At 43.3% G+C, this 57,671-nt stretch carries 41 protein-coding genes (1 of these 41 running past the window's edge); 6 read left to right on the top strand and 35 right to left on the bottom strand.

Going from position 1 to position 57,671, the window contains the following annotated elements; translation table 11 throughout:
• The 10 genes from DWY55_RS22375 to DWY55_RS22370 form a co-directional block, all read right to left on the bottom strand.
• Nucleotides 1-57, bottom strand: part of the annotated coding region (locus tag DWY55_RS22375; protein WP_243633665.1) for a P-loop NTPase (this coding region is incomplete at its 3' end). 531 nt of the annotated region lie to the left of the window's left edge; 57 of its 588 annotated nt are in view.
• 74 nt (nucleotides 58-131) lie between these two features.
• Nucleotides 132-890 carry a tRNA (guanosine(46)-N7)-methyltransferase TrmB gene (trmB, locus tag DWY55_RS13755; RefSeq protein WP_005829747.1) on the bottom strand — a complete coding sequence of 253 codons (759 nt, stop codon included), beginning with the start codon at nucleotides 888-890 and terminating at the stop codon, nucleotides 132-134.
• A gap of 162 nt (nucleotides 891-1,052) precedes the next feature.
• Nucleotides 1,053-2,072: a branched-chain amino acid aminotransferase gene (locus DWY55_RS13750; protein WP_005829743.1), complete on the bottom strand. Its 1,020-nt coding sequence runs from the start codon at nucleotides 2,070-2,072 to the stop codon at nucleotides 1,053-1,055.
• A gap of 53 nt (nucleotides 2,073-2,125) precedes the next feature.
• Nucleotides 2,126-2,341 (bottom strand): exodeoxyribonuclease VII small subunit, encoded by a 216-nt coding sequence (gene xseB / locus DWY55_RS13745; protein ID WP_022401344.1) that lies wholly within the window; start codon nucleotides 2,339-2,341, stop codon nucleotides 2,126-2,128.
• Between the two features lie 12 nt (nucleotides 2,342-2,353).
• Complete coding sequence (locus DWY55_RS13740) at nucleotides 2,354-2,752, bottom strand: lipocalin family protein (RefSeq protein ID WP_022401343.1); 399 nt, start codon at nucleotides 2,750-2,752, stop codon at nucleotides 2,354-2,356.
• A gap of 78 nt (nucleotides 2,753-2,830) precedes the next feature.
• A complete protein-coding gene (gene xseA / locus DWY55_RS13735; RefSeq protein ID WP_035457774.1) occupies nucleotides 2,831-4,063 on the bottom strand; it encodes an exodeoxyribonuclease VII large subunit in 1,233 nt (410 codons plus the stop codon).
• A gap of 4 nt (nucleotides 4,064-4,067) precedes the next feature.
• Entirely contained in the window at nucleotides 4,068-5,438 is a 1,371-nt protein-coding gene (locus DWY55_RS13730; RefSeq protein WP_374211759.1) for a S8 family peptidase, read from the bottom strand.
• 20 nt (nucleotides 5,439-5,458) lie between these two features.
• A complete protein-coding gene (gene mnmA, locus DWY55_RS13725; protein ID WP_057097601.1) occupies nucleotides 5,459-6,526 on the bottom strand; it encodes a tRNA 2-thiouridine(34) synthase MnmA in 1,068 nt (355 codons plus the stop codon).
• Between the two features lie 98 nt (nucleotides 6,527-6,624).
• Nucleotides 6,625-8,628, bottom strand: a complete 2,004-nt coding sequence (locus tag DWY55_RS13720) for an exo-alpha-sialidase (protein WP_243633664.1) — start codon at nucleotides 8,626-8,628, stop codon at nucleotides 6,625-6,627.
• A gap of 30 nt (nucleotides 8,629-8,658) precedes the next feature.
• The gene (locus DWY55_RS22370) at nucleotides 8,659-8,907 is read right to left on the bottom strand and encodes a hypothetical protein (RefSeq protein WP_243633663.1); all 249 of its coding nucleotides are present in this window, start codon (nucleotides 8,905-8,907) and stop codon (nucleotides 8,659-8,661) included.
• A gap of 287 nt (nucleotides 8,908-9,194) precedes the next feature.
• Between DWY55_RS22370 and DWY55_RS13715 the strand changes: the two genes are divergently transcribed.
• Entirely contained in the window at nucleotides 9,195-10,250 is a 1,056-nt protein-coding gene (locus DWY55_RS13715) for a porin (protein WP_057097603.1), read from the top strand.
• A gap of 67 nt (nucleotides 10,251-10,317) precedes the next feature.
• Nucleotides 10,318-11,178, top strand: a complete 861-nt coding sequence (locus DWY55_RS13710; RefSeq protein ID WP_117879001.1) for a hypothetical protein — start codon at nucleotides 10,318-10,320, stop codon at nucleotides 11,176-11,178.
• An 11-nt stretch (nucleotides 11,179-11,189) separates the two neighbouring features.
• On the opposite strand, the gene DWY55_RS13705 is transcribed toward DWY55_RS13710, so the two are convergent.
• The 4 genes from DWY55_RS13705 to DWY55_RS13690 form a co-directional block, all read right to left on the bottom strand.
• A complete protein-coding gene (locus DWY55_RS13705) occupies nucleotides 11,190-12,245 on the bottom strand; it encodes a Gfo/Idh/MocA family oxidoreductase (RefSeq protein WP_117879000.1) in 1,056 nt (351 codons plus the stop codon).
• Between the two features lie 99 nt (nucleotides 12,246-12,344).
• Nucleotides 12,345-13,481 (bottom strand): Gfo/Idh/MocA family protein, encoded by a 1,137-nt coding sequence (locus tag DWY55_RS13700; RefSeq protein ID WP_005829678.1) that lies wholly within the window; start codon nucleotides 13,479-13,481, stop codon nucleotides 12,345-12,347.
• 4 nt (nucleotides 13,482-13,485) lie between these two features.
• Nucleotides 13,486-14,496: a FecR family protein gene (locus DWY55_RS13695; RefSeq protein WP_005829676.1), complete on the bottom strand. Its 1,011-nt coding sequence runs from the start codon at nucleotides 14,494-14,496 to the stop codon at nucleotides 13,486-13,488.
• A gap of 7 nt (nucleotides 14,497-14,503) precedes the next feature.
• On the bottom strand, nucleotides 14,504-15,100 hold the full coding sequence (locus tag DWY55_RS13690) for an RNA polymerase sigma-70 factor (RefSeq protein ID WP_005829674.1): 597 nt from the start codon (nucleotides 15,098-15,100) through the stop codon (nucleotides 14,504-14,506).
• A gap of 302 nt (nucleotides 15,101-15,402) precedes the next feature.
• On the opposite strand from DWY55_RS13690, the gene DWY55_RS13685 reads away from it, so the two are divergent.
• The 4 genes from DWY55_RS13685 to DWY55_RS13670 are packed head-to-tail and all read left to right on the top strand — an operon-like array spanning nucleotide 15,403 to nucleotide 24,512.
• Nucleotides 15,403-18,867 (top strand): TonB-dependent receptor, encoded by a 3,465-nt coding sequence (locus tag DWY55_RS13685; RefSeq protein ID WP_117681583.1) that lies wholly within the window; start codon nucleotides 15,403-15,405, stop codon nucleotides 18,865-18,867.
• Between the two features lie 21 nt (nucleotides 18,868-18,888).
• Nucleotides 18,889-20,436, top strand: coding sequence for a RagB/SusD family nutrient uptake outer membrane protein (locus tag DWY55_RS13680; RefSeq protein ID WP_057253866.1), 1,548 nt, complete (start codon nucleotides 18,889-18,891; stop codon nucleotides 20,434-20,436).
• A gap of 59 nt (nucleotides 20,437-20,495) precedes the next feature.
• Nucleotides 20,496-21,914: a Gfo/Idh/MocA family protein gene (locus DWY55_RS13675; protein ID WP_005829667.1), complete on the top strand. Its 1,419-nt coding sequence runs from the start codon at nucleotides 20,496-20,498 to the stop codon at nucleotides 21,912-21,914.
• Between the two features lie 15 nt (nucleotides 21,915-21,929).
• Nucleotides 21,930-24,512, top strand: coding sequence for a glycoside hydrolase family 3 C-terminal domain-containing protein (locus tag DWY55_RS13670; RefSeq protein WP_117878999.1), 2,583 nt, complete (start codon nucleotides 21,930-21,932; stop codon nucleotides 24,510-24,512).
• A gap of 194 nt (nucleotides 24,513-24,706) precedes the next feature.
• Here the strand turns inward: DWY55_RS13670 and DWY55_RS13665 are convergent, their stop codons facing one another.
• From DWY55_RS13665 to DWY55_RS22360, 21 genes are all read right to left on the bottom strand, one after another.
• A complete protein-coding gene (locus tag DWY55_RS13665; protein WP_117878998.1) occupies nucleotides 24,707-25,723 on the bottom strand; it encodes a metallophosphoesterase family protein in 1,017 nt (338 codons plus the stop codon).
• A gap of 31 nt (nucleotides 25,724-25,754) precedes the next feature.
• Complete coding sequence (ispF, locus tag DWY55_RS13660) at nucleotides 25,755-26,234, bottom strand: 2-C-methyl-D-erythritol 2,4-cyclodiphosphate synthase (protein ID WP_005829658.1); 480 nt, start codon at nucleotides 26,232-26,234, stop codon at nucleotides 25,755-25,757.
• A gap of 183 nt (nucleotides 26,235-26,417) precedes the next feature.
• Nucleotides 26,418-27,551 carry an aldose epimerase family protein gene (locus DWY55_RS13655; RefSeq protein WP_005829656.1) on the bottom strand — a complete coding sequence of 378 codons (1,134 nt, stop codon included), beginning with the start codon at nucleotides 27,549-27,551 and terminating at the stop codon, nucleotides 26,418-26,420.
• Nucleotides 27,552-27,593: 42 nt separating this feature from the next.
• Entirely contained in the window at nucleotides 27,594-28,817 is a 1,224-nt protein-coding gene (locus DWY55_RS13650) for an anaerobic sulfatase-maturation protein (RefSeq protein ID WP_005829655.1), read from the bottom strand.
• 46 nt (nucleotides 28,818-28,863) lie between these two features.
• Entirely contained in the window at nucleotides 28,864-30,429 is a 1,566-nt protein-coding gene (locus tag DWY55_RS13645) for a sulfatase (RefSeq protein ID WP_005829653.1), read from the bottom strand.
• Between the two features lie 48 nt (nucleotides 30,430-30,477).
• Nucleotides 30,478-32,091 carry an arylsulfatase gene (locus DWY55_RS13640; RefSeq protein WP_172679948.1) on the bottom strand — a complete coding sequence of 538 codons (1,614 nt, stop codon included), beginning with the start codon at nucleotides 32,089-32,091 and terminating at the stop codon, nucleotides 30,478-30,480.
• Between the two features lie 63 nt (nucleotides 32,092-32,154).
• A complete protein-coding gene (locus DWY55_RS13635) occupies nucleotides 32,155-34,320 on the bottom strand; it encodes a GH92 family glycosyl hydrolase (RefSeq protein WP_005829649.1) in 2,166 nt (721 codons plus the stop codon).
• 12 nt (nucleotides 34,321-34,332) lie between these two features.
• Nucleotides 34,333-35,709: a sulfatase gene (locus tag DWY55_RS13630; protein WP_008664255.1), complete on the bottom strand. Its 1,377-nt coding sequence runs from the start codon at nucleotides 35,707-35,709 to the stop codon at nucleotides 34,333-34,335.
• A 33-nt stretch (nucleotides 35,710-35,742) separates the two neighbouring features.
• Entirely contained in the window at nucleotides 35,743-37,557 is a 1,815-nt protein-coding gene (locus DWY55_RS13625) for a glycoside hydrolase family 2 protein (protein WP_005829645.1), read from the bottom strand.
• Nucleotides 37,558-37,626: 69 nt separating this feature from the next.
• Nucleotides 37,627-39,096: a glycoside hydrolase family 125 protein gene (locus DWY55_RS13620; RefSeq protein WP_005829643.1), complete on the bottom strand. Its 1,470-nt coding sequence runs from the start codon at nucleotides 39,094-39,096 to the stop codon at nucleotides 37,627-37,629.
• A gap of 14 nt (nucleotides 39,097-39,110) precedes the next feature.
• Nucleotides 39,111-40,331 carry a glycoside hydrolase family 76 protein gene (locus DWY55_RS13615; RefSeq protein WP_369739246.1) on the bottom strand — a complete coding sequence of 407 codons (1,221 nt, stop codon included), beginning with the start codon at nucleotides 40,329-40,331 and terminating at the stop codon, nucleotides 39,111-39,113.
• A 12-nt stretch (nucleotides 40,332-40,343) separates the two neighbouring features.
• Nucleotides 40,344-40,811 (bottom strand): SusE domain-containing protein, encoded by a 468-nt coding sequence (locus tag DWY55_RS13610; RefSeq protein WP_005829639.1) that lies wholly within the window; start codon nucleotides 40,809-40,811, stop codon nucleotides 40,344-40,346.
• 24 nt (nucleotides 40,812-40,835) lie between these two features.
• Complete coding sequence (locus tag DWY55_RS13605; protein WP_008664258.1) at nucleotides 40,836-42,455, bottom strand: RagB/SusD family nutrient uptake outer membrane protein; 1,620 nt, start codon at nucleotides 42,453-42,455, stop codon at nucleotides 40,836-40,838.
• A 24-nt stretch (nucleotides 42,456-42,479) separates the two neighbouring features.
• A complete protein-coding gene (locus tag DWY55_RS13600) occupies nucleotides 42,480-45,605 on the bottom strand; it encodes a SusC/RagA family TonB-linked outer membrane protein (protein ID WP_005829635.1) in 3,126 nt (1,041 codons plus the stop codon).
• Nucleotides 45,606-45,905: 300 nt separating this feature from the next.
• Nucleotides 45,906-47,438: a sulfatase-like hydrolase/transferase gene (locus DWY55_RS13595; RefSeq protein ID WP_005829631.1), complete on the bottom strand. Its 1,533-nt coding sequence runs from the start codon at nucleotides 47,436-47,438 to the stop codon at nucleotides 45,906-45,908.
• Between the two features lie 454 nt (nucleotides 47,439-47,892).
• Nucleotides 47,893-49,455, bottom strand: a complete 1,563-nt coding sequence (locus tag DWY55_RS13590) for an arylsulfatase (RefSeq protein ID WP_005829627.1) — start codon at nucleotides 49,453-49,455, stop codon at nucleotides 47,893-47,895.
• Between the two features lie 103 nt (nucleotides 49,456-49,558).
• Nucleotides 49,559-50,938, bottom strand: a complete 1,380-nt coding sequence (locus DWY55_RS13585; RefSeq protein ID WP_005829625.1) for a sulfatase — start codon at nucleotides 50,936-50,938, stop codon at nucleotides 49,559-49,561.
• Complete coding sequence (locus DWY55_RS13580; protein WP_005829623.1) at nucleotides 50,935-52,296, bottom strand: sulfatase; 1,362 nt, start codon at nucleotides 52,294-52,296, stop codon at nucleotides 50,935-50,937. The genes DWY55_RS13585 and DWY55_RS13580 overlap by 4 nt, the downstream gene beginning before the upstream one ends.
• A 121-nt stretch (nucleotides 52,297-52,417) precedes the next feature.
• On the bottom strand, nucleotides 52,418-56,509 hold the full coding sequence (locus DWY55_RS13575) for a hybrid sensor histidine kinase/response regulator transcription factor (protein ID WP_005829621.1): 4,092 nt from the start codon (nucleotides 56,507-56,509) through the stop codon (nucleotides 52,418-52,420).
• A gap of 371 nt (nucleotides 56,510-56,880) precedes the next feature.
• The gene (locus tag DWY55_RS22365) at nucleotides 56,881-57,315 is read right to left on the bottom strand and encodes an integrase core domain-containing protein (protein ID WP_165859449.1); all 435 of its coding nucleotides are present in this window, start codon (nucleotides 57,313-57,315) and stop codon (nucleotides 56,881-56,883) included.
• Nucleotides 57,316-57,365: 50 nt separating this feature from the next.
• A partial coding sequence (locus DWY55_RS22360) for a DDE-type integrase/transposase/recombinase (RefSeq protein WP_243633662.1) occupies nucleotides 57,366-57,671 on the bottom strand: 306 nt, incomplete at its 5' end.

Here is a 57,671-nt window from a genome sequence, read left to right as displayed (position 1 = left end):
ACCGGGATAACGCACTGTTGCCAATGCATCAAGGATTAATTTTGGATATAATGTCATTGTATTTACTATTTGACGATTTACTATTTACTATTTTTATGCGAATCAGTAGTCGTTTTAACCACTGATTCACATCATTTGCTGGTTTGCAATCCGCTACGCTTGCTACGGTTATAACTGCGGTACTCATCCAGCTCTATCTCCACATCCGGTTCCTGCAACTCGCCCTCTTGCGGAAGATGGAACTTGATGTACTTGATATTCAAACCACGATCCAGCCATTGTTGTTCATAATAGGTCTTGATGCTGAGTATCTCATCAGCCATGCCGGAGTGGTACAAGTCTTCCGTCATCACATCCACCGGCAGCCGGTTTCTTTCAATCATGTACCGGGTATAGGTAAACATGAAGTTGCTGTCCGTCTTCAGATGGACTATGCCGTCATTCTTCAGGAACTTGCGGTAGCGCTCCATGAAATAAGTGGAAGTAAGCCTTTTGGTCGCCTTCTTCATCTGCGGGTCCGAGAAAGTGAGCCAGATTTCGCTCACCTCATCCATAGCAAAAAAGCGGTCGATGATTTCGATATTCGTACGCAAGAAAGCAACGTTCTTCATGCCCGACTCCAGCGACTCGGTGGCTCCCGTCCACATGCGGGCACCCTTTATATCCACTCCGATGAAGTTCTTTTCGGGAAACATGCGTCCCAATCCGACAGTATATTCTCCCCTACCACAGCCCAGTTCCAGGACAATGGGATGGTCGTTCTTGAAAAACCGCCCGTGCCAGTTCCCTTTCATGTCAAACGGCACATTATCCACCGCGGAATACGGATACTCGAAAACATGCGGATAACTCGCCATATCGGCAAACTTCTCTAACTTGTTCTTTCCCATTTAAGAAGCATTGAAACATAAAACATATTATTTTAGGCACGGATTACACGGATTTTCACGGTCTCTCTTCAATCTATCCGTGCTTTCCGCGCAATCCGTGCCTAAAAGTATAAAAAACAAAGTCCCGGCAAGTCTTATACGATAGACATTGCCATCACCGTATTATTCAACAATCGTCACCCACCCGTGAGTATCCGGCTCGTCACCATACTGGATGGCACGCAGCTTGTTGTAGAGCTTCGTACATACCGGTCCGGGTTTTCCATCCTTGGAAATAACGTATGACTTGCCGTTCTCTACGTCGTCTATACGTTCGATGGGGCTGATAACGGCAGCCGTACCGCAGGCACCCGCTTCCTCGAAAGTCAGCAACTCTTCTTCGGGAACCGGACGGCGTTCTACCTTCATGCCCATGTCCTCTGCCAGCTGCATCAGGCTCTTGTTGGTGATGGAGGGCAGGATGGAAGTGGACTTCGGAGTGATATATGTATTGTCCTTGATGCCGAAGAAGTTGGCGGCGCCACATTCGTCCATGTATTTCTTTTCTTTGGCATCCAGATAGAACTCGCAGGCATAGCCCAAATCGTGCGCCTTCTTGTTGGCACGCAAGCTGGCTGCATAGTTGCCTCCTACCTTATAGACACCCGTACCGAGCGGTGCCGCGCGGTCGAATTCGCGGATAATGACATACGGATTGGTTGAGAATCCACCCTTAAAGTAAGGACCTACCGGGGTCACGAACACCACAAACAGATATTCGCTGGCAGGATGTACGCCTACTTGTGCACCGGTACCCACCAGCAACGGACGGATATACAGAGAAGCACCCGATTCATAAGGCGGAATGAAACGCTCGTTCAGCTTCACCACCTTCAGAATAGCTTCTTTGAAACGCTCCGTAGAAAGTTCCGGCATCAAGATGCCACGGCAAGTGGATTGCAGGCGGGCTGCATTCTCCTCCAAACGGAAGATACGCACTTTACCGTCTTTGCCACGAAAAGCCTTCAAACCCTCAAACGCTTCCTGACCGTAGTGCAAACAAGTGGCAGCCATGTGCATAGGAATGGTTTCCTCACTGCAAACTTCCAGTTCGCCCCATTGTTCGTTACGATAGTAAATTCTCACATTGTAATCTGTCTTCATATATCCGAACGGCAGATTAGCCCAATCAAGTTCTTTCATATCTCAAAGTATTAGTTACTTCTATTACGTACATTTTGCAACAAAAATAGCTTTTATTCTTCAGATTTCCACTTCTCCGACAGTAATTTTTCAATTTCCTTATCGGCTTTGGTCAATTTATCGCTGCAAAATGCTATAATTCCGTTCGCCTCCTTTATCTTTTCGGCAAGCACATCTATCTCCAGCTCGTTGTTGTCTATCTGGCTGACTATTTTCTCCAGGCGCGCCATGGCTTCGGAGTAGGTTTCTTTTTTCTTGGTTACCGGCATAATTGAAATTAATTAATCGTTGTACTTCTCAAGCCGTTTGTCAGAATTCCCGTTTTTGGGCGATGCGTTCTCCCACTTCATCTCCTTGGACGTCAGTTTCAAAATATGATATTGTTCAGTATAATGTCCCTCTTTATCATACAACGTAATCAATTTTTCATCAAGACTTATGATATAAGTTCCACGAAAAGGGACTCCGTTAGATAACGGGCTTCCGGTATAAACTTCATAGGTCTTGTCTGCATTAAACGTATAGCAGGTCACAAAATCGTCCTGCAGGACTGGTTCTTTCACAATCCACTTACCTACCAGTTGAGGAATTTCGACCTTATCATCCTCATCCGTACATGAAATAAAACTAAATGCCATACTTATCAGTATCAGCATAAAAAACAAATTTTGTGTTTTCATCTTTGTTCATTTTAAATGATTTAAACAATATTCATAAAATGCAGAGATTTGCAAAACACTGCATGAATGAGAGGAGAGTTAAATATGTACTATTGAAACCACTTCACCATTCTGCAGACGGGTTGTTATCATATCATTCTCCTGCAGTTCATCTGCATTCTTCACTACTTTCCCATCTTTCAACGTAATGCTGTAACCGCGGGCCAACAACTTTTCCGGTGAAGCATCTGCCAATCGTTGTTGCAACAATTCCAGGCGATGGCGATGGCGGAACAAAGAGGAAGTCACAGCCTGCACCACATCTTTCCGCACAGTCAGCAAAGCCATTTTTGCATCGGATATACGATGGTATGCGGCAGAAGGAATCCGGTTCTTGTAACCAGAGAGTCTGCGCTGTTCCTGCTGCAACAGATTCCTGACACCCTCATGCAAGCGAGAAGCAAGCATTTCCAGTTCATCAGCAGCGCTGTCCATGGACTCTATTAAGAATTCGGCAGCCGCCGTAGGGGTCTTTACACGGGTATGTGCCACAGAATCCAGCACCGTGTCATCCCGCTCGTGACCGATGCCCGTTATGATAGGTAACGGAAACTGTGCACAAGCAGCAGCAAGCAGGTAAGTATCGAAACCGGATAAGTCGGACGTGGCGCCTCCACCACGAATAATGACAACCACATCAAACTCGGACAAGCGTGCATTTACCCGGTCGAGAGCAGAGAGGACAGACTCCTCCACACGGTCACCCTGCATCAGGGCAGGAAACAGTTCCGTATAAAAGTAGAAACCCCGGGAGTTGTTTTCCAGCTGATGACAGAAGTCACCATAGCCCGCCGCCGTCGGTGAGGATATGACGGCAATACGTTGCGGCAGGCGGGGCATATCCAGTTCTTTATTAAGAGTGAGTACTCCCTCCTCCTCGAGCTGCCTCAATATTTCCCTACGACGACGCGCCATATCGCCCAACGTATAAGTGGGATCTATGTCCTGCACCGTCAGACTGTATCCATAAAGTTCGTGGAAACTGACAGTGACCTGAACCAGCACTTTGATGCCCGAAACAAATGCCTGCCCCGTAGCCTCCTCAAAATAGGGCTTCAGCAGGCGGAACACATTTGCCCAGATTGTTCCTCTCGCCTTAGCTATCAGGCTGTTGCTGCGAGGGTCTTTCTGCACAAATTCCAGATAGCAATGCCCCGTACTGTTGGTACGCACATCGCTCAACTCCGCCTGCACCCAACACTCGTCAGGAAGGCATTGTTCCAGACTGCGGCGCACAAGGGCGTTGAGCTCATACAAAGACAACGATTCCATATGGCTATCTTTTGAGCAGATAATCCTGATATGCTTTCCACATATCGGGCACGCCATAACCGTATATATTATCGGGATAATCTTTACGGTCACCGGAGCGGCGTACCAGTTCTATCACCTCTTTAGCCGTAAGTTCAGGGCAAGCCTGCCACAAGCAGGTCACCATGCCACACATGACAGGAGAAGAAAACGACGTACCGTTTGCCTTACCCTGGTTACCATCCGTACGTATGACATCAGCTCCCAAGCCGACAGCCACCACATCCGGTTTTATCCGGTGGTCCGCCGTATTCCCGATAGATGAGAAAGGAGCCAGTACGGCTTCCTTGTCAATAGCGCCCACGGTCAGCACGTTCTCCGCATCTCCCGGAGGTGTGATTTTCTTCCACGAACCCATACCGGAATTGCCGGCACTGCACACCAGCACCATTCCTTTGTCCGCAACGTGTGAAGCCTGACGGGACATCAGTGCATGGCGTCCGTCCAAATCACGGAACCTATAATCTTTCGACTTGTCGTCAAAAGTGTAATATCCCAATGAAGTATTGAGTACATCCACCCCTACACTATCGGCAAACTCCACCGCTGCAGACCAATAGTCCTGCTCGACCAAATGCTCGGAATACTCGTCTTCGCTACGCAGCAACCAGAAAGAAGCCTCAGGCGCCGTACCGGTCATAATGCCGGGCTGGTTCATGCCGATGCAGGACAGTACCATCATGCCATGACTGCTCTCTGCAAAGATGTCTGCCTGCTGATTTACAAAATCTTTGGTTCCCAACACCCGGATGTTCTGCATGGCGGTTATCTTATCGGCATTATGAAAACCGGCATCGATAACTGCAATCGTCATGCCCTGCCCCTTGAACCCTTCCTGGTGCAATTTATCACCATTACTCATCTGTATCTGGCTAACGGCAAGTCCATAGATACTGTCAGGATGTACACTCGGCTGGTTAATCAAAGAATCGCGTCCGGTAGACATCATCGGACTGTCACCTTTGGGAGCTATCCAGACTTTTTCCGTAGCGCAGACAAAAGGTAGTGCGGCAATACGGTCTATCAAGGTAGAGTCATTGCAAGATACCGTGACGAAGTTCTCCCATTTACCGGTAACCACAACATTTACGCCCTGATGGCGAATTTCGTCCACGTACTTGCGGCACACCGGCAAGTCGGTAGAATCTATCGGCAGGTTCTGCTTATGCCGACGGGCAATCGCCTTTTCAGAAAGAAACGCTTCCGGGTGTTCCAAGGAATACGTGGTGGCAGCCTTATCCTTCAGGCTGATGCGATACTTCAATGTATCTTGTTGTGCCGATGCTCCTGCCGCAAGCAGGACAAAGGCGGAAAGGAGTAGAAGTCTTTTCACAATTATAAATTAAAAATTAAAAATTAAAGGAACATCCCGATGCCTCTTTGGGAAGCGATAAAGGAACCGCCCACTACCCTTCGGCCTATATAGAATACGGCAGACTGTCCCGGAGCTATGGCAGAGGCTTCCGTCTGGAAGTGTACCAGCAGACGACCGTCCTCCAGGCGCTTCACGTCGCAAGGAATCGGTTTACTGCGGTAACGGATACGTACGGTTAGCTCCTTGCTTTCAAAAAACTCTCCCTCATCCACCAAATTCTCATGTTCGGCAAGCATATATCCCGTCTTCAGCTGTTCGGCGTCTCCCAGCATCACCGTATTCTTCTGAGGATTGATTTTCAAGACGTAGGCAGGTTTGCCCAAGGCTATTTCGAGTCCCTTGCGCTGCCCGATGGTGTAATAGGGAAAGCCTTTGTGTTTACCCAGCTTAACGCCTTCCGAATTGACAAACCATCCCGGTCCCACCTCGCGGTCTATCTCCGGAGAGTGTTCGCGCAGGAAATCACGGTAATCACCTTTAATGAAGCAGACCTCCATGCTCTCGCCTTCTTCCGCCTTGACGGTATAACCTTTGTCGCGGAGGTATTCGCGGACTTGCTGCTTGGTATAGGTGCCTAAGGGGAAGATACAACGCTTCAGCAACTCCTGCCCCAGTCTCCACAAAAAGTAGGACTGGTCTTTCTTGTCATCATCCCCGGCTATGATATAAACCTTACCGTTCCGTTCCTCCAGACGGGTGTAATGTCCGGTAGCAATATAGGCACACCCCAGCTTGTCTGCCCACTCCGCAAGAATACGGAACTTGAACAGCGGATTACACATCACACAAGGGTTCGGAGTCCGACCCTGACAATATTCATCTATAAAATTCTGTACAATTATCTGTCGGAAGGCTTCGCGCTCATCTGCCACATGATGTTCAATCCCCATGCTGTCTGCCAGTTGGCGGGCTTCTACCGGTTCGTCTCCCCACACCCACATGGTGAGACCGACTATCTCATAGCCCTGCTCCTTCAACATCAGGCAAGTGGCAGTACTGTCTATACCACCGCTCATACCGACCAATACTCGCTTTTCAGGTGTACTCATATCAGAAACCAATGAATTAGTCTGCAAAAATACATGATTTCGAGCAGAAGATAGAGAAAAGGCATGCCTTTTTAGCATGCCTTCACATAAAGAACTTGTCAATCGGAAGAGGGCACTCCCGTCACAATCCCCCGTCCATGTGTCCCTATATAGACCCTGCCATACTCCTGCATATCCCCACAGATATGCAGAACCAACCCGTATTGATGAGCATCATCGTTAATACGCATCCAGGAAACGGCAGCATCGTCTGAGCGGAAAAAGCCGTACTGACCGTTGACAACGCCAATCAGATAAAGGGCCGGATAGTTACTGCCCGGCTTTGCCTTGCCAAAACCGAAGGCATAGATAGTACGGACTTTGTCCAGCGCACGAAAATCAAATCCCGTACGGGTAGTGGAATGGTACAGGCCATCGTAAGCGGCAATCCACAAATCTCCCTCACGACCGGGAGTCGAATAAATACGGTCTTGCCCTCCGCGCGGGTCACCCCTGCGATTCGTCAGAGAGGCATTACCCCGCCGGAGTGTTTTTACAGCCAGTTGCAGAGTATCGGTATGGAAGGTCGCCCCGCCATCTTCGCTGCTGTATAGAAGTCCGGCAACAGCATCCACGGCATAAAAACGTTTGGGATTCACTTTGTCGGCTATGACACGGATATTCTCCGGCAGGCCTTGACAAGACATCCACGAATTCCCTTTGTCGCGGGTCAGAAAAGCGGTGGAACGGTCGGGTGTCCAAATCCAGGAAGAGCCGTCGGCCGAAACGGCAATATGCCCGTTGCGCGCCTTCTCTACGGGAACAGTAGCACACATGTTCCAACTCCTGCCTCCGTCTTCTGAATAGGAGATGGTACGTGCACCCGGCTGGTGGCCGAACAAAGTTCCCACTCTGACTATCAAATCCTGCTTCAACCAGGCACCCGTCACTCCATTCGTATTACCGAAATGAGGATTGGCATGACTACCCAACGGATCGGGCCGATTGAGGTCGAAATGCGTAAAGCCACCATAGTCACCGATACCGGAAATCAGGCGCGCGCCTTTTTCGGGAGCATAAAGTTCGAGAGGCACGGTCTCTTCAATACCGGCAGACATGATGCTCCATTTCACCGGTTCCCCGCGTTCCACGGCCGATAGATTGAAAGTTTCCCAACCACCGAAACCAGTGGTAAACATGGCATGTTCAGCATCGGCTGGGTCTATCTCAATGTCGAACATCCAGTGCAGGGGCGCCACCTCTGTATAGGGAGCTTTAGAATAATCATACTCATATCCCGTCTTGAAAATCGGTTTCCAGCTTTTGCCACCGTCGGTCGTACGGAACATCTCATCACTCTTATAACCGTGTTTGCCTCCCAAGCTGTGTGTACTGGCAATCAGATGTTTCAGATTACGGGCATCCACTGATACGGCTGCATAGCCAAATCCCGCTTTTCCGCCATCGGACAGTCGGACGGGCGAAATGTCCGTCCATTTGTCTTTACGTATATCGTACTTCCAAACTCCACCGTCCTCCATCTGACTCGGACCGGGAGTATCTCCGTACGTCAATACTAATTGGCCGTCACCGGTCAAAACCATATGTGTGGGACGATACTGCACCGGCTGCCCCTCAACCGGCTGCCAGCTTTCACCATAGTCGTGGCTCACGAACAGATTTTCCCTTCCCATCAATGAAGCCGCCACATAAATGTCACGGGTACCACGCCCATCTTGAGTACCTTGTACATCGTAGACTATGCAGACAATGCCACTACCGCGATTCCCCCATGCAGCACGGTCGGCAGGATTGAACTTCTCGGAGACATCCGGGAAAGACACCACCCGTGCCCAGCTCTGCCCCTTATCCATACTGCGCCACAAACCATGCAAACGGGTTCCCATATAAATGATATTCCCATTCTGCGGGTCCACCATCATCCGTTCCCCATTACCACGCCCGTTCTCGTTGCCGCCCATCGTAAAGGGCACATCGACACGGGCAAAGGTTCTGCCGCCATCATAAGAACAAAGTATGGCCCCATTGGAGCTACTGGTATACGTACCGCAGGCAATATACACGTTCTGCGGATTCTGCGGGTCGATGGCAATGCTCTCCACCCCCTGCAGATTACTTTCATCCAGACTTATCTAGTCCAGCAAGGGCGTCCACTGGTTGGAAGCAGCGTCCCACCGGTAGGCTCCTCCCATATCGGTGCGGCAATAACGGACACCAGGAGCTTCTGGGTGAAAAACGATACCGTCCACAAAGCCTCCTCCCACTATCGGTACGCTCTTCCATTCGTAAGAAACGGAATTCACCGAAGATATATCTTGAGCAAGCATCGGCATGCCGCCCAGTATCAAACTTATTCCTGCTAAAAACAACTGTCTTTTCATAAGCATCAGGGTTCTAAAACAAACGTTCTTGATATTTCCTTCAAAGATAAGAATATTTCATTGATATTTCAGACTGAAACATTTGTGGCAGTGCACATACAATCCTAACAACCAACGTTTTAATAAAAACAAGAAACTAAATCAAGCCATAAAAAGATTAAAACGGCACCCATCGCAGTTCTTCCCTCCAACAGTTTTTTGTAACAACAATGCAACATATATGACACAAAAACACAACACGTATGTCCGAACTTTGTCGCCGACAAATCATTCGACAACAACAGATTATGAAAAAAAGTGCATTGACAGTACTGATTGCCCTGCTGCCGTTGGCCGCAATTGCCCAAACGCCCTCCATCAATGAGGACGGAAAAAAGATTGAAAAGGAGAAAATGGAAACCAAAGACTACCTGCCGGAAGTCCACGGAACCATCCGCGCCAAATACGAATATCAGACCACCATGGGTGCAGGACGTTTCGAAGTACGCAATGCCCGCGTCAGCGTGACGGGCAACGTATTGCCCAGCGTAGCCTACAAAGCCGAGATAGACCTCTCCGACGAAGGCCAAATCAAGATGCTGGATGCCTACGCCCGGCTTTTCCCGACAAAAGGACTGACAGTCACCGCCGGACAAATGCGCGTCCCCTTCACCATCGACGCCCACCGCTCGCCGCACCAGCAATACTTCCCCAACCGCTCGTTCATCGCCAAGCAAGTGGGCAATGTACGGGACGTGGGATTCACAGTAGGATATACCCTGCCTACCGATGTACCTATCACCGTGGAAGGAGGACTTTTCAACGGTTCTGGACTGACCAACCAGAAAGAATGGCACAAGGAAGTGAACTACTCCGCCAAAGCCCGGTTTCTCTTCACCAAAGGACTGAACCTGACACTAAGCGTGCAGAGTATCCAACCGGAAGAAGTACGCATGCAGTCCTATGACATCGGCGCTTACTACGAAACCGGCCGTTTCCATATCGAAGGCGAATACTTGTACAAGCAATATTCCGACAACGCTTTCAAAGATGTACACGCTGTCAACACCTTCATCAACTACGATCTGCCGTTACGGAAAGTATTCAACAAAATGTCTTTCCTGCTGCGCTACGACATGATGACCGACCAGAGCGACGCCAAAACCGCCGATGAAGAAACCGGCAGATTGACGGTGACCGACTACAAACGCCAACGCCTAACGGGCGGCATCACCTTCAGCCTCAGCAAAGCATTCCGCACAGACCTCCGGTTGAATTACGAGAAATACTTCTATGCCAAAAACAGCATAGCGAAGGAGTCGGAACAAGACAAAGTAGTATTGGAATTGATGGTACGCTTCTGATATTTCTTGGCTTCCCCTTGTTTCTTTCATTCCAAAAATGTATATTTGGAATAAATTATTCCGAGCTATGGCAAATCCAATCATACCCGGTATACCGCAGACTGAACAAGACTTATTGTATAGTAAACTGAATGCATACAATCAAGGGAGAGCCTCTTATAAGGAAGTAGGGGCCTATCTTATCGTACTGCCCCGGCCTGAGTATCTCCAATATACTTTGTGGATTTACTCTCCACTGCCCGGGAGACAGTCCATCTTCTACATTTGCGACCTTTCCACCGACATTCACGAAACGTTGCGGATGGCAAGCACGCTATGCTTCTACTCACCGCGCAGCCTGCTGCTTGTGGAGTACAATGCCAAAAGAATGCAGAGCAAAGGGGACGACATTATCTCCATAGGCAAATACCACGGACATTTCCTGCACGAAATTCTCCGTATAGACCCTGCCTATCTTACGTGGATAGCCTTCAAATTCCAGCCACGCATCCCCAAGCAGGAACGTTTCGTACAGATTGCCAAGATTTACCATTCAGTCCACCTCGACATACAACGAAGAAAAACGTACCAAACCACCGGCGGACGTTTTCTGGGGAAGGAAGGCGAAAAAGTGGAGAACCTGACGCTGACGGTGTTCAGCGTGCGACTGGAGGACAACCCCTACAAGACGCAGCTCAAAGGGACCACTCCTTATTTCTATGTACGCCAAGTGTTGAAACTGAAAGACTCCATCGGCAACTTCGTCAGCATCCGGCTGAATGCACGCACGGCAAGCCGGAAATCATGCCAGCTGCCCGCCGTGGAACATGCCTACCAGATGGGAGAAGTAATGAAGATAGCATCGGCACGCATCGCGCGTACCTATATAATAGGAAGTACGAAATACACCCGATTGACACATGTAAAGTTACACGTCCCTACCGGGTAAAAGATTTTCTATCAGATACGAACCACACGCTGCATACGGCTGCTTTCCCAGGCTGCCTCAATCAAGCGGATGACTCCGACCACCTCGCGGGCATCGCTCTGCAAAGGTTCGCCGTGACAAATATGCCGATAGATATTCTCGTAAAAAGCTGCATAATCACCGGGAAGGCTTGGATAAGGTTCATGCACGATTCTACCGCCCTTTTCCGTATGAAGTATCCCCCAAGAGGATTTGTCCTCCTCGCCCCAGTGCGGAGTGACGGGCAATACGCCTTCGTTCAAGGCGGCTTCCTGCGGGTCGAAACCATATTTCACGTAAGAACCTTCCCTGCCGTGGAGGACGAAACGGGGTTCGCTCGCACACATCAGATAGCTGGATTTCAGCGTTATCTTTACTTCGGGTGCCTTTGAGGGGCGTAGCAAATGAATGATGAAGTAGTCGTCTACCTTGCTGTCCTTGCGCAACGTGGCAATATCTGCAAAGACGGCTTCGGGCATACCGAACAGCTGCACAGCCTGGTCTATGACGTGGGCGCCCAGGTTATAGGTCAAGCCACCGCCATCTTGTCCGGTTTCCTTCCAAGTATTCGGCTTGATAAAATTACGATAACGGGGGAAGGTGGATTCAAACTCCACCAGATGTCCCAGCAGGCCTTTGGACAGTATTTCCTTGACCGTCAGAAAATCGCCGTCCCACCGGCGATTCTGGTAAACGCTCAAGGTCAGCCCCCGGCTTGCGGCAAGTGCCACCAGCTCCTCAGCTTCTGCCACGGTGGTAGTGAAAGGCTTCTCCACAACCACATGCTTGCCAGCTTCGAGGGCGCGGCGGGCATACTCATAATGAGTGCTGTCCGGTGTGTTGATGACAACCAAATCCAACCCTTCCAGTCCGATAAGTTCCTCAAAACTCCGCACAATACAAGCGTCGGGATACTTTTCCCGGGAGAGTTCCTTACTGCGCTCCGTAACGGCAGTCAATTCAAAATGAGGGTTGGTGGAGATGAAGGGAGCATGGAAAACACGTCCCGACATTCCGTAAGCGGCTAATCCAGTTCTTATTTTGTCCATATGATATTCTTTTTTCTTTCCTGCAAAATTAATAAATCCAATGCTATAATTCAATGAACGGAGAGTGATAAAGTTTCAGCTGGGCAAGAAAGCTAAAATTCACAAACGAACGGTTCTTCGTTCAGAGATAGAGATTTTCGACCAAGGCGTGACGGATGTCCATAAAGCCAAATCATCTAATGTGGCCGGATAAGGGTATTCCTCCTTTAAGTCTGCTTCCAGAGCTTTCAACATGATGTAGTCCATCCCCTGATGATGGCTATCAACTTCCAGTGCCTTCCTACCCCACTGTTGCCAATAGGAATGTTCATAGCAGTCTATATAAGTACGGTCCGCCTCCCAAGTCTCATCGGGACTGCTCCCTTCTATATATATAAGCCGTCTGTCTCCCTGCCAGATTCCTTTCGTGCCTTGTATCTCGAAGTCCAAACTGCGCGGACGGGGCAAGGTGGTGTCGTGGGTCAGCGAGAGAAGGATGCCGTTTTCCGTTTCCAACTGAGTGATGACAACATCTCCCGTCCGTATCTCTACATCTGTATTTCCACCGAGGTCTTTGATACGCTGCAACATGCCCGCCGGTTTGGAGGCGAATGAGGTAAGACTTCTAATCCGGTCTTTCCGGTTGATGCCCGCAATCATGCAAAGGGGAGCCAGACCATGGGTGGGATAAAGGTCACCGTTCTCCTCTTGATAGAACTTGCTACGCCAGACGCTTTCCGTCTTTTCCCGATTACCGATATTGCCCGCATCGTCCAGCAACAAGTGCCGCAGGTCGTGCCGATAGCCACCTCGCATGTAGACAATCTCTCCCAACAGACCTGATTCCACTATATTGAGAATGGAAAGGTTTTCGCGCATAAAAAGTGTATTCTCCAAAGGATATACGCGGCAGCCATGCTGCTCTGCCAGTTCCATCAAAGGAGTATATTCATCAATATAGAGCCCTCCCTTAATCTCCAACGCCACGTGGCACCCGTGCTCCACACATAGCAAGGCATGCTGCACATGGTATTGCCAGGGAGAGGCGATAAACACCAATTCCGGATGATGCTCCTTCAGCATGTCAAGGCAGGCATCCTCCCCTTGGTTATAGCAAGGGATACCGGATATTTCCGACGACTTCACACCCGGGTCGGCAACTGCCTGAACCTGAAAGAAAGGTATATTCTGCAATAATCTAAACAGTTGTTTGCCACGGTATCCCACACCGATAAAAGCAGTCCTCACCTTATCCATCTTCCTATTTCTCTAATTTTACCAACTCTACAACTTTATGGGTTGCATCTATGCGATAGGACAACTGCGGAGTAATGCTACATAGCAACGACAGAAATTCATTCAGGCTTTCATCGCGCAAAGTCGCTTTGAAACTGAGCTGATGCAACTCCGGCGCTATCTGGAAGCGATAACCGAAATGCCGGGACAATTCTTCTTTCTTATTTTCCAGAGTATGCCCCTCAAAAACAATCTCCTTATGTTCCCATGCGTATATCTGGTTCAACGAACGCTTCTCTATCTTGTAAGTTCCGGAGCGGTTGTCATAGACAAAACTTTCCCCGGGTACCAACACCGCATTCTCGACAATACCTTCCACATCAATCTCCACCTTTCCATTTTTCAAGGTCACAATGTCCTCGGCTTCTTCCGCATAGGAAGAGACATTGAAATTCGTTCCCAGAACGCGGATGTCATAGTGACGGGTATGTACATAAAACGGTTTACCATTTTTATGCTTCACATCGAATATCGCTTCTCCCTCCAGCTGTACACCGCGTGCTTTCCGCCACCCCCCCAATGAATAGGTCAGTTTGGAACAAGCGTTCAGCAACACCGTAGAGCCATCTGGCAGCACAGTCCTGGCCTGCTGTCCTACTTCTGTTTCCAGAGTAACCAGCTCCACAGATGAACTGATACCAGAGTAATAAGCATTGGCCTGCCAGCCCACGAAGGCAACGACCACGACAACAGCGGCGTAAAGGAAGAAACGCCTCCATGACACATTCTTCTTTTTTGGAGGTGTGCCCGCCTGCTGTGACAGACCGGTTCTCTGAGCAAACTTCTGCCACTCGTGTTCCGTATCCGCTTCCTTGCAATCATTCTCATAATTGAGATATACATAAGAGTCCTTCAGCGAGAAAAGGAAGTCCTGATTCTCCTTCTTTTCCTTCACCCAAGCTATCAACTGCCGGGTTTCTTCCTCCGTCAGTTCATTCTTCAGGTATTTTATAAAATAATCTTCGTTTATCATCATCACATCGTTATTTAAACAAATCTTTGACAAATAGCAGAATTAATACGGGCAGATAATCACCCAATGATTTCTTAATTAGTTTGAGTCCGCGGTAAAGTTGGTTCTCAACGGTACGCACAGACAGATTCAGCACTCCGGCTATCTCGTCGCTACGCATTCCTTGGTTCCGATTCATTCTGAAAATGGTTTGGCACTGCTTGGGCAGCTTGTCAAGCGCTTCCAGATACCTCTTATTCAAATCCTTGAAATAAAGATCATTCAAAATATTATGCTCAGCCGTATAACTGGCAAGTTCTAGTTCCCGCAGGGTCATCGTCTCTATTTTAGAAAAGTTATTCAGTATGGTATCCCGGCGGATTTGTTTCACGCAGAGATTCTTCATAATGCGGAACAGGTAAGCACTGATGGCTTCGGGAGCATCAATATGAGTACGATGTTCCCAGAAGGCGATAAAGCACTCCTGGACAATGTCCTTTGCCTTGTCACTGTCATGCAACAATCCGTAGCAAAAGACGTACATCCTGGGATGGTACTTTTTGTACAACCACTCAAAAGAAGCGGCATCCCCCTGCTGTATTTTGGAAAAGAGAATATGTTCTTCCATGTATCCCCTCCTTTTCAAGTATAGTTATTCATAGGCATAACAATATGAACCAGATTATCAAAACGGGTTAATAAAAAAGGGACCAGAACATTAAAGAGCGTCCAAATATAAAGGTTTCCATATCATCTGCCAAAAAAAAGGAGTTTTTTAACGAGGTGCAGGAACAATATTCATCATGAATGTTAATAAATGTTTTATTTCTATTTTCAAATGAGTAATTCTATATTTGCCGGACTCTTTAATTAATAAAGGCCTTAAAACATTAAAGAGAAAAATTATTATTAACTAAAATCTAATTCATTATGGGAACATACTGGTCACAGAATGCCCTGACAAGATGTCCAAAAGGACTTTGTCTTCTATTACTGCTTATTGCAGGCATATTCCCTCTTGCTTCTCATGCACAGAATGCAGGTATCAACATCAACCTGACCGACAAACCTCTATCCGCATTCATTCAAAGCATTGAACAGCAGACAGACTTTAAATTCTTCTATGAACAACAACAAGTAGACGTGAAACAGCATGTCACTGTAAATGTACGGAATGCATCCATCAACGCCGCCCTGGAACAAGCTTTGAGGAATACGAATATTGCCTATTCAATCTCCGAAAAACGAATTCTTCTAACCCAAAAACAAGATAACGCCCCGTCGCAGTCTGGTAAGGTCATACTTGCCAAAGGACAAGTGACGGACAAGAACAGTATCCCCGTCATCGGTGCAAACATTCTTGTCAAAGGCAGTACTCTAGGATGCATTACCGACATAGACGGTAATTATTCACTGGAAGTACCTACCGGAAGCACACTCGTTGTCTCTTATATAGGGTACACTACCCAGGAAGTGACCTTAAAGAACAACAAGTTCCAGCAGATTGTGCTGGAGGAGGACAGCAAAATGTTGGATGACGTGGTAGTGGTAGGATACGGTACGGTCAAGAAACGCGACTTGACGGGCTCTGTGTCCAGTGTAAAAGGAGACGACCTAAACTTGAACGGCGTATCTTCCATCGGACATGCACTCGAAGGTAAGGCTGCCGGACTCTATATCCGCCAGAACAGCGCACAGCCCGGTGGCGGTCTGGACATTCTGGTCCGCGGTGCCGGTTCCGTCAATGCCAGCAATGACCCGCTCTATATCGTAGACGGTTTCCCCATCGCTAAGCTGGACCAAGCCTCGGGTGGAGATGCCAAAATGGACCCGGGTACACAAGGAATCCTAAACTTCCTGAATCCGAACGATGTAGAATCCATCGAAGTGCTGAAAGATGCCAGTGCCACTTCCATCTACGGTGCACGTGCTGCCAACGGTGTCGTTATCATCACCACCAAAAGAGGTAAGGAGGGGAAAGCCCGTGTGAACTACTCATACAACTACTCTTTCCAGAAATACACAGACAATTATGACCTCTTGTCTCTGCAAGAATGGATGGTAGAAAAGAACAGCACCACCTGGGAATCCTGGTTATGGAACAACAACGTGTCCCCTTGGGGAAACAGAACGCTGGAAGAAGCACAAGCCAATCCTGCCAACGGAGTGGCATACAGCCGACCTTACTCGGACAATGACATTGCAGGCGCCGGCCCCGGAACCGACTGGTTAGGACTGATTACACGCGACGGACAGATACAGGAACACAACGTCAACCTGCAAGGTGGTAGTGAAAGTACGCAATACATGGTGTCGTTCAACTATTACGACCACCAGGGTATCGTCAAGAATTCCGGTATGACTCGTTATACTGCCAAAGCAAACATTGACCAGAAGTTTCTGAACATCTTCAAGGCAGGTCTGAACCTTACATTGACCCGCATCGACAACGACAACACTCAGTTAGGTTCCGGGCAATTCGAAAACTCCGGTATCATTCGCTCTGCCATACAGATGGGTCCCAATATCCAGGCGTATGACGAAGCAACCGGTACGTATCCCATCAACCCCTTACTGGGACAACAGCCCAACCCCTACTCCTTGCTGAACAATACGGACAAAGGACGTACTGACCGCCTCTTGGGTAATATCTTCATCGAAGCAAAACCCATCGCAGGACTGACACTGCGCGTCAACGCCGGTTTGGACCACGCCAATGTGGACCGCAAAACCTACCAGCCCCGCAGCACGCTGAACGGAAAGAATCTGAATGGTGTAGCCTACATCTACAATACCGACAACAACCAGTATCTGATGGAAGCAACTGCCACCTATCAGCGCACTTTCGCAGATATCCACAGCATCAACCTGCTGGCAGGCACCTCTTACGAAAAATTCAATTATGACGCATCGGAACTGGGCAACAACAATTTCATCACAGATGCATTCCTCTGGAACAACATGGATGCCGGTACAGGTACCAAAATCACCAAATCCACCTCTACCGAGAATAAGATGATGTCCTACTTCTTCCGTGCCGGATACATTCTGAAGAACCGCTATCTGCTGACAGCTACACTGCGTGCCGACGGTGCCAGCGTATTTGCCAAGAACAACAAATGGGGATATTTCCCATCGGTTGCAGCTGGATGGACCATGAGCGAAGAAAACTTTATGCGCAACATTGACTGGCTATCCAACCTCAAACTGCGTCTCAGCTGGGGACAGACCGGTAATGCAGACATCAGTACCAATGCCTTTGCCAGCTACGGAGCACAAGGCAGCTGGATAAACTCCGACTACAAAACGGTAAGCGGCGTCATGAAAAGCCGCCTTGAAAATCCAGACTTGAAATGGGAAACGACAACTGAATGGAATCTCGGACTGGACTTCGGCTTCTTGAAGAGTCGCATCACTGGTTCTGTGGAACTCTACCAGAGAGTGATTTCGGACCTGCTGAACTACAAGCCCCTGAATACCTATCAGGAGGTGAAGCAAGTAATGGCAAACATCGGCAAGACGCAGAGCCGTGGTATCGAAGTCACCTTGAATACCCGCAACATTGTCACCAAAGACTTCTTCTGGGAAACATCACTGACGTATACCAAATACAAAGATCGCTGGAAAGAACGCACTCCGGACTGGAAACCGAACGTATATGAGAAAGAGACAGACCCGATACGAGCCATCTACTCCCGCCGTGCCGACCATATCATGCAGATAGGTGAAGAAGCTCCTACCGCACAGCCGGACCTGCGTCCGGGACAGATTGTCATCAAGGACCTCGACGGCTATGTACGCGATGAAAACGGCAACCCGAAAGTGGATGAGAACGGTCGCTTCATGCTGCTGGGACGCCCCGACGGCATCATAGACGAAGCCGACACCGAACTTATCGGTACGTTGGACCCGGGCTGGATGGCAAGTATGACCAATACATTCAAGTACAAAGGTTTCGACCTCAATATCATGTTCAACGGTATGTTCGACCGCATCATGCAGGACCCCACTGAAATGGATTTCGGCGTAAACGGCGGTGGAATCGCCCAAAGCGGCTACAACATGTTGCGAACCATCAAAGACAGATGGACCTTCGACAATCCGTCGACCACACGTCCCAGCTCTTACTACATCACCGGAACTAACTATACGGCAGGAGACTTCTTCTACCAGAAAGCCTGGTTCATCCGTCTGCAGAACATCAGCCTGGGATATACACTGCCCAAGTCTTTACTGGCAAAAACTAAGGTGCTGAGTAATGTACGTTTCCATGCTTCCGTCAACAACCTGTTTGTCATCACTCCCTATAAAGGCCTTGACCCCGAAACAGATGCTTATGCGGCAGCCTATCCCAATGCACGTACCTTCAGCTTCGGTGTAGATGTTTCATTCTAATCATTTATAAAAAGTATTCTTATGAAAAAGTACTGTAAACTATTTATATTGGCAGCAGCTCTGATGGGAGGCTTGTCTCTGAACAGCTGCATAGACCTTGACCCCATAGACTATTCCGACATCAATCCGTCCAATTTTCCACAAACGGAAACAGACGTTGAGTCGATGGTCAACTCATGCTACTACTCTGTACGCTCCAGCTGGTTCGACGGGCTCTTCTCAACCAGTGAACGCGGAGTAACCGTAGTAAACGACCTTACCACAGAAATTCTAACCTGCAAATCCGGTTTCCTGAAAGACGTATCCGACCTTAACTTTTTCCCAACCACCGCCGACCTTACCCGCTTCTACTACACAGATACAGATGCATACAGCGACGGTTGGCTCAATGACATCAGCCGCTGCACCTCCGTACTGGCACAGATTGAAGCATGCGACTTCCTGAGCACGGAGAAGAAACAACGCTACGCTGCGGAAATAAGATGTGCCCGCGGACTCATTTCCTATACCTTGTACGACATGTTCGGTCCACTGGTCATAGCTCCGCTGGAAGTACTGGAAAATCCCACAGTGGAAAAGCCGCTGGCACGCCTTTCCAAAGAGGAAATGGTAAAGTTCATAGAAGAAGACCTGATCTTTGCAGCTAGCTACCTGCCCACCCCAGCAGAAGCCGAATACGGCAGATTCAGCCAGGGACTTGCCAATATGCTCCTCATCAGGCTCTATCTGCACGAGAGCCCAGACGACAAGAGTTACTACACAAAAGTAGAAACGATTGCCCGCGAACTGATGAGTTCGTCTTACGGTTACCGCTTGTCTGCAGACTATACGAAGATGTTTGAGATAGGTGGACAAGGTAAGAGCAATACGGAAATAATATGGGCAATCCCCGTCAACACGGAAGCAGTAAGCTGGAATGACTGGCACATGTTCGTACTGCCCACCGACTTTGCAGACCATGGTATGGCAAGTGGATACGAATGCGTGAACAGCACCTGGTATTTCTATGACAGCTTTGAGGAAAATGACGTCCGTAAGACTTATCTGGTGACTTCTTACCAGGCTCAAAACGGTGACATCGTAGATCGTGAGAACCCCAGTTCACACCTTGAGTTAGGTCCTATTCCATTGAAATACGGCTACGACACCAACGTCACTGGCAATGGAGGCAAAAGTTCTATCGACCCGATTATCTACCGTCTGGCAGATGTGTATCTGACACTGGCAGAAGCGCTCTATCTGAAACCCGGCTCATCTGCTGCGGATAAGGAAGAAGCGATGACCCACATCAACACCATCCGCAACAGAGCCGGACTGGATGGTATCAGCAACAGTGAGGTCAATACGGAAGAAAAGTTCGTGGAAATACTACTGAAGGAAAGAAGCCATGAACTATGGTGTGAGAACGGACAATACCGTGCCGACTTGATTCGCTTTAACAAGTTCGTGGAACATGCCGAAACGGTAAAAGGTACGGCCTATGCCAACAAGAACAAGGAATTATATCCGTTACCACTCTCGGCCATCAACGACGGTAAGGGATTGGTTACACAGAATCCCGGTTATTAATATCCATTGCTCCTCGTCCCCATTCAGGAGATTGGGGAATCATTTAAATACAATATCCTATGAAAACAAGATATACTTTTCACACAGTATTACTGATAGCCCTATTGCTTGGCGGCCTCTTCCATTTCTCCGCCTGCACCTCTGACTCAAAGAGAGCCGAAACACAGATAAGTGTCTCCACACCCCCCCGCCCTGCCGGACAGACCGATGTAGTGGGGCTGACCTGCGAACCTATCGAAACCGTGCGCATCGGATTTATCGGTCTGGGCGCCCGGGGTACCGAAGCCATCCGCCGCTTCACCTATCAAAAAGGAATCCAGGTAAAGGCTCTGTGCGACTTGAACCAGTTCCGAGTGGACAGCTGCCAAAACATGCTGAGTCGCGCCAACATGCCCGAAGCAACCACCTACTACGGCAGTGAAGATGTCTGGAAACAAGTGTGCGAACGCGATGACATAGACCTTATCTATATAGCCACCGACTGGATACACCATGCTCCCATGATGATTTATGCTATGGAGCACGGAAAACACGTGGCTTGCGAAGTACCCGCCGCCATGACACTGGATGAAATTTGGAAAGTGATAGACACCGCAGAACGTACCCGCAAACACTGCATGATGCTGGAAAACTGTGTCTATGACTTCTTTGAGATTACCACCCTGAACATGGCGCAGCAGGGTCTTTTCGGAAATATCACCCATGTGAAAGGAGCATACAACCATTGTCTATACGATATCTGGCCGGACTATAATGCCGACTGGCGCATGCAGTACAACATGGCCCACCGGGGAGACGTATACCCCACTCATGGAATGGGTCCGGCATGCCAGTTGCTGGACATTCACCGGGGCGACCGTATGAAGTATCTGGTGGCCATGGACAGCGATCCCGTTTCCCTTCCCGATTACCTGGATAAGCACGGAAGGACCGAAGATGCCAAGAACTTCCAGAACGGAGAAGTCACACTTACCTTGATACGTACAGAAAAAGGTAAAACCATCCAGATTGAGCACAACGTGGCCTCCCCCCGCCCTTACAGCCGTTTGTACCAATTATCCGGAACACAAGGATTTGCCGATAAATATCCGATGGAAGGATATGCTCTGGAAAGTAAGAACCTTCCAGAAACCATCACCAGCGGGCAGACCTTCACTGCCCACGAATACATGCCCGAAGCTGCCAAAAGCAGACTGATGGAGCAATACAAGGACCCCATCATCAAGGACATGGAAGAAAGAGCTAAGGAAGTGGGTGGACATGGCGGAATGGACTTCATCATGGATTCACGCCTCATCTACTGCTTGCACAACGGTCTGCCGCTGGATATGGACGTCTACGACCTTGCCGAGTGGTGCTCACTCATCCCGCTGACCAAACTCTCCATCGAGAATGGTTCGGTTCCCGTAGAAGTGCCCGACTTCACACGGGGAGCATGGAACAAGATACAAGGCTATCGACACGCTTTCGCCCAATAAGAAAAAAGCCATTTTATGAAACCGACCTTTTTATCTCATTTCTTAACACCCATACTGTTGTTCTGCGGGGTAGCTACGCTACCCCTGCAGGCACAGTCCTATAAAGACCCCACACTCTCGCCCGAGGAACGTACCACCGACCTTCTCCGACGGATGACACTGGAAGAGAAAATCGCCCAAATACGCCACATTCACTCCTGGAATATCTTTGACGAGCAAGACCTCAACGAAACCAAGTTGCAAGAATTCGTAGGTGACTTGTGCTGGGGATTTGTAGAAGGATTCCCGCTGACTGGAGAAAGCTGCCACCGGCACATGCGGCGCATACAAGAATATATGGTGAAGCATACCCGGCTCGGAATTCCGGTCTTCACAGTTGCCGAAGCCTTGCACGGTTCGGTACACGAAGGCTCCACCATCTACCCGCAGAACATCGCACTGGCTTCCACTTTCAATCCGGAGCTGGCCTACCGTCGTGCCGCAGAGATATCCAAAGAACTGCATTATCAAGGCATCCGTCAGATTCTGGCACCATGCATAGACGTGGTGCGCGATTTAAGATGGGGGCGTGTAGAAGAGAGTTACGGCGAAGACCCTTTCCTGAATGGCATCTTCGCTTATGAAGAGGCAAAAGGCTATCTGGACAACGGAATATCCCCTATGCTGAAACATTATGGTCCGCATGGCAACCCGTTGGGAGGTCTCAACCTTGCCTCGGTCCATTGCGGTGTGGGAGAACTGCATGATGTCTATCTCCAACCGTTCAAACGGGTTGTCACCTCCCTGCCGATACACGCTGTGATGTCCACCTACAATTCATGGAACCGTGTCCCCAACTCCTCCTCACACTATCTGCTCACCGAGGTCCTGCGCAACCGCTGGGGCTTTCAAGGGTATATATATTCTGACTGGGGAGCCATAGACATGCTACACACCTTCCAGCGTACCGCCTCCAACCAAGCGGAAGCAGCGGTGCAAGCCATTGTTGCCGGATTGGACGTAGAAGCCTCCAGCGAATGTTTCCCACATCTGGCTGCACTGGTCAAGGAGAAAAAAGTAGATGACGGGATTATCGACAAGGCAGTGAGCAGGGTTCTTCTTGCCAAATTCCGTATGGGATTGTTCGAGGACCCTTATGGAGACAGATTTGCAGGACACTCCTTGCACTCGCAGGAGAATATCCAGGTAGCGCGACAGATAGCCGATGAATCTACCGTCCTTTTGAAGAATGACAAGGACCTGCTACCGCTAAACCTATCTCAGTTGAAATCCATTGCTGTCATCGGACCGAACGCAGACCAGGTGCAGTTTGGAGATTATACTTGGAGCCGTACCAACCAAGATGGCATCACCCCGCTGGAAGGCATACGCAAGCAGGTGGAACCGGTCGGCATAAAGATACGTTATGCCAAAGGATGCAACATGATGTCCATGGATACCACGCAAATTGCGGCGGCTGTTGAAGCGGCACGGCAGAGCGATGCAGCTATTCTGTTCTGCGGCAGCGCTAGCGCCTCGCTGGCAAGGGATTACCACGAAACCAACTGCGGAGAGGGCTTCGACCTTACCGACCTTTCTCTGACAGGTGCCCAAGGGAAGTTGATACAAGCCGTCCATGCCACCGGGAAACCGGTCGTGCTGGTCTTGGTTACGGGAAAGCCTTTCGCCATCGCATGGGAAAAGGAGCATATACCCGCCATCCTTGTACAATGGTATGCAGGAGAGCAGGAAGGCAGCTCCATCGCCGATATTCTGTTCGGAAAGACAAATCCTTCCGGCCATCTGACCGTCTCGTTCCCCAAAAGCAGCGGACATCTGCCTGCCTATTACAACCACTTGCCTACGGACCGGGGATTCTATCATAAACCGGGAAGTTATGAACAGCCCGGTCGGGACTATGTATTCTCCTCTCCCGGTCCCTTATGGGCCTTCGGGCACGGACTGACCTATACAACCTTTGAGTATGCGGATTTGCAGATAGAACAAACAACGGATTCGGTAAAAGTCCTTGTAACAGTGAAAAACACCGGAACACGGGCGGGTAAAGCCGTACCGCAACTCTACGTAAGGGATGTGTTTAGCTCCATATCCACCCCGGTCAGGCAGTTGAAAGCGTTTCAGAAAGTAGAGCTGAAACCCGATGAAGAAGTTCAAGTCCCCCTGCACTTTGCCATCGAAGATTTAGCCTTTACTAACGAAAACGGACAGACGGCAGTAGAACCTGGTAACTTTGAGATACAAATGGGAGATGCTTCAGACCATATCTTGTTGAAAGACATCATCGGTATAGGAAAGACCTCTGCCGATGGGCACCAAACAGAACAAAGACAAGCCGGAAAAGAAATAGGTAAAGGAACCATTATATCCATCAAAGGCATGGTGCGCGATGTGCAGGCCACTCCGGCAGACAGAGTGGAAATCTACTCTACCGCACAGCAACGGGTGGTGGGTGTCACTGATAAAAGCGGCAGATATACCATAGAGGTACCGGAAGATGATATACTTGTTTTCCGCAAATCCGGATATCTAAACGAGGAGGTCAACGTGGCTGGAAAGAGCAGCATTCTGATTACAATCAGAAACGGAACAGACCTTTAGCCGTGAACGTGAAAGAGTAAGGGAGAAGAATCAAAAGACAATAGGTATTCATGCACGAGATGTACATCTCATCCTGTACGAGATATACATCTCACGCAGCATAAGATGTGCATCTCGTACATGAAAAACAATAATGTTTCTATCGGGAAAGTATAGGTTCCCACCCATTATGGGATAAGGCTCTCCATTTCAGTCTATTCCGTCACCAACGGACGCTTACGCCAATCGTCCTTCACATAGCTGTCGGGGTAGACCGTCTTATCAATGATTTCACCACCTTTCAGACGAATCCAGGTGGTGAAAGTACGGGCGCCTTCCTTCATCACAATGACACGTGCACCGTTGGGAAGGTGGTTGTACTCAGTATTGCCACCTGTGAAGCGGCCGTAGGCCAGAAGGATTCCTTTCCACATCACGGCATAGTCGTTGTCATGGTCGTGCCCGACAAACATACCCATCACATCACCGGCCTCTTTCATGGCAGTGAACATGCCCGTATTCAGTTCCGGAGCGCAAGCCTTTTCCATGCGGGTACCTATCAGTATGGCGTTCTCGTCAGAAGCGGCTTCATTATATTCCGGCAGAGGGATATGAAAGAATGCCAGTGCAGGCAAAGGTTGCCCACCGTTTTTTGCTTTATAAGCGGCACTCTGCTGGCGGTACCAGTTCACCTGGTCGAAAGTGAGCCAGTCGTACCCTTTTACATCGGGCAGTTTGGAGTAGGAATGGGAATCCAGACAGTAAAGCAGGGCTGCATCCTTCTTGCCGTCCGAGGATTTCAGTGTGAGGACATAGTCGGGAGATTCTACTCCGCCACGGTCGGGCTGGATATTGAAAGGCATGGAACGGATAACGTCATAAAGCTCAGCACGTGTTTTTCCCTGCTCGTTGTCGTGGTTGCCAAAGGTTACGACAAAAGGAATCTTACGGTCCGTAGCATAGGAAAGCACCTTGCGCATGGCTGTATCGGCAGGTGCGGCATAAACCATATCGCCGGTAAAGACTACTAAATCGGGGCACTCAGCATCAAGCACCTCGCCAATACGCTTCAAAGCAATATCCGAAGCCGGATTGCCATACTTGAAGTGGATGTCTGTAAACTGGACGATTTTAAACTCTCCGTTCTTGTTGAACTGCAAAGGCGATACTTGTGCCGGGCAGAACAAGGAGGATAAAAGTGTCAGACAAAAGGCCAAAGAGATTTTCTTCATATAAGTGGATGATTAAATTGAGTTGATATTATTATTCCTTTACTATCAATACAGTGGCATAGGCGGATATACCTTCCTCTCTGCCCGTAAAGCCAAGTTTCTCCGTGGTGGTGGCCTTGATGGAGATGGCATCCTCATCTATTCCCATCACCGCGGCAAGCGTACGCTGCATTTCGGGAATATAGGCCTTCAACTTAGGCCGCTCAGCGCAGATGGTGGCATCAATGTTACCTACCGAATAGCCTTTGGTAGCTATCAATTCTATTGTTTTCTTTAGCAGAATCTTGCTGTCTATGTTCTTAAACTCACCGGCAGTATCAGGAAAATGATAGCCGATGTCACGCATATTCGCCGCTCCCAGCAATGCGTCACAGATAGTATGGATGAGCACGTCCGCATCCGAGTGCCCCAACAATCCCTTTTCATGTTCCAAGCGAATACCGCCTAGCCAAAGCTCGCGCCCTGCCACCAGCTGGTGGACGTCAAAGCCAAAACCTACACGTATCTTCATATCGTTGCTTCTTTAAGTTGACACGAAAGTACGGAATTTATATCTGAAAAGAAAAATTTTCATCTTCTTTTAAATGAAAAAAGGAACTGCCAAGCCATCCAAATGATATATTTCAGTTGAATAGCGTAAGCAATTCCTTTAAAAACAAATTATTCTTAAAATCTAATACCTATTGTTTTTTACCTACTTCTTTACGCTAAATTTATAAATACAAGTATGAGTATATTTTTCTTCCGGAGACAAATAAGTTGAAGGGAAATTCACATGATTAGGACTATCCGGGAACTTTTGGGTTTCCAAAGCTAAGGCCTCTCTATATTTTATAGTTTCACCATATTTACCTTTCACCTCACCATTAAAAAAATTCCCACTATAAAACTGTAACCCGGGCTGGTCAGTATACACCTCCATCAAACGCCCACTTTGCGGTTCGTACAAAGAAGCTATCAATCTTACTTTCGCCTCAGTTCTCTTCAGCACCCAATTATGATCATACCCCAAACCATTCCGTAACTGCTCATCCTCCATATTTATCCTGCTTCCTATCACTACTGGATTACGAAAATCAAACGGAGTTCCATCTACCGAGACAATCTCTCCTGTAGGAATCAATAAGCTATCAACCAAGGTTATGCTATCAGCATTAATGGTCAAGATATGGTCAGTAATCGTTCCACCAGACTCACCTTTCAAATTAAAAAAGGCATGATTAGACAAGTTTACAACCGTCGGCTTATCCGTAGTAGCTTCATATATAATTTTAAATTCATTTTCAGATGTCACAGAGTAACGAACCTTAATATTAAGCGTACCAGGAAATCCTTCCTCATTATCCGGTGAAACGTATGAAAAATCAATGGACTTATCAGAAATCCTATCAACATTCCATACTCTCATATCTAATCCTTTCAATCCTCCATGAAGGGTTTGTCCATTATTATTAAGAGGCAATTGATATTGTACACTGTCTATCATAAACCTTCCTTTTGAAATACGATTGGCATATCTTCCTACAATAGAACCCAAGAAACGTTCCCCTTCATTATTCAAATAGCGATCTATATTTTCATAACCTACAGCTACATCTGCATACTCTCCATCTTTATCAGCCGTCCAAATAGAAACAACCCGTAACCCCAAATTAGTGACTTGTACAACAAGTCCATTACCAGAGTCTATCGTATACAATGAAACAAGTTTACCATTCACCTCCTTTTCAAAAGCAGATGCGTTTAACAACGAAATTTTCCCACTGTCTTTTGGAACACATGAAAACAGAGACAGAAGCATTATAAAAGTAAACAAATATCCCTTCATATTCTTTCTTTGCTATAAATTTATTCAAATTCGCGACCCTACCTAAATAGAAGAGGCTCTAATTGCCTCCATAATATTGGCAGGAGGCCGTTTATTATTTAATTCGTTTTTCATGAAATTCATATACGGAGCCACATAATCAAAAAATTGATAATATCCTTTACATAAATAATTTAACCCAGACTCACCCAATTCAGTTTTACAAAACCGGTTCTTTGGACATTCACCATTACAAGCAAATAAGAATTTACAGTTTTTACATTGTCTTGGTAAAGACCTATACTTGTTTTGTCCAAATTCCAATTGCTTCTCTCCATAAAACATCTCTATCAATGTTTTTGAATAAATATTTCCTAATTTATACTGAGGGAACACAAAATGGTCACATGAATACACATCACCATTAAACTCCATTACCCCTGCATGCCCGCACGTTTTTCCCATTGTGCATATGCCTGGATTTTCACCGACCCAATTCGCCAAAGTTGCGTCAAATAACTGTATGTAATACTCACCGACATCATTATGCACCCATTCCTCAAAAATAGTACATAAGAAATTTCCCCATTGTTCAGGCGTAACAGAAAATTCCATCAATTCAGGAGTATCCTCTCCAATTGTAGCCAATAGGCGTCCGTCATTATGCCTAAAAATACGTTCGACAATAGGAGTAAACTGTATATAACGACATCCTATCTCTTTAAAGAAATTATAAAACTCCAACGGATAGTCTGCGTTGAGATTATTAACAACAGCCATAGCATTCCAATCAACCCCATATTTATTCAATAAATGGATTCCCTTCATCACCTTCACAAAAGAGGGTTGTCCCTGCTTATTCCTTCGATATCTGTCATGAAACTCTTGAGGGCCATCAATAGACACCCCTACAAGCCAATCATTCTTTTTTAAAAATTCGCACCATTCGTCAGTCAACAATGTACCATTAGTCTGTATGCAATTGCTAATTGTTCTTCCGTGAGCATACTTCTGCTGCAACTCCATAGCCCTCTTATAAAAAGCAAGGGGACGCATCAATGTTTCTCCTCCATGCCACGTGAAAAGAATCTGAGGCATAGTTTGAGAATTGATATATTCCTCAATAAACTTCTCTAATAGCTTGTCATTCATTACATGTTTCGGCTCATCTTTATACAATTTAGACTTTTCCAAATAATAACAATAACTACAAGCTAGATTGCATACAGCACCAACCGGTTTAAGCATTACATACAACGGATGGGCAAATGGTGCGAAAATTGCCATATCTTCTACAACTAAAATAAAATATTACACAAATAAATATACAAGCTCAATGAAACAAATAATTGTGTTCATTTCTCCTAAAACGATAACGCTGGCGTGGTATTGGCAAAGGGTCATGCGTTGAAATATCCCATCTCAAAAGTTCCTCTATCATTTCATTTTTTACTTTATTAAATTTCTTGTCAGAAAACAAATTATTCAGTTCTGAAGGATCCGCTTTGAGATTATAAAGTTGACCATTAGCATTCATATCATAAACCAGTTTCCAATCCCCCTTCCGGAGCATGCGCATCGTTCCACTTTGTGTCCATGTATTAAGTTCATCAAAAAATAATCCCTTTTTACCTACTGCCCCCTCTTCCCTATAGTCCGTGGCATCCACCTTCGTATAATACATTCCGCCAAATCCATCTTGAGCCATGACGCTTCTGAATTCTTGTTCCGGATATTCTTTCCCTTGTAAGAGCGGCCAAAGACTACGTCCCTGCACTCCCATTGGAATTTCAGCTCCTATTATTTCACAAATAGTAGGAAAAATATCAATAATACTCACATGAGCATTGTGAGGAATAGCAGATGCTTTAATACCAGGACCAGTCCACTGCATAGGAATACGCGTAAGAACATCATCAAGTCCTACCCCTTTTTTCATTAAACCGTATTCGCCTACATAGTCACCATGATCTGCAACAAATATAATTATCGTATTATCATATACTCCGTTTTTCTTCAGTTCCCCGACAAAGCGTGACAATTGGTCATCTATCATACGCAACATTCCGTGATAATTTGAACGTAAGCGCTGCAGATTTTCCCTATATCCGACATGCCCTTGTGCCATCATTTCGGCTAATAATTGATATTCCTCGCCTTTAGTATTTAAATCTTTGGCTGAACTTCCCATTTCAGGAAGTGATTCTGGAGGAAACATTGAATAATAGGGCTCGCAAACTTGATAAGGATTATGAGGCTCAGCAATCGAAAACCACATCAGAAAAGGTTTATCCTTATGCGAATCAATCCAATGACAAGCATCATCTACCATCCGATAAGGCAACTGCGCTTCTACTCCATAAGGGGATGGTTCCATACTGGCATACATATCCAGAGTTCCCAAATACCGGTCAAAAGCCTTTCCTTTCTCACTCTTGTTCCTTGACTCCTGTCCACCGTGATTATACGGACTCCAATAATCCACCCGGTCAGCAGTAAGATGTGAGTGATTTTTTCCAACCATAGCAGTGGTGTATCCTTTTTCTTTAGCTACATCAAAAAGATCCTTTGTATAGTAGGCATCTTTTATATTATGATTGGACTTAACATGGGTCGCACTCGGAAATCTTCCGGTCAACATTGAAACACGTGCCGGACCACTGGCTGGAGCAGAGGTATAAGCACAGTCAAACCATGTACCATTTTTGGCCAGATTATCGGCAAAAGGCATCGTGTTCAGCGGATATCCTTCCCGTTGTAACAAATCAACACGCAATTGATCTGCCATAATAATGATGATATTGGGCTCCTTCGTTACTTCCTGTGCAGAGATAGAAGATAAAACTGAAACTGAAACTGAAACTCCTGCCAAGATTTTCTGCCTAACATTACTTTGCATAATCAAATATAGTTATTATTCAATACAAATTATTTCACAAGTGTTTTATTATTTAGGAGAAGGAACAACCATACAGCGTTTCGCCCATTCTTCATATTGTTTTTGCATCTTCGCTAACCTATCTGGATATTTGTCAGCAACATTGTGCATTTCGGTTCTGTCCTCATTAAGATTATACAGTTCCCACTGTGCTTTGTTACCTGGCTGAATTATTTTCCATCCGTCTTTAGCAATAAGAGCTTTTTCATTGAAATGTTCGAAGCCCAAATATTCATGTCCCTTCCTTTTACTACCCTTTAAAATAGGAACAAGACTCTTACCTTCCAACGGAAGAATTGAATTGCCTTGATATTTTTTTGGATATTTGGCCTTTGCCAAGTCAATGCACGTAGCCATTATATCTATTACATGTCCCGGCTGATTTGTAATTCCCCCTTTTCCTTTATTTATACCTTTGGGCCAGAAGGCTATCAAAGGTGTATTGATTCCTCCCTCATAAGATTTCGCTTTCCAAAAACGGAACGGCGTATTAGCAACATTAGCCCATATCGGCCCGATAGATGCATAAGAAAGCTCGGAACCCGGCAAAACTTCTTTCTTACGAGGATAAATAATCTTTTCTCCAATGCGAGTCATATCCGGACGGTCATTCTCTCCTTCGCTGTAGTTTTGACAAACCTCACTACTACAACCATTATCGGACAAAAACAAAATCAATGTATTGTCTAATTGATTATTCTTCTCTAAAGCATCTATCAGTTCACCAATTCCCTGATCCATTCTATCCACCATGGCAGCATGTACAGCCATTGCTCTTGCATCCCATTCTTTAGTCGGATTATCTTCCCATTTTTTAGGACTTTGACGAGTAGTCAGAAAATTATCTGCACCTGAAAATATACCCAGTTCTTTCATTCTCTCATAACGTTTCTCCCTAATAGCGTCCCATCCTACTTTATAAGTATTCTCATATTTTTTTATATCCTCAGGAAGAGCATGCAACGGCCAATGAGGAGCGGTATACGACAGATAAAGAAAAAAAGGTTTATCTGCATTCGCATATCTATTTACATAAGATACAGCACTATCAGACAAGGCACGTGTTATATAATAATCTTTAGGTACATTTCTTACCGGAATGTCACCATTGACTAAACTGAATGGATCAAAATAATTTGCAACGCCATAAATAATCCCATAAAAATCATCGAATCCACGATTAACCGGGTAACATGCCTTATCGGCAAAATCTTCATGGTACACATGATGAGCAAGCCATTCACGCTGGTCAGACTTCAATGGAGTTTCAGCGATATGCCATTTACCTACCATTCCTGTTTGGTAACCAGCCTCTTTCAGAACCTCTGCTATAGTAACTCCATTCTCTGTCAATTGTCCTCTATACCCCGGCAAGTTATCATTAAATGTCATCCGTCCGATACCCGCTTGATGAGGATACAATCCAGTAAGTAAAGATGCCCGCGTAGGACAACTACGACTTGCATTATAAAAACTATTGAATCTTATCCCTTCTTGTGCCAACTTATCCAAGTTGGGGGTCTGAATTTCTCCTCCATAACACCCCATATCAGAGTAGCCTAAATCATCGGCAAGAATTACTATTATATTCGGACGGTTATCCTGCTGGGCATAAGCATACATGGAAGTCAATGTTAAAGCCCCGAAAGCTGTTGTATGTAATAACTTATTCATTATATTTTATATTTAATTGGTTACGATTATCAGTTCCTTACCTTCTTTCAATTGACTATGAGATATGAAATAACTATCTAATATTTTCTCTCCATATCTAATCTCATTTATCTTCTCTCCAGCTCCTTTCCTAGTTATTATGAAATCCGTCCCATCCAGATTAAAAATAACCTTCTCAAATAAAGGAACAGTCACAATATATTCTGGATCAGCTGGCGAGTAAGTATACAGACCGATAGCATTCAAAACATACCAAGATGACATCTCACCAGCATCATCCATACCAGAATAAGCCAATTTCTTAGGTCCCATCCTATAATAACCATTCAGAACTCTATTCAAAAGTTTCTGCGCTTTTTCCTGCTTATCCACAAAATAATACATATATATAGAACTGTGCCCCGGCTGGTTTCCATGGCAATATTGTCCAATAAAAGTTGTCAAATTATGAGCCTCATACCCATCCCATGGGATCATAAACAAAGAATCAAGCTTGTTTTCAAATGCTTTCTTACTTGGATAAAGTGCTATGAATCCCTCCGAATCATGCGGAGCAAAGAATGTAGATTGCCAACCATTCGCTTCACGGTACATATATTCATAAAAAGGTCTTTTAGGATCAAATGGTGTAATCCATGTTCCATCTTTCAAACGTCCGCGCATAAACTGGGTTGAGGGGTCGAAAAGATGTTTGTAACTATCAGTCCTTTTCATTAATTTTTCATAGTTTTCGCTATCGCCCAACTCTTTAGCTAAAAGTGCAGTAGCGTAGTCATCATAAGCATACTCTTGTGTTTTAGTTACAGCAGCTTTAGCTACAGTTTCCAATTTAGGGTTCGTAATATCATCTTCCGAAATCCATCCTTGCTCCATATATTCTTTAATGAAACGTCTCCCCCCCATTGGACCTTTACCACTACCTTCCACAAAAGCATTATTAAGCAATAATTCATAAGCTGCCTGTACATCAAAATCACGTATTCCCCTCAAATAACTACCTGTTACAAATGTTGACGCATGATCACCGTGGAAAAAGGTAGGCATAAACCCACCGATTTTTCCTCTATCCGTTATTGATTTTATAACATCTGTTGCCACATCAGGTGAAATCATTCCCAATAAAATCAATTTATTACGATAATCATCCCAAAAAGATGGATTGCTATAATAGCGAAAACCTTTATTTACGGTATTTCCATTTGCATCCACAAATTCTCCATTTGCATCACTAAGAAGAATGGGCCATAGGAACGAGCGGTAAAAAGTAGAATAGAATGTCTCTTTTTCTTCTTCCGTACCTCCAATTACACGTATCTTAGACAACAATTTTTCCCATGATTCCTCTGCTTCAGTTCTTACCTGACTAAAACTCTTAGCCAACATTTCACTTTCTAAATTTTCTTTGGCATTTTCTACACTGACATAAGAAAATCCCACTTTTAGCTCAAGCGGTTCCGCTATATCATCATTATCTAAGAAATTCACAACACTAACTTCTGTTTCATCATCTTTCAAGGATTCTATATTACGAATTTTATGATTAGTTACCGCATAGAAGTAGAAAGTAGATCCGGCTTTCTGATATCCTATAAAAACATTATTATCCCTTTTTTCCAATTTCCAATCTTTTACATGTTCATTCGAACGAGCAAGATCAGCCAAGAGTTTTTTATTCTTACCGTCCTTATAGGTATATTTATGATAGGCACAACGCAATGTAGAAGTTACCTCAGCATTTATATCATATTTTTCAAGGTAAACTTGATAATAACCGGGACTGGCCGATTCATGTTCATGACTATAACTGGAATAATACGTCTTAGGTTCCACTTCTCCACTAACACCAATAAATGGAACATAACAGAGATTCCAATGTCCCTTACTAGTATGTACAAAAGCATATATAACAGTATCTTCATATTGGTAACCCGAACCACTCCGCCACATTGTTACGGGAGTTACTTGTACCATTGAGTTCGGCAAAGAGGCACCTGGATAGACTTCAGCTCCCCACGCCCGTCTGGTTGGCTTATACCCTAATTCAGTACTATCCCACAAAGTTGCAGTTCCGATAAAGGGATTAACATAATCAGTCAATCGGTTCGATTTTTTAGCGACAGAACAACCAACTAAAACGCATAGCATATTTAGCAAGATAATATATTTGACAAGTTTCATCTTATTGTATTTTTAATGTTTCTTGGGATTCCATTTATGCTCCAAAGCTCTCATTTCAGTTTCTTGCCCCTTATCACCTTGTGAGTCCATCCATCTCTGCAATTGCCGACGCAACTTTTTCACTTCAGATGCATATTTTACATCATCAATCAAGTTATGCATTTGATAAGGGTCGTTTATTATATCATATAATTCTTCTTTAGGACGATATTGATATTTATGGATTTGCTGTTTTGCAAATATATCATTTTCCGCTTCATTTATCCATGAAAACCATACAGGATCTTGTTTGCGAGTGATTATATTCTGGAAAGGCACCTCCGGAGTTAAATTTAATATATAGCTGAATTTGTCATTTCTCACACTGCGAATACCGTAATAATCTGCCCCATTCGCAATGCCCCTCGTTGTTTGTATGCCAAATACATATTCCTTATTTGTCTTTTTTCCTTTTATCACAGGCAGAAAACTTTTTCCATCAAGACCTTTGGGCACTGATGCACCAGCAATATCAAGCAGGGTAGGTGTGACATCTACATATTCACACATGGCATCCGTTTCACTTCCAGGCATAGTGACCCCTTTCCAACGTACAATAAAGCCAGTTTGCAAACCAGCATCATAACAAGTCCATTTGGCAAACGGAAATTGATGCCCTTGTTCACTTGTAAATATAAACACTGTGTTTTCATCCAGATTATATTTCTTAATAAGTGCATCAATTTTGCCAACATCCGTATCCAGCTGATTAATTTCGGCAAGATAATTAGCATAATTCTTCCTTGTCTCTTTTGTATCGACAAGTGTTGGAGGAAGCGTCAACTTCTCTGCATCAAAAAGCGACCGATTGCCTCTTGTCCAAGGAGAGTGTGGATCATTTGAAGCCAGATACAAAAAGAAAGCTTGTTTCTTTACTGCAACATCAGCAATAAAAAGCTCTAAATCCGGAATATTCAGATTTTTATAGTCACCACTCAAATACTCAAAAGGGAATGCCTCCAAAGGAGCAATATGCCGTTTACCTTGCATGGCTACCCGATAACCTGCCTTTTTCAAATAATACGGAAGCGTCTTAACTCCTTCATCAATAAATGTATGATTAGGATATGCACCCGACTTCACTGGATAAAGTCCTGTCAACAAACAATGTCTGGTAGGGGAGCTCATAGCCGTAGCCTGAAAAAATCGGTTGAATTTCAAACCTTCAGATGCAATTCTATCAATATTAGGAGTTACGGCATCCGGACTCCCATAGCAACCGAGATCCCCCATACGGCAATCATCAGCTATAACCAAAATAATATTGGGAAGTGTATTCTGGGCTACCGCGGATATACTCGAAAGAGTTACACCAGCCATCACCAACAATTGCGTTTTACAGATATTCATAACATCCATATCTAAATTATCAATATTATACCTTTATTCTGCAGATAAAGAGTTACATATTTTTTTATTAATTTCTCTAACTCTTTCTTCCTCTATTTTTATGGCCTTGCGATCATAAGTCATCAGTCCATTCACTTCCACCTCAACATCGGTCGTTTGTGTATAAACAGCACCCGACACCCCTCTAGGGACAAGTTCAAGCAAGCTTTCCCCAAACTTTACATATTCATCAGTAACTTCTTTAGTGTTTTTAAACTGCACATATCCCCAGTTCTTATTAGGTTGCCAAAGGTGCCCCTTCATAGGTAAGCCAATACCACCATATTCCCCAACCACATTTACCTGAGTGGGTTCATACATCATCAACTCCGGCCGGGGATACCGATGTATATCCAAAATATCACCCACCTTATAATAATGATTACCACCACTAGCAGCATTTACCAATCGGGAAGGGTCATAATACTCTGTCCATTCTGCTATTTCTTTTGTTTTGAATTGTCCCCAAGCCTCATTGAAAGGAACCCAAACAACAATAGAGGGATATGGCATAAGATAGTCCATTATTTCTCTCCATTCTTTCTTAAAATTCTCTTCTGATTCAATGGAGCGTTCGTTCTCCTTACCATCAAAATAATTATATTGAATCCATTTAGGAGAATTATCACCACTCGGCATATCTTGCCACACAAGAATACCTAGACGATCGCAATGCGTATACCAGCGTGCAGGCTCTACCTTTATATGCTTACGAATCATATTGAACCCCCAATCTTTCGTTTTCTCAATATCATATGCCAGAGCTTCGTCTGTCGGAGCTGTATATAATCCATCTGGCCACCAACCTTGATCCAAGGGACCAAACTGGAAACAGTCTTTATTATTGAGCTGCATACGCATAATACCATCCTTATCCTTATGCATTGAGATTTTACGCATTGCAGCATAACTCTTAACTTTATCAGTCTTCTTCCCCTTATCTAACAAAGTTACCTCCAAATCATATAAGAAGGGAGATTCCGGAGACCATAACTTAACATCTGCAAGAGCAAGTTCCAATGTTTCCCCTACAACACCCTTAGTCATTGCCACTATGGTATTCTGTTCCTTCAATACAATCTGCACGACATCCGACGATGTAGTGTTTTGTGTACCAACTTTCACTTTCAAGTTCTTATTATCAATATCTGCAACAGAAACTACATTAGATATATATTTGCTACTTACCGGCTCTAACCATACCGTTTGCCAAATACCAGAAACCGGAGTGTACCAAATAGCATGGGGATTCTTTACTTGTTTCCCTCTAGGTATATACGATTCATTTGTAGGATCCCAAACCTTCACTACAAGCTTCTGGCTACCTGATGTCAAAAAAGGAGTTATATCAAATTTAAACGGTACATATCCCCCTGTATGTGTACCAATTTTCACATCATTCAAATATATCTCCGCTTTCCAGTCAACTGCTCCAAAATGTAAAAGAATATTCTTACCTCTCCAGCTAGAAGGAATATTGAAAGTTCTCTTATACCACAATTCTTTCTCTTTACCCAATTCTTTCTGCACACCAGAAAGACTTGATTCAACAGCAAAAGGAACAAGTATCTTTCCATCAAATTTTTGTGGTTCTTTTTGTCCGAAGGGTAAAATCGCATATTCCCATAACCCGTTAAGGTTCAACCAGCTGTCCCGTTCCATAATAGGACGGGGATATTCCGAAAGTATATTATCAAGATTAAGCGTTTCCGCCCATGCAGTCTTAATCTTATCACCTGCAGGTTTCCACTGAGCCGACATAGATATACTTAAAAATAAGAATGCAATAAATATTAATTTAGTTTTCATCTGATACCAATATTATTAAGTGTTTATAAATTCTATAATAGTAATTATGTCTATAACTATAGCAATCCCTTATTGAATACTGTTCAGTAAATCAGTCTTACCTTCATTCACCAGTTTCAATATTAACTCACCAAACAGTGTATTTTGCCATGCAAACCATGCACGAGTAAAATTAGCAGGATTATCCTTATGAAAAGATTCGTGTATGAAACCTGTATCTGCATCTGTATTCATAAGCGTCTTAACACACCATACAATTTCCTTATCATCCTGGCTCGTAAATGCTTTCATCATAATACTCATGGGCCATATCATATCATAGCCAATATGGGGACCACCTATTCCTTCACCAGCCGTTCCCTTGAAGAAATAAGGATTATCCTTACTCCACACAAACTTCCGTGTATTCTGATATATAGGATCATTGACATCCACATCTCCCAAATATGCCATTGACAAAAGACTCGGAGCATTAGAGTCATCCATCAAATATTGATTTCCAAAACCATCGACTTCAAATGCATATATCTGTCCATACTGGGGATGATTGCAGACCGCATATCTCCTAAGAGCATCCTCCACTTCCTGTGCCAAATGCACACACTCCTCAGACATAGCCGTTTCCTTATTCACTGTTACCAAAATCTCAGCAGCCTTACGCAAAGATGTTACTGCAAAGAAATTAGATGGAATCAAGAATTGATAAGTTGTCGCATCATCTGAAGGTCTGAAACAAGATACAATCAAGCCAACTGGATTCACTGGATTACCCAATCCATTATTGTTCATTGTATCCAATTGCCGTTCTGTTCTACGCTGAAATCTATAAGGACCTACTCCATTTTTACGTTGTTGCTCCTTAAAAGTTTTCAGAATATTTTCAATAGCTTGTAGCCATTCTTCATCAAATATACTTATATCACCAGTCGTTTTCCAATAATGATAAGCCAATCGTAGAGGATAACAAAGAGAATCTATTTCCCATTTCCTTTCGTGCAACCCCTCTTTCATGTCAGTCATATCCCGCATCCACTGATGATCCGGATTGGGGTCATAAGGGTCCAAAAATGCATTCGCATAGGGATCTATATTAATGCACTTGAACTGCCGCCGAATAACCCCTGCAAGCATCGCCTTCAACTCTGGATCTTGATTAGCCAGCTGTACATAAGGCCATACTTGCGCACCCGAATCACGAAGCCACATAGCATGTATATCTCCAGTATAGACAACCGTATCATCCTTACCATCTGTTTTCCTATAACGCACTGTAGTATCTAACGTATTCGGGAAACAATTTTCAAACATCCACGCCAGTTTAGGATTAGTCAACTCACTTTTAATTCTGCGTATTTCGGCCTCTACAGCTTGAGAAACAAATAGTCTATCTTGAAGTAAAGGGCGTTTGGTCTTATATTTTAGAGCTGTAGTAGCTACATGTGTATTATCTTTGGACAATACATAATCTGAAGCCTGAGCATTGCTTCCAGTAGCCAATACCATGGCCAATATATAAAAACTAATACTTCTATTTTTCATTTTTTCTTTATAATTTATAGATTACAATTTAAGATTGCAAGGCGTGCATACATTTCTACCATAGCAGCCTGCGTCAACAACCATTTTTTCGGGTCGCAACATTCTCCACTATAATCCACACCAAACAAGCCATATTCATCTCTTGCATGAAGCCATGCATAATCCAGACTTTTAGCAAATTCCGTCACATACATATCATTTTTATCCAAACTATATAACTCTGCAAAACCTCGTAACATAACGGCAGAAAACCATACATCTCCCTTTTTCAATAAACGGATCTGCTTTCCACTTGCCGTTACATAGTCTCTAAAAAAATAATCATAACATGACTTTGCTATTTTCTGGGCATCGATAAGATATACCGTATCTTTTGTCAACTTATATTGAATCGCCGCAGACTGCATCATTTGTCCGCTATTATAAGCATGCTTTGCCGGTCCAACACTTCCGTCAATATTTATCCGATCAAAATACAAATAATCAGTCTTGTCTTGAAGATGTTCCTTTGTCCAACTATACATTTCCTTTCCCTGATAAAAATAAGTACTGTCTTGAGTTGCTTCAAAAAGTTTGAATGCAAGCACCGAAGCAGGAGCATTGGTACAAGTATTCTTTGAAAACTTCTTTTGTTCACACCAATAGATGCCTCCATCAAATGTATCATCCATGCCACTAAGAATAAAACTCCAAATCATCTTGGCTTTGCCCAAGTACTCCTTATCCCTTGTTAACATATACAGATTTGTAAACTCAATGCCTATCCATATATTATCATCATAATAACGATCCGATTGATGAACAAACGTCACATACGACGCATAGGCATGTGGTTCTCTTTTTATATCATAATATTCTTCTAAACCGGACAATACTTTTTCCTTCAACAATCTATAAAGTTTTTTATCCCGTGTAGCCTCGTATAAAGCATTCACAGCTGAGAAGGTACCCGAATAAGGCCATAAATAAGAATAGTCTTTGGGAATGCTGTTCCGTTTATCAAACAAAATCTTTTCAGAAGCTTTGTCAAAAGGAAATGTTTCCCGCAGCAAGCACGAATTCGGAATAGAATAGTTCTGATAGAGGGAGTCCAGAAGTATCCGGGCTCTCTCTAAACAGACATTTTTCTCCATTCCACTGTTTTTTTCATTATTCTCCACATTACAACCAGCCAAACTGACGCCAATGATAAAATTAAAAACCAAAAACAGTCTCAAGAAGAAGTTCGTTCGCATCACAATCATTAACTATGGTTTTCTTATGATAGTTATAGTACGGCTCTGTGTAGCCAAAGCAGTTTTAACTCCTCTATTAGAACGTACAGTCCACTTTAGCGTAACCTCTTGCCCGGCAGCGGCACCCGCTTTTTCTGCAATGCTATTCAACACAGTTGGTGTAATTGTAGCTCCAGTACTCAAACTCTTGTTGTCAGAAGCTTGAATATGGACCGGAGAAGAGAAATTCCCTTCCGCTTTGTCAAACAACACATCATAATACACAAGGCTATAACCATCTTGCGCCTCAGCCTCTTCCCATTCAAACAAGACATTACCCGATGATTGCAGATCAATACGGCTATTATCTATCGGTACTATAAGAGCTTCTACTGCCGTAACATTCAAATCTTCAAATTCTTTGGTATCATCGCACCCCACAAAAATCATCATTATTCCCCAAAGCGATGCTATAAGGATAAACAATAAACTATTTCTCATCTTTTCAAAATTTAATTAATAAAATCAATAACCAGGGTTTTGCCCCAAATTAGGATTAATCACCAATTGCTGTCTCGGAATAGCCCATAGATAATCACGATCCTTATTAAAGCTTCTATCACGATAAGTAAAATACTCCAATTTACCTTCATTCAATTTAAATTTTGCACCCCTAACCGGTTCATTCAACACAGTTTCAGCAATCTTCCAACGACGGATATCATAGATGCGGGTTCCTTCCAAAGCAAGTTCAACACGACGTTCATCCCTAATAATCTGGCGTAAATCTCCATTAGCAGGATAATCCATTGCCGCCGAAGTATTATCAAATCCTGCCCTCTGACGAAGCCGCTTGATAGTCTTGTCCCAGATATCTGAATTCATTTCACCAAGTTCATTTTTAGCCTCTGCATACATCAATAGGACATCGGCAAAACGCAATGTTATGAGATTGATATTACACTGCCATGAGGTACCAGTAGTCCATGCCTCTTGATTTGTATCATAATATTTGCGATAAAAGTATCCGGTATGTCCTCCGTTTTCGCGTCCGATCTTATCCAACGTATTATTTTTAGGATCATTCGGATCCACATTTACAGTAATCGCATTGCCTTCTTTATCCTCAATGACACTGCCATGATGCACAATAGTCATATCAAAACGTGGGTCACGGTCAACATAATCCCCCTTACTTTCATCCCATTTACTGCCATCCTTCATTAAATAAGTATCTACCAAGCTTTGAGTCGGGCTTGCCAATACGTACTGTACCAGCGGTAGACTAAAAGGAACATAAGTAGAAATATTACCCCAAGTTCGTTTTTCGGGAACATACTGAATATCCAGAATGATTTCTGAGTTGTATTCATTTTCCTTGAAAAAGAGTTTCTGGTAATCAGGGAAAAGTTCATACTTACCGTAATTATCTGTATTAATAAGCTTTTCTGTATATTGCACAACCTTTTCCCATTCATTGAAGTTCAATGCAATTCTTGCATTCATTGCCATCGCCGCACCAGCAGTAATTCGGCCTCTATCTGTAACGTCATACTCTTCCTTTGTAGGAAGTATCTCCGCTATTTCCTCCAATTCTTTATGTATCCAAGCTACAATTTCAGACTGAGTTGTAGGAGAAATAGTCTTTGCAGTTGCCTCATCGATATCCTCCGTAAAGAAAGGAACATCTCCGTACCAGTTTGTTGCTTGAAAGAATAAGAATGCCCTGACAAATCGTGCTTCCGCTTTCATCCGGTTTTTACGACCTTCGTCCATAGGCACACGGTCTATATTCTCCAAAAGAGTATGCGCCGTTTTAATGCCGCTATATATACTTTTCCACACATCATCAAAAAGAGCAGTAGATGACGTTGCTTGTCCATTGCCAATAGTCTTCACAGCATCACCTCCATAACCATTATAGAGATTGTCACTCAATCTTTCATCGCGAAAGAGCCAATCTGCCGAATTCATTTGCTTGTAAGCCATATTCAGCAAAGCCGATGCATTTGCTTCAGAAGTCCAATAAGTCTCATCCGTATATTTGTCAGTAGGAATCACATCCAGTTCGACGCAGCTCAACATTGACAGCATGCAAAATAAGGATAGACACCAGGATGAATATCTAAATAATATTGCTTTCATAATTTATATTACATTTAATCATTTTCAAAATTGAATTTCAATTCCACCACCAAAATATTTCAAGGTCGGATAATTTCGTCCACTATTGGCACTGCTAGTATCCATACTGTTACCAAATTCAGTTGATTCCGGATCAATGAACTTGTTCTTAGTAAATGTCAATAAATTCTGACCATTCAAAAACACTCTAACCTTTTTCATTCCTATTTTTTTCGTATAGGAAGCAGGTATTGTATAACCAATCTGTATATCTTTCAAACGAAGATAAGCAGCATTATATAAGTTTCTATCCGATGAATGTTTATAGTTGTGCTGATAAGATGACGAAGCCACGTTTATCAACCGAGGATATCTGGCATCCCTATTGTCCGGAGTCCAATAGTCCAGTTGGTGCTCATATATCACATATGAATAACTTCCATGGAAAGCCTCAATCATTTCTCCCCGGAGGGCCATATCACGTTTTCCAACTCCTTGCCACAACATACTGAAGTCAAGACCTTTCCAACTGAAATTATAATTAAACCCAAAGACATAACGCGGGAAAGCATTTCCAAGTACAACCCGGTCATCATCATTTATTACTCCATTCTTATCTATATCAACGTATTTCACATCTCCCGGTTGCAATTTTACTCCCTCGAATTTCGGAGAATTCTGGATTTCCTCTTCAGTCTGGAACAGTCCATCAGTCCGGAATCCATAATAACTATTAATGGCTTCCCCCTCTCTAATGATTCGTTCAACACCATCAGTCAGCTTTACAGACTCATCCCCATATTCCAGTACCTTGTTACGGGAATCTCCGATATTGAAGCCGAACAAATGAGAAAAATCTTTATGCTTGAATCTATAGTTAACAGTAAGTTCCCAACCATTATTGCGCACCTTACCAATATTAGCTTTTGGGACAGCCCCTCCTAATGTGCCGGGACTTAATGGTGTCAATAAAATATCTGAAGTATTCTTTTGGAATACATCAAAAGTAACATTCAATGCATTTTTCAAAAAAGAAGCATCAAAACCAATATTAAAGGTTTTGGTTTTCTCCCAAGACAATTCAGAATTTCCAAATGTAAATCCTGTACCTGTTACAGAAGAATTGTTAAAACCATACTGATCTGAATTTACTTTATAGGTAGTCAAGTACTGATAATCATCAACAGTTTGTGAACCTAACAAACCATACGAACCACGGATTTTCATATCTCCTACTTTGTCCTTCCAAAATGACAAAAAGTTCTCTTCAGATATTCTCCATCCTAAGGACATTGATGGAAAAAAGCCCCAACGATTATCTTTTGCAAAACGGGAAGAACCATCATAGCGAGCATTCACTTCTGCATAATACTTATCTTTATAGGAATATCCTAATCTTCCCAGCCATGAATGCAAAGCACGTTCACGGAAACCATTCGGAGTATTGTAACTTGAAGTTTCATAAACTGTATCATCTGTATCCTGATAAAGGTCTGGATCGACAAAATTACGTCTGATTTCATTTTTTTCACTACGGAAAGATTCAGATGTAAATCCAAATAAACCCGTCACTTGATGCACATCATTATAAGTATGATTGTAATCAAGGAAAAATTGCAAGTTCAGCATTGTTGCTTTATTGTTATAATCCTGAATACTATAATTTTTACTTTGTCCAGCATTAGCAATCTGATCTTTATTTAAATATTTATATACCGGGTAATATCTTCTCTTAATCAATCGATGCTCTGAAATAATATCATAACCAACAACACCTCTCAATTTCAGTCCTTGCCAGATTTTCAGATCACCAGAAACAATTCCCTGAAAATGGTCTTTGTCATTAGTTGTCAGTCCACCATGCCTCAATCTAGCCAAATAATTACCACCGGTCGTTATTTCATTATTATAATACTTGCCATCCTCATCTGGATACAGTGAATAAGTATTATAGGTTGGAACACGCATAACGTCTGCCAACTGCATATCTCCTCTATCCGAGCGTCCCTCATTTCTATCATAAGCAAGAAGAACCTTTAACTTTAAACGCTGGATTTCAGAAGTCAGATTACTTCGGAAATTATATTTCTTGATACCAAAATCTTGTCCTTTAAAGTTGCTTTCCTGATCATAGTAGCCAAAAGACACATTATATGTTGTCACTTTCGAGCCACCTTGCACATTAATATTATAGTTCTGCTGCAATGCATTCTTCATAATGGCTTTATATCCCCATTCACTATCTCCTTTTGCAAACTCATGAATCTGTTCTGGAGTATAAATAGGATCTTTCCCAGCATTCACATATGAATCATTCCGTAACAATGCATTCTGATATCCTGATACAGGTTTTAATAATATATCAGGATTTTGATTTCCTACAGATGCAGTAAACGTAACAACCGGTTTCATATCAGTTCGTCCCTGCTTAGTTGTAATTAAGATAACTCCATTTGCCGAACGAGAGCCATAGATGGCCGCCGTACCCGCATCCTTCAAAACAGAAACGGACTCTATATCATTCGGATTAAGCAGATTCATTGCATTAATATCATTTGCTGCCATGCCATCAATCACAACCAAGGGATCATTGTTATTCATAGAACTGACTCCACGGATATTAATATTAATATTATTATTATTAGGATTCATGTTGCGTTGTTGTATAGATAGACTTGGCGTCGCACCTTGTAATGCTTGAGTTATATTGGCTACAGGACGATCCTTTATCACATCATCACGAATCTGGTCTACTGCGCCAATTACATGTTTACGGGTAGTCGTACCGTAACCAATGACAATTACTTCATCCAGCAATTCACTATCTTCTTTCATAGTAATTGTATGGAAAGAAGCATTTCCTGCCTTCACCTCTATTTTATCATAACCAATATATGAAAATACCAAAATATCATTTGCACTACATGCAATCGAGAAATTACCATTTACATCTGTTACGGCACCATTGGTGGTTCCTTTGACAACTACACTCACCCCAATCAGAGGTTCTCCTGTCGCATCTTTTACCACACCTTTTACCGTTGCATTTTGTACCGGCTGAGGAACAGTAGTATTTTCGGTTTGTTTGGCATATATATTTCCACTATATACAGAGAAGGAAAACAAAGCCCATAAACCTAAAATCAGTGGTTTATACTTTTCAAAAATCATACAAGTCTTGATTTAATGATTAAACTTATTAATTCTAAAATTCAGAAACTAAAAGAACCGGTTATTACTTTCATAATACTTAAGATTTAATTAACTACTCATATTCGCGATATGTGTTTCTCATCATGATTTGATGGTGCAAATATAGACTGAATAAGTACATCCTGAGTACGGATTCCAGCCATAAAAGCATCACTATAGGGAAAAGTAGGAATTCGTACTTTTCTGTACCAATACCGTACTCCCCATCTATAAAAGAGCGTGTTAAGGCATTTTTATAACTTCTCCCAAGCACTGGCTTCACGGATTAACTTGAATAACCTGATTCCATTTCAGTTTTACTGGATATCCCCAATCCGGTTTTGCTGGATCACAAAAGTCACCGACAGCTTTCATCCGGGCATAAAGCAATGCGGTAAGTTCGTCGCGCTTTTTGCTGTAGTTAGGATCATCATAAAGGTTGTTCATCTCCATCGGGTCGGCCTCAAGGTCGAAAAGCTGAGGATGACGTTGCCCTCCAACATTGTAGAGTATAAGTTTAAAGTTATCCTTTTTAATGGCACGCTGGAGGTTGATGTATGCCAATAGTATGTCCTCGCGTTTTTTTACCATGGGGTTCTGTATGGTTTGTGCCAATGAAAGGCCTTTAACAGTAGGCGGCACTTCTATATCCGCAAGCTCACAAAGAGTGGGATAAATATCATAAAGATAACAATAAGCATCACACATCGCATTCTGTGGAATGCCGGGACCGCATATTACCAAAGGTACTCTCACTGCTGCTTCATACAAGTTCTGCTTGCCCAGCAGCCCATGTTCCCCGACACAAAGACCGTTGTCCGACGTAAAAACAATGATGGTATTATCAACCTTGCCACTGCTTTCAAGTACATCAAGGATACGTCCTATCTGAAAATCCACTTCGCTCACCATGCCATAATAATTAGCCCTTTCAGTAAGTACCTGAGCCGAAATGCGAGGAGTGGAAAGCAACTTTTCATCGCGTTCATTAAGGTCACCGTTGTCAAATGGGTGTTGTGCAACAAAATTCTCGGGCATCGGAACCTCAGTACTAGCGTATTTATGTCCGTAGTGAGGCAACACATTGCGCGGATCATGAGGCGAAGTAAATGCAACATACATCAAAAAAGGAGTGTCGTCCGACGCCTTAGCTTCAAGAAATCTGATAGCAGCATCGGCATATAATTCGGACGAAAAGGTATTGAGTGACGCATCCACCCATTTACCGTTGGTATTATTGTACTTCCCTGCCGGATCGTACTGATGCAGGTAAGGGCACCGATGTCCCAGTTCATTGTATTTCCCGTAAGGATGCATTCCACCGAAAAAAAGGTTTGCACCTGTAGAAAACGAACGGGTAAACGAGGCATTGTCACTGTGCCATTTACCAGTTGCAAAAGTCGTGTAGCCATTCTCACGGAATAGTTCCGGAAAAGTTCTTTCATTTTCCGGAATAACGCCGCCATTGCGATGTATATCCATCAAACCACGCCCGGTAAGAAGCATTGCACGGCTGGGCTGCGAAATAGCACCATTGAAACCTCCCATTACGTGAGTTTGGGTGAATGATATACCACGGCTGACAAGCCGGTCCATATTCGGGGTCTGGATTGTACCGTTACCCCAAGCATGGATAGTGCTGAAAGTCTGGTCGTCCGTCAGCAGGACAAGAATATTAGGACGCTTCGGCCCGTTCCCCTTATCATTACCTTTCTCCGTATTCGCTCCGAATGCAGAGAGTCCGAAAAAAGGCATGTTCAATAATGCCGGAAGGCATAAAAACAAGGTTTTGTTTTTCACTTTCAAATTCATAATGTTTTTTATTTAATGACTAAATCTACTAATGACAGCCCCCAATCTATAACCGGAAACCCGTTGTAACCGTCAAATGGTCTGTTTGTCTTGATGAAACAAAGTGTTCCATACCTTGAAACAGTTCGTTTCACTATTAGGAACAACTTGTTTCCTTATAGAAAACACTTTGTTCTATAGGTATGAAACAAAGTGTTCAATACTATGAACTAATACATTATACTTTTACCATACAACGGAACAGTTATATAAAAGAAGTGGAAGATAAATCTGCTTACACTATTACTTCCACAGTTACCTCCACCTGTAATACACTTATACTCACTGAATTAGTAGAAATAATATGGAAGTAAAAAATCCTGCTTACACACATAACAGATTGATTATTATCAAACTATCAAAAAAGTGCAAGCAAATGGGGATAGAACAACTAAACTTTGTTGGAAACGATGGTTTAGTTCAGCCTTTTAGGGAAGATGTAGCATTCGTTCGCCCACTCCTCCCATTTCCGGACCATCTTCTTCAGCACATCCGGATACTCAGCAGCTACATTATTCCACTCAGTTCTGTCTTTTTCAATATCATACAGTTCCCACTCCTTCATTTTTTCATCCTTTACAGCTTTCCAATTTTTCCACCGTACAAAACAATTATTGAAGTGTTCACCGAAGATATATTCATGTATTTGTTTATCAGGATTATGAACCGTTGACATCAAGCTAGTTCCTGCCATAGGAATAATCGAATTTCCGTCATGATAAGTTGTCGGATATTCTGCTCTGGCAACCTCTACAAATGTAGCCATGATATCAGGAACAAAACCTACGTTTCTTCTTATCTGGTTGCTATACTTTCCAAGCACTTCCGGCCAGGAAATAATCAATGGGGTAGCAATGCCTCCTTCATAGGCCCGTACTTTATATTTCCGGTACGGTGTATTGCTAACCTGTGCCCAAGGCAGTCCATAAGAAGGATGAACCCAGCTGTCAAGCTTATTAATCTCACTTGTGCTTCCGAAACCTTTTTCCGAATAAGGTTCTGCACATGCCCCATTATCCGAGAGAAAAAGTATAAGAGTATTGTCAAGCTTACCTTCTTCTTCCAGATAATCAATCAACTTTCCAATGTTATAATCCATGCAGTAAACTTGGGCGGCATAAACAGACATCCGCAAGGACGAACTATCACGTTCTGCTTCCGTAAGCTCATTCCAGGCACGAGATTCCCATTCGGCCAATTTCCAATCAGGATTGACTATACCCAATTCAACCATTTTCCGGTAACGCTCTTCACGAACGGCTTCCCATCCCTTGTCATATTTGCCTGCAAACTTTTCCAAATCCTTGTCTTTGGCATGTAGCGGCCAATGGGGAGCATTGTACGCCAAGTAAAGAAAGAACGGATTATCATCCGTCTGTTCATCTATAAACCGAATGGCATAATCAGTAAAAGCATCCGTTGTATAATAGGGGGATTGAGGAGCAGGCAAATTCGTATTATCCAGAGTCAAGCCCCGTCCGCCCTGAGGTTTCAAATAGCTGGAAGCACCGGCCAGTATTCCATAAAAATGCTCAAATCCCCTCTGCAACGGCCACTTTTCCTTGCCATGCATCCCAACATGCCATTTGCCTGTCATGTATGTATGATAGCCAGCCTCTTTCAGCACCTCAGCAATTGTCACACAATTACGGTTGAGAAAACCCATATAACCATGGACTCCTCTATTTTCCGGATGTTTTTCTCCTTTCTTGATGCCGGGATCTTCAGACATAGCTCCGATGCCGGCCTGCTGCGGATAAAGTCCGGTCAGCAAGCTGGCACGGGTAGGACAAGAACGTCCAGAATTATAAAACTGCGTATATCGTACTCCCTTTTGTGCCAACCGGTCAATATTGGGAGTCGGAATCTCACCGCCATAACACCCAACATCCGAATATCCCATGTCATCTGCCATAATAAGTACAATATTAGGTCTTTCATCAGTTTCTTTGCTGGTTCGTATTGTTTCGTCTGCCATACACGGCATAGCAGACAACATCGACAAGGCGGATGTTCCGCACAAGAAATAACTCTTTCTCATTTTTTGTATTTCAATTAGTATTACATACTATTATATAAGGTCAAAATTCCGGTAAAGAATTCCACCACTCAAGAGCCAATTTACTCAACCGACTTGCCACCTGAGGATGTTTCTTGCTTAAATCAACGTTTTCCCTCAAATTATCCTCCAAATCATACAATAAGACATTTGTACTGTCTTTATCAACCAACAGTTTCCACTTGCCATACCGCACCGCAATAGCCGGACTGACATCTTTGTCTGCAGGCCGGGGGAATGCTTTGCTTTCATTTCTTCTATATTCCCAAAAGAGAGGTTCTCTCCTTTCCTGCGGAACCCCTTTCAAAGCCGCACTCATGTCCATGCCATCACTTTTACAATCAGCAGGCAATTTGATTCCAGCAAGTGAACTCAAACTCTTGTACAAATCCAGAGCGCTGACCACCGTAGTATCGTCCGTTTTCCCCGAAGGAATTTCGCCTTTTGTATCCCATATTATAAAGGGCATATGTATACCTCCCTCGAACAATGAAGCTTTACATCCTCTCATATTACCGGCCCGGCTTCCCTTGAAACTGGGTGCAGGCCCGTTGTCACTGGTAAAAATGACAATGGTATTGTTTTCAAGATTCATATTTTTAATTTCACGCAGCAAACGTCCTATTTGCCTATCATATTCGGCAAGCACCACCCGAAAGTTCTTTTCCGATTCCTGCCCGTCCGGAAAGACCTGCTGTTGCTCAAAGTTTCCAACCCACGGAGTATGCATGTCATCCGGCCATAAGTTCACAAAACAAGCTTCTCCTCTGTGACGTTCTAAAAAAGCCAGCGTTTTATCAACGAAATAGGCTGTTCTATTCCATCGCTTTACACTATCCTGCGGAGACCAAATCCAATCCGTTGCCGTAAGTAACGAATCCGGTTGAGGGCTTTCATAGGTGCTGCAATATTCGTCATATCCATAAGCGACAAAAGGGGGAGCATTCCGGACATCCCGTCCCCCTCCCAAATGCCATTTCCCGAAATGACCGGTTTTATATCCGGCATTCTTCATCACTTTGGGCAAGGTGGGAGCCGAAGGGTCCAAATAGTCGGCCATTTCCGCAGCTTTGTTTCCAGCCTTTCCTTGTAAATAAGTGGTTATATGCCACTTGCCCGGGTACATCCCGGTCAGTAGGCCACAACGCGAAGGAGAACTGATAGGAGATGCACTATAATATTGATTGAACCGTGAACCTTCTTCTGCCATACGGTCAATATTGGGAGTAGGTATAAATTTACCACCATATATACCAATATCACCATAACCCATATCATCCGTAAGCACAACTATAATATTAGGAGGCAACTCAGCGTTATTCCCTGCCAGACAAGGCAATGTCATAGGGACTGTCAGGGCAGGCAATAGTCCCAGTAAACACATTTTTTCCTTTTTCATCATTGCTTCTTTATTTTCACGTCCATTTGAGCTCCCGTATCACCCTGCTGCCGCATCCACGCCTCAAGTTCCCCTTTCATCATAGCAATACGTTTCGCATACTTCTTTTCTTCTGCCAAATTATTCAACTCCCAAGGATCTTTCTGCATATCATAAAACTCTATTGCAGGACGTTTTACATATCTGTCAACAAAATATCTTGCCCGTTTATCTGTTTTTGTACTCTCAATCCAGCTTGCCCAAACGCTTCTTTCATTCTTAAGATTCATCAGATGTTTTTCAAAATACTCTACTTCAGGAGTCAAGTTCAATATCAGTTTATATCTCTTGTCCCTGATGCTACGTATCGGATAGGCTGTCCCTTCCGGGATATTATTATGTATACCGTAAGCAAAGCGACGGTGTTCTTTCTCTTTGCCGAACAATGCCTTCAGGAAACTTTTCCCATCAATGCCCTCTATTTCATCTCCACCGACAAATTCCATTAAAGTAGGTAGAATATCTTCATACTGAACGATAGCATCACTGGTCGATTTGGCCTTTATTTTTGCAGGATAGCGAGCCACCAATGCACTGCTTTGACCGTAGTTCCAGCAAGTCCATTTTCCTCCCGGCAACTGTGGACCTTGTTCTCCAAGAAATACAACTAAAGTATTATCCAGTTTGCCAACCTCTTCAATAGTTTTCAATACATCACCAACCTGATTATCCAAAGCCCGGATTTCAGCCAAAAGACGTCTGAAAAGTTCACGCGTTCCTTTATTATCAACGCAGTTAGGAGGCAGTATAACCTTATCTGCATCAAATTCATCCTTATTTCCGCATGTCCACGGAGCGTGGGAAAGCGTACTGCAAACAAATAAGCAAAACGGACTGTCCTGTCGCATAAAGTCACGAATGCCATCCACTGTATAGTCAGCAGTCACAGCAATACAGTTCTCCTCAAACCCCGGAACCTTCTCAAAATTGAAAACACTTTTAGGAACAGTATGCGTTTTTCCTGCACGCCCTACCCGATAACCCGCCTGGGGCAGATAATACGTGACGCTCTTTATATCAGAATAGGATATTTTATGATTTTGATAAGAGCCGTGCCGAGCAGGATAGAGTCCGGTATATAAGGAAGCCCGAATAGGCACACTCATTGCACAAGAGGCAAAGTTATTAGTGAATCTGATTCCTTCTTCAGCTATCCGATCAATATTCGGAGTCTTGAGGTTCTTCCCTCCATAGCAACTAATCTCATTCGAAGCAAGATCATCTGCCAAGATTACTACAATGTTCGGTTTCTCCTGTGCTTTTAAGGTACCGGCAACAGGCAGTAGTGCAAGACATGCACCTTTTACAATATTCCAATTCATACATCCAATTTTTAAGTCCGTATTAGATTATTTGATAGCAAAATTAGTGCATCCCTTCCTTAATAAGAGTACTCAAACGCGACAAAGATGTACGAATATGGTCTGAAAGACAGAAAGCTTCTTAAGAATTTTCCAAATTTGTTTTTGTGATGTCTTTACGCATCTGCTCTCTATATTTTTTAGGGGTCATTTCAAATTTCTGAGAAAATATTTTGAAGAAGTTTCCCCGGTTGATAAAGCCGGTCCTATCCATAATCTCTTCAACAGACAAGTTTGTATTAATTAATAGTTTCTTCACAATATCCAGCTTATACTCTCTGATTATATCATTCGGCTTCTTAGGAGTTATTTCTTTTATTCTCCGATAAAACTGACGCGTACTGTATCCTAAAGAAGAGCTAATGGTTTCAATAGAAAGCTCCGGATTAGTAATATTCGAATCGATTACCTGATATACTTTTTCCATGAATTTCTTATCTTCCTCGTGCACCAGCTTACCCTCATTTATCTCAAATGAGCTCACAGCCGAAGAGAAATATTGCTTCAAGTCTTCTTTTCTCTTGATGAGCCGTTCCACTACTTTTTCCAAATATCTCACACTGAAAGGCTTGGTTATATAAACCTCTGCTCCGGAATCAATACCCCTTACCTGATCCTCCACCGTATTCTTGGCAGATAAAAGAATCATTGGTATATGTTTGCGCAATTTATCTCCCTTTATCAATGTAGTAAGAGAGATACCGTCAATGTCCGGCATCATAATATCCGATATGATTATGTCCGGTGAACTCTGCTCCAAACAAGACATCACCTCTGTTGAATTATTAATGGGAATTACATTATATTTATCAATAAATATTTCTGTAACAAACCATAGCATGGCCGAATCATCATCTATAATCATTATTGTCTGCTTATTCTTGTCATATTCAGGAATGACAATCTCAGGAACAGAACTGGTTTCCTCCATTTTTCGGGAAACGTTCTCTATAACAGTCACACTTGCATTACCAAAAAACTCATCACCCTCCGTAGCTTGCTCTATTGACAATTCAGGGAGAATTACAGTAAAAGTCGTTATATCATTAAGCACACTGGTTACGGTTATTTCTCCCTCTAACAATTTCACCATATTATTGCATATAGCCAAACCCAATCCATTTCGCGACGTTTCATGTGCTTTATTCTGGTCTTCAAAATTATCAAGTACGGTATATCTATCAAAAATCTTAGAAAGATCATCTTCTTTAATCCCTTTGCCTGTATTAGCTACAACAATATACAGCTTTTTGTCTTCAACATACACATCTACACTTATTTTTCCTTTGACTGATGCATATTTAAAAGCATTGGATATAAGATTAGTAATTATCTTATTCAAGCATCCCGAATCAGAGTTCCAATATATATTGTCGACTATATTTATTCTATAATCAAGCAGCTTATTACTTGTCAATTCTGAAAAAGGTTCAGCTATATTACGGGCTAATTCTGATATGGGACAGGATTTTATCTCTACTTTTTTATGTCCCGTCTCCAAACGTCTGAATTCAATTAGTTCTGCAATCAGACTATTCAGTTCCTCCGCATTATGCTTAATCAATTTGGCATATTTAATAATGAGGCTATCTGATTTGTCGTATGAAATAATCTTTTCGCAAGGACCATATATTAACGTCAAGGGAGTACACAGTTCGTGAGTTATATTAGTAAAGAATCGTAATTTTGATTCATAAACATCTTCGCGTTGTTTTCTTGTCAGCTTTTCTACGATATTCTCTTTTTTCATTCTATACCATTTAATACTCAGCCGTACAATACAGTAACCAACCAATAACAACAATAAAGTATAGACCACATATGCCAAAGTAGTCTGATACCACGGGTATGATATGTTTATCACAAGTGACTGAACCGCACTTTCCTTACCTGTAATATTATTCCTATACTTCACCAACAAAGTATATCTGCCCGGAGAAATATTGGTGAATGATGCGGAATTGGAGCCTCCATTGTCAATCCAAATATCACTAAGTTCTGCAAGTTTATAAAAATAAGTATAATCATTCCCATTTATATAATCTATAGCAGTAAACGATAAAGAGAAAAAATTTTGTTCATAATTCAAAGTTATATTTTTCCTACTATTTTCAATACTTACAAAATCATTTATATTATACTCTTTACCGAATATAGATAAGTTGCTAAATTGAATTTCCGGATTATAATCCAGTTTAGGAAATCCATTGACCGAAACAGTGACAAAACCGTTTATCCCTCCAAAAAACAAAGTGCCGGAAGGTATATGCTTGAAGTATGCCCCATCACTGAACTCTGTTACCTGAAGATCGTTCTGCTTCCAATATGTCTGGAAGGTATTCTCCGAAACATTATACTTTATCAATCCTCGATTAGTGCTCAACCACAAATTATTGTATTCATCCTGCAACATTCCATGTATCACATTCTTCGGCAAAACATTTGTCTTGTCAAATACATATCTATCTCTATCATAATAAATTCGGGCAAGCCCATAACTTGTAGCAAACCAATAGCTTTTGTCACTCTTTAAAATAGAAAACACATCGTTCAATGTCTGGCTTTCGCTTCCTTCATTTAAACTGTAAACTTCTATTTTATTGGTACGATTATTAATTTTATAGGCTCCATATCCTCTATTGCCAAACCAGATAATCGAATCGTTCTCCTTATAAGAGGTGAAAAAATAGTTGGAAGGAATTACACCATTATCAAACAAAAAGGTCGTATCTTTCTTCAATACCGGATTGCCGTCTTTTTCGCCAAGCTTAGCCTTTACAATCCCTTCACCCACCGTAGCAATCCAAAGAGTAGAATCATTAAATTCACAAACAGAATATACATATCTTAAAGGTTTGTTACCGCCTAAAATATCTATATTCTTTATACTACTACTTTTATATGAATAATAATTCAGACCATTTTCACTGCCTATCCATAAAATATCTTTCTTACCAGGTACTATTGTATAGACAGAGTTACTTTTTAACAAGCTATTATTCGTAAGAAACTGCACTGATTTTTCTCCTTCATTAACAGCCGCGTCATAATTTTCAATTTTCACAATGCCATTCCCTTTTGTTCCAAACCAAAAAGTACCGTATTCATCAATATAAAATGTTCTTATCGGCGTATTTAGATTGTATGGCAAATCTCTCAACAACGTCGTCCTGAGAGTATAGGAATCATTGTAATACATATACACCCCCTGCCCATCAGTACCCACCCATATAATATCCTGAAATTTATCTTTTTCTATACAAAAGATACCGGATTTGATATTTATATCGTGAATAGAATATCTATCTTTAGATTCTGGAATATGCTGCAAAACAATCAGTCCACTTGATTTAAAACCAATAAAATATTCACCTTTATGCTGAATTATAGCTGAAATTTCTCCGTACCGTTTTACTTCATCAGACAAATCATAGATATAATACTTATTGCAACTAGCAGGGTCATATTCATAAAGGGCATATTTATTATCCACAATATAAAAGGTATCGTCATCATAAAAACACCACATGACCTTCTCCTCATCATCAAACAGTTTTTTAGGTTCTAAAGAGATACTTCCATCAGGATTAGAATTGATTGAAAAACTAAGATTGTTTCCGCTTTTCATAAATATCCACAATATATTTCTTTTGTCAATAGCAACCTCGAGGATGTCATCTGCTATGAGGTTATCTACTTGTATTCCACGAAATTGCTGTTCCTCAGGCACATAATAATAAATGTAATTATCACTATTAACGACAAAGATTCTATTATCCGTACTATTCACTACCCAGTTTTTCCCCTTAAACTGCCTGAATGAATGTACCGTTTGAGAATACTTCTCCAAACGATCAAGACCATAATTGGTCTGAATCCACAAAATATTATTCTCAGCTTCCAATATACTCTCTACTATATTCCCAGACAATATCTTTTTCTTATCAATGGGGTTGTACAACTGAAAGTTCAGCCCATCAAAAAAGTTGACCCCCTCACAAGAACCAAACCACATAAAACCATCCCCATCCTGACAAATAGATAATACTGCACTATTGGAAAGTCCATTCTTGCTGGAATACTGCCGCAAATTATAAGCCGAAGAATAATTATTAAACAGAAATAACAGAAAGATAACAGAAACATGGATAACCAGATTATATCTTGTTCTCATAGAATTAAAATTAAAATCATTACAACTTTCTGTACGAAAGGAACTACACCAATCGCCACTAACTCAACACTCTTCATAAAGGAGTACAAACTATACCTTTTAAAAATCATAAAGCTTTTATAGGCTAATTTATCTCAAAATCTTATCGCAAAAATAATATTTTTATTCTTGTAACACCATACCTATTTAATAAAAAATAGGATTTAACTCTTAAAGGTATAAAGGAATGATATGGTGATAAAATACCATGGCTAATAACACAAACAAGACCAGTCAAAACAAGCTTGTCTTTTCCTGATTTAGCTAGACGCTTTTTCTTTTTATAACCGATATCAGTAGACGGTTCTTGGAATGTTGTACTGGTTCAGTAGTCACTTCTTCCCAAGCCCTGCTGATATAGTAGACACAGCAAAGTGAGTTGTCCTGATTCTGTTGACAGTCATCTTGCTGGATTTGCAGAACCCGTACTTGCTTGTCCGGCTTTGCAAAGATATTGCATCCTTCTTTTCATTGCTACTTGTGGAAGGATATTTTTTCTTCTTCCACATTTTCTTCTGTATTCCCTTCTCCAGATGCGCCACAGCAGGTATTTTATACCCGATACTCATATGCGGTCTGCGATGGTTATAGAAATGTATGTAGCGAGCTATGACATTTCTTGCATGCCCGATGTCGTTGAACCGGCCTCGAGGATGGCTGCTTTCCGCCTTAATAATCCCGTTGATACGTTCCGCAACGGCATTGTCGGTGGGTTTGTAGTCTTCCGTCATACTGACGGCAATGCCATGTTTCTGAAGAAGTGCCACATATGGGTCGCAACAGTATTGTACGCCACGGTCTGAGTGATGTATCAGGCCTATAAGATTTCACTTCCTTTCATTTCAACAGCCTGCTCTATAGCCTGTTGCAATGCATTGATGGTTGCCGATACCCATAAGGTGTCGGTAAGCACCCATCCCTGTATCTTATGGGAGTAAGCATCCGTAATCAGATGCAGATAACAGACTTCACCATTGGTAAGTGGTATATAAGTAATGTCACTGACCCACAAGTGGTTGGCTGAAGTCAAGGTCACTCCTTTGATTAAGTTCTTCCACTTGTGATAGCGATGGTTGGAGTTCGTCGTATGCCGGGTCTTGCGGGCAGGAAGCATCAAGCGGTG

Source organism: Bacteroides sp. AF25-38AC, assembly GCF_003602995.1.
Lineage (GTDB): Bacteria > Bacteroidota > Bacteroidia > Bacteroidales > Bacteroidaceae > Bacteroides > Bacteroides uniformis.
This window is presented reverse-complemented; position numbering and strand designations above follow the sequence as displayed.

Excerpts from the sequence above, each read along its gene's own strand:
- trmB (WP_005829747.1), bottom strand. The coding sequence starts at position 890 with ATGGGAAAGAACAAGTTAGAGAAGTTTGCCGATATGGCGAGTTATCCG.
- DWY55_RS13750 (WP_005829743.1), bottom strand. The coding sequence starts at position 2,072 with ATGAAAGAACTTGATTGGGCTAATCTGCCGTTCGGATATATGAAGACA.
- xseB (WP_022401344.1), bottom strand. The coding sequence starts at position 2,341 with ATGCCGGTAACCAAGAAAAAAGAAACCTACTCCGAAGCCATGGCGCGC.
- DWY55_RS13740 (WP_022401343.1), bottom strand. The coding sequence starts at position 2,752 with ATGAAAACACAAAATTTGTTTTTTATGCTGATACTGATAAGTATGGCA.
- xseA (WP_035457774.1), bottom strand. The coding sequence starts at position 4,063 with ATGGAATCGTTGTCTTTGTATGAGCTCAACGCCCTTGTGCGCCGCAGT.
- mnmA (WP_057097601.1), bottom strand. The coding sequence starts at position 6,526 with ATGAGTACACCTGAAAAGCGAGTATTGGTCGGTATGAGCGGTGGTATA.
- DWY55_RS22370 (WP_243633663.1), bottom strand. The coding sequence starts at position 8,907 with ATGAAAAGACAGTTGTTTTTAGCAGGAATAAGTTTGATACTGGGCGGC.
- DWY55_RS13715 (WP_057097603.1), top strand. The coding sequence starts at position 9,195 with ATGAAAAAAAGTGCATTGACAGTACTGATTGCCCTGCTGCCGTTGGCC.
- DWY55_RS13710 (WP_117879001.1), top strand. The coding sequence starts at position 10,318 with ATGGCAAATCCAATCATACCCGGTATACCGCAGACTGAACAAGACTTA.
- DWY55_RS13705 (WP_117879000.1), bottom strand. The coding sequence starts at position 12,245 with ATGGACAAAATAAGAACTGGATTAGCCGCTTACGGAATGTCGGGACGT.
- DWY55_RS13700 (WP_005829678.1), bottom strand. The coding sequence starts at position 13,481 with ATGGATAAGGTGAGGACTGCTTTTATCGGTGTGGGATACCGTGGCAAA.
- DWY55_RS13695 (WP_005829676.1), bottom strand. The coding sequence starts at position 14,496 with ATGATGATAAACGAAGATTATTTTATAAAATACCTGAAGAATGAACTG.
- DWY55_RS13690 (WP_005829674.1), bottom strand. The coding sequence starts at position 15,100 with ATGGAAGAACATATTCTCTTTTCCAAAATACAGCAGGGGGATGCCGCT.
- DWY55_RS13685 (WP_117681583.1), top strand. The coding sequence starts at position 15,403 with ATGGGAACATACTGGTCACAGAATGCCCTGACAAGATGTCCAAAAGGA.
- DWY55_RS13680 (WP_057253866.1), top strand. The coding sequence starts at position 18,889 with ATGAAAAAGTACTGTAAACTATTTATATTGGCAGCAGCTCTGATGGGA.
- DWY55_RS13675 (WP_005829667.1), top strand. The coding sequence starts at position 20,496 with ATGAAAACAAGATATACTTTTCACACAGTATTACTGATAGCCCTATTG.
- DWY55_RS13670 (WP_117878999.1), top strand. The coding sequence starts at position 21,930 with ATGAAACCGACCTTTTTATCTCATTTCTTAACACCCATACTGTTGTTC.
- DWY55_RS13665 (WP_117878998.1), bottom strand. The coding sequence starts at position 25,723 with ATGAAGAAAATCTCTTTGGCCTTTTGTCTGACACTTTTATCCTCCTTG.
- ispF (WP_005829658.1), bottom strand. The coding sequence starts at position 26,234 with ATGAAGATACGTGTAGGTTTTGGCTTTGACGTCCACCAGCTGGTGGCA.
- DWY55_RS13655 (WP_005829656.1), bottom strand. The coding sequence starts at position 27,551 with ATGAAGGGATATTTGTTTACTTTTATAATGCTTCTGTCTCTGTTTTCA.
- DWY55_RS13650 (WP_005829655.1), bottom strand. The coding sequence starts at position 28,817 with ATGGCAATTTTCGCACCATTTGCCCATCCGTTGTATGTAATGCTTAAA.
- DWY55_RS13645 (WP_005829653.1), bottom strand. The coding sequence starts at position 30,429 with ATGCAAAGTAATGTTAGGCAGAAAATCTTGGCAGGAGTTTCAGTTTCA.
- DWY55_RS13640 (WP_172679948.1), bottom strand. The coding sequence starts at position 32,091 with ATGTATGCTTATGCCCAGCAGGATAACCGTCCGAATATAATAGTAATT.
- DWY55_RS13635 (WP_005829649.1), bottom strand. The coding sequence starts at position 34,320 with ATGAAACTTGTCAAATATATTATCTTGCTAAATATGCTATGCGTTTTA.
- DWY55_RS13630 (WP_008664255.1), bottom strand. The coding sequence starts at position 35,709 with ATGAATATCTGTAAAACGCAATTGTTGGTGATGGCTGGTGTAACTCTT.
- DWY55_RS13625 (WP_005829645.1), bottom strand. The coding sequence starts at position 37,557 with ATGAAAACTAAATTAATATTTATTGCATTCTTATTTTTAAGTATATCT.
- DWY55_RS13620 (WP_005829643.1), bottom strand. The coding sequence starts at position 39,096 with ATGAAAAATAGAAGTATTAGTTTTTATATATTGGCCATGGTATTGGCT.
- DWY55_RS13615 (WP_369739246.1), bottom strand. The coding sequence starts at position 40,331 with ATGCGAACGAACTTCTTCTTGAGACTGTTTTTGGTTTTTAATTTTATC.
- DWY55_RS13610 (WP_005829639.1), bottom strand. The coding sequence starts at position 40,811 with ATGAGAAATAGTTTATTGTTTATCCTTATAGCATCGCTTTGGGGAATA.
- DWY55_RS13605 (WP_008664258.1), bottom strand. The coding sequence starts at position 42,455 with ATGAAAGCAATATTATTTAGATATTCATCCTGGTGTCTATCCTTATTT.
- DWY55_RS13600 (WP_005829635.1), bottom strand. The coding sequence starts at position 45,605 with ATGATTTTTGAAAAGTATAAACCACTGATTTTAGGTTTATGGGCTTTG.
- DWY55_RS13595 (WP_005829631.1), bottom strand. The coding sequence starts at position 47,438 with ATGAATTTGAAAGTGAAAAACAAAACCTTGTTTTTATGCCTTCCGGCA.
- DWY55_RS13590 (WP_005829627.1), bottom strand. The coding sequence starts at position 49,455 with ATGGCAGACGAAACAATACGAACCAGCAAAGAAACTGATGAAAGACCT.
- DWY55_RS13585 (WP_005829625.1), bottom strand. The coding sequence starts at position 50,938 with ATGATGAAAAAGGAAAAAATGTGTTTACTGGGACTATTGCCTGCCCTG.
- DWY55_RS13580 (WP_005829623.1), bottom strand. The coding sequence starts at position 52,296 with ATGAATTGGAATATTGTAAAAGGTGCATGTCTTGCACTACTGCCTGTT.
- DWY55_RS13575 (WP_005829621.1), bottom strand. The coding sequence starts at position 56,509 with ATGAGAACAAGATATAATCTGGTTATCCATGTTTCTGTTATCTTTCTG.